We start from the raw sequence: 57,671 nt of genomic DNA, 5'->3' as shown, positions 1-57,671 counted from the left end.
CGGAAAAATCCACATATCCGGTTGCACCACCGTAAAGGCCTCTTCTCACACTCTCTAGTTCTTCGATAATCTCCATCGCCCTGATCTTTGGTGCTCCGCTCAAAGTTCCTGCCGGGAGGAAGGATGCCAGCAGATCAAACGGGTGAAAACTGCCTTTCTTGCGTCCCTCGACCATCGAGACGATATGCATGACATGTGAATAATTTTTTACGCTCATAAAGTCTGTAACTTTTACCGTACCAAACTCTGAGATGCGTCCCATATCATTGCGGGCCAGATCAACTAACATGACATGTTCGGCACGTTCTTTTTCATCGGCAAGCAATTCCCTGTGCAGTCTGTCATCTTCTTCCTTTGTCTTTCCCCTTGGTCTTGTTCCGGCGATCGGGCAGGTAAATACCCTATTTCCCTGTTGTTTGACCAGCATCTCCGGGGAACTTCCAATCACTTCAAAATCTCCAAAATTAAAATAATAAAGATATGGAGATGGGTTTAGCTCACGGAGTTCGCAGTACAGATCAAATCCATCCTGTCCCGTCTCGATCGTCCAGCGCTGTGATAACACGGTCTGGAAAATATGTCCATCACGGATATACTGTTTGATCTTATTTACCTTTTCACTGTATTCCTCTAAAGTATCTGACTTTTTCGTGATCACTCCATCCGGAATCAGTCTTACTTCTGATTCTTTCTGTTCCTGCATGGCAGTTTTGATCAATTCTGCTGCTTTTTTCGCTGCCGTTTCTTTTCCTGTCTCATCATCGGATTCTAAGATCACCGCGGTCAGTGTTTCTGCCACATGATCAACCACAATGAATTCTTTCATCAGCATAAGCTGAACCGTCTCAATCCCGATCTCATCTGGGTTTTCTTCCGGCAGTACCTCACTGTATCTCACGAAGTCATAACCGACACTTCCCACAAGACCTCCCGAAAAATTCAGTTCCTCATTATCCTTCCGGATTTCAAATTCGTTATAATATTCTTTTAATAATGTAAGCGGATTTCCCTCCCTGACATCCTCGGTACCATCTTTTTTTGTAATCACCAGTGACTGTCCCTTCGAGGAAATGATCTCTTCCGGTTCTACGCCGAAAAATGTATAGCGGTCATAATTCTTGTCATAACTCTCTAACAAAAATCCTTTTTTCTTTCCCACCAGATTCCGGTACATCCCGTTTGCTGTCTCATTTACAATACTGACTGTCTTTTTGTAAACTCTGTAAATTCTTTTCATCCCAATCTCCATTCTCGAATCACCTGTTGCAAAACCATGTTATCAAAACAATAAAGTTCACACTCTGGGCGAATTTTATTGTTAAAAAACGCCCCTGACCGGAATTTTTTTCCAGTCAGGGGCGTTTTCACGCGGTGCCACCCTGTTTCGCCAGACCTCATGATTCCATGTAGGACAAAGAGTCGCTTGCGACTCTTTCGCGCCCGAGCGGTGCTGTTTACAGCAAACTTCATCTCCGCAAGGTGCGCGTCCCACCCGGAGGGCTTTTTCATTCATAGGACGTAATTTCCTATGAATGAAAAAACGGATATTTCCAGAAACTGGAAATATCCGCCACCAATCATGTCTGACCTCATCCGACACACAAACAGCCATCTTTCTTTACTGTCCGATATCTTACCTCTGTAACGTGAGGACACGGCATCCGCTACTGACCATACCATCTGGTACGCTGTTCGCTTTGCTCTCGCAAACCCATTCCTTTCATATTCATCTGTCCGTTTCCACCAGCCACGGACTCTCTGTGAGATATCCTATGAAGTACTCTCTTTGCTCAACGATTTAACGTTTCTTTGTTTCTTTGTTTTTTTTATTGTTTTGATTTTAGCATGGTAAAGCGGTAGTGTCAAGAACTTTTTATAAAATATCTCCGCTCCGTCTCCATCCCCGGAAACTGCTGTCCGATCTTTTTTTCATAGACAGCCATCAGTACATCCAAATCCGTACGCGTCAAAAGATGCGCTCCGTCGCAGTTTAATGCTTCCTTTACGCACTCTGGTCTGTGGCACACTTCATCCACACTTTCTCCGACTGCGTGAAGTCCCATGACGATCACAACTTTATTGCTCTGTGCATACACCGCCGGCTCCCATGCTTCCGGCGCTTTTGCCGCCTTATGTGCAGCGCCGTCTGCCTCGATCAGGACAACATCTGCCTCTTTGCATACTGCTGTAAGCTGTTTAACGCTTAAAGTTTTAAACTTCTCCAGTTCCATCTTCTGCTGTTCTTCAACAGCATCGTTCCCGGCACATTTTCCAACCGCATAAATCTCTGTTTTTTTATTATCACTTAAAATTGTGCCACACACACAGAGCCCGTTTTTTTTCAAAATCCCAGCTACTTCCTCTCGCAGCTTCTCACAACTTTTCTCCCTGCCATCAATGAACACCCGGTCTTTTGGCACATACATATGCGTTGTAGTTGTGATCATGACTTTTTTCCCCTCGTTTACAAACGCTGCAGCATCCTGATAAATGCTGCTGGTCTTTCCGCCGGCTCCGACGTAGGATATGATATAAGACATTTTTTCCCCTTACATTTTTTTATTCAAGCTGATTTACACTACTTTTTGCCAAAATCTTTCTCCGCAGCAACGTATACGCGATCATCATCGCAATTCCCGTCACAACCCACGAAATCGGGTAAATGATCATCAGCACCCAGAATTCGTGCACTCTCTTACATACCGCAGCGATCAGGCTGTAAAGCGGGTGCTCACTGTCCCCGATACTCCTTAAGATCGACGAACCAAAATCATAGAGCATGATAAACGACATGCCAAGCAGATAGATCCGCAGATAAAGCACTGCCAGTTCGATCACATCTTCCATGGTTCCCATCCGAAGTAACACCGGTTTTGCAATAAACTGACCGAAGATCATAACAAAAAGCCCGCTCGTGACCGCTACAACGATCGCCGTATGAATTGCAGAACTCACATTCTGATCCGCTGTCCTTTTAAAACTCTGCTACTCTTCCAGATTCTCTTCAAAAGCCTCTTCCATAAAATACATCCGTGCCCCGAAATCCTGAAAATACCTCACATTTTCATTATATCCATTGCCGGAAAATGCCGGTTTCAGCTTCACACCTCCATACATCAGGGTATCTCCGTATGCTGTGATATTCTCTGTCTCTCCATCCATTTTCACAAACTTTGCAACCAGATTGTGTGCTATGGAATCCTGTCTGATATGAACCGGTGAAACGGTATTGACCAGATCTCCAAAATCTTTGACATTATATTTCAGGGGACGGTTGTAAAAATGATACTCTTTTTCTTCGCAGAGTCCCTGTGGTTTATAATATCCATACTGCGTGTTTGGCACGACAAGTTTCTGCATGACAAAACCGGCTGCCTTTGACTGATCTGATGAAACGCATGTCCATTCCGTCACATTGCCGTCATCATTCCATAGCACGCTGTTTTTTCCAAATGTATCTGCACTGCCATTTCCCGTAAAACTTCTGCCACGGTAAAAAGTTCCCTGCTGCAGTACGCTGCGCCATTTTTTATAGAGAGTTATCTGCGCTTTAACAGCTTCTAAGTCTTCTTTTTTCAGATCGCAGAAATTACACTCATATCCAAGCACACCGAATGCAGCCACTGCAAATCTTGTCTCAAGCGGCGTTGTGCGCAGTGTCTGATGGTTCGGGCAGCCTGAGACATGTGCGCTGACTACCGACATTGGGTAACCGTAACTGTAACCAGTCTGAATCTCGGCACGGCAGAGTGCATCCGTATCATCACTTGCCCAGATCTGTGGAAAATAACATAAGATACCGAGATCAAAGCGGTTACCGCCTGCTGCACAGCCCTCAAATAAAATATCAGGAAATCTTGCCGTCAGTTCTTTCATACAGCGGTAAAGCCCCATCACATAGCGGTGAGCTGTCTCTCCTTGCCTCTCCGGACTGATACTCTGGGAAAAATAGTCTGAAAATGTGCGGTTCATATCCCATTTTACATAGGAAATATCTGCGGAGAAAAAAACACGGCTCATCTCTTCAATGATATGATCCTGCACTTCTTTTTTGGTCAGATCAAGGATTCTCTGATTTCTTCCTTCCGAATGTGCCTTTCCCGGAATTTCAATCACCCAGTCCGGATGACTGCGGTAAAGATCACTGTCTGTATTGACCATCTCCGGTTCCACCCAGATACCAAAATCCATGCCCAGTGCCTTTATCTTATCCGCGATCCCTTTCAAACCACCCGGCAGCTTTTTAGAATTTGCCTGCCAGTCACCAAGCGACTTTGTATCATCATCACGTTTTGCAAACCAGCCGTCATCCATGACAAACAGCTCAATGCCTGCTTCTTTTCCTGCTTTTGCAAGTGAGAGCAGCTTTCTTTCATTGATGTCAAAATAGGCAGCCTCCCAGCTATTTAAGAGTACCGGACGCTCTTTTTTCTTCCAGACACCTCTTACAATGTGCTCCCGCACGAACCGGTGCATATTCTGGCTCATGACATTATAGCCTTTCCATGCATAGGTCATCACTGCCTCCGGTGCTTCGAAGCTTTCCCCTGCTTCAAGCGTAAAGCAGAAAGACTGCGGATTGATTCCGGATACAATTCTTACTTTTCCAAAACTTCCTACCTCAGCAGCCTCATAGTGGTTGCCACTGTAGATCAGGTTAAATCCAAAACATTCTCCCTCGTTCTCTGTGGTATGTTCCGTTCCAAGCATCACAAATGGATTCGCACGGCTTGACGATGTTCCCGTATAAGAAGAATTTACATATTTTCCCGGCACCAGTTTTACATCTGTATGCCCCATCTCACGTGCCCATGCTCCATGAAATGATGTAAATATATAGTCGGCAGGCTCTAAATCTAGCTGTAAACTCATGAGACGGTTTAACTTTACTGTATCTTCACTCTCATTGATCAGTTTAGCACATCTTGTGATCACATCGCAGTCCTCATAAACATAATAATGAAGTTCTAATACAGCGCCGCTGTTTTTATCACGCAGTGTTACACAAAGCCACTCCACTTCGCCCGTTTCATCATACGATCCCGGGAGCGTCTCAAATTCATCCTTTCCGGTTCCCTGCTCAAATTTTTCAAACAGGAAATCAGATGTCATGCTTCCATCTGAAAGCGTAAGTTCCACAAACGGTTCCCTGATATCACCTTTCCCGAAAGAAGACATCTCCAGACAGACATCCTCTAAGGAAAACTCAGGATGCCTGCTGTCATAAATATTGGTATTGCCCGGAGCAAATGCATGCTGCTCTGTCAGTCCATCTATTGCAGAATGTATTTTTCTTCCATAATATAAATGCTCTAAATGTCCGGTTTCCATCACGCGGAACAAATAGGAAGTGTGCCTTGTATGCAGGGAAAATAACTGATTGTCAACTTTGATCATGCTTTTTTCCTCTCCTTGATCTCTTTTGCGATTTCTTCTACTTTCTGCTCACTTAAAATATATTTCTTATGAAAATAAAATACTGCAACAAGTAAACCTGCGATCGGGAATACTGTCATCGTCAGACGCAGCCCTGCCACAGAGCTTCCTGCCACTGCAACTGCCGCCCCTTCCGTATTCTGACTTAAATTGCAGACAGTCAGGCAGATGGATGCAACAAGAGCAGCCACACCGGAAGCAAGTTTTACAACAAATGTCTGCATGGAAAAGATTACGCTCTCATCTCTTCTTTGATTCTTCCACTCACCATAGTCGACCGTATTGGCAAGAAATACTGTTGTAAGTACAGATAACATTCCATTTGCGGAAAAGATAAAAAATGCCGGCAGGAAAAGCAAGTACAGGTTTGACATATTGACAAACATTAAAATCAGAAGAACCGCATATCCTAAAATCGCCATCACAAAACTTGCATAAAATACCTGGGTCGTTCCCAAAAATTTACGCAGTAACGGGAAAAACAGCATCATTGCAAGAATCTGCATTGCCCCGCCAAATGTATTAAATAATGTATAAGCGTTGTACCAGCCGTCACCGCCAAAATCATACTTGAAGAAATAAATAACAAGATTTGATGTAATGTAAATCGAACAGTTGATCAGAACGATCGTCACAACAACGGTCATTGCCTGGTCATTCTGCAGCAGGGAACGGAACATCTGACCAACCGATGGTGCTTCCACATCCACAGTAGACTTTTCCTTGATATTTAAGCATGTGATCAGGATAAACAGGAAAAATAAAACTGCAAGCACAAGTGCAAACCATTTGAAACCGACTCGCTCATTTCCCTGTCCTAAGACATAGACACACTTCATCGTAATGATCGTCACGATCGCAGAACCAACTCCGGCACAGGAACGCGCAAGTGTGGAAAGTCCTTCTCTCTCTTTTCCGCCCTCCGTGAAAGCCGGGATCATAGACCAGTACGGAATGTCCATCATGGTATATGTGACGCCCCATAAAATATAGGTCACTGCTGCATATGCCACTAATCCGTTTCCATCAAATTTTGGCGGAGCAGAAAACATCAGATATAAGATCACTGCATTTGTCAGTGTTCCAACAAACAGCCACGGACGGAATTTCCCCCATTTTGTACGCGTTTTAGCAACCACCACACCCATAATCGGATCGTTAAAGGCATCAAACACACGTGCCGCCATAAGAATGATTCCCATCGCGATCGCACTGACCCCTAAAACATCCTGATAATAATATAAATCATAACTTGCCGAAAACATATAAACCATATCTTTTCCGACTGCCCCAAGTCCGTATGAGACTTTTTCTTTTCCTGTTAATTTCATAAATCCTCCTTGTTTTTCGGAGAAAAATGCGAGTTCTCTGACGAGCAGAGGATTTTCCTCCCTTGTTTTTCGGAGAAAAATGCGAGCCCTCTGGCGAGCAGAGGATTTCCCCCCTAATTTCTATTTCATGTCAAATGCAAGTTCTACAACTTTATATGCCCCATCGTAGATTCCTGCTTCTTTATTTTTTACAATGTTGTCACACATATCACAGAACATTGTTTTTTCCTCTAAAAACAGCTTCATCATCTGAAGTGTGTGTGGAATATCCCTGCACTCTAATGTGCCATCCCCGATCTCTGCTGAATGGATAGCACCCCACTGTTCATGACCGCCAACACGTTTGATAAAAAGTTTTGGTACCGGATAAAATGAAAGTTCACTCGGCTTTGTGACGAGCACATCGCAGCTTCGCATCAGAAGATTCGTGCAGTATACCGCTTCAAAAATATTTTCATGCCAGAAGCCGTGGATTCCAATAACATCACCCGTAAGTGCATCCTCTGCAAACTTTTTCGTATCTTCCCAGTCATTGAAATGTTCCTTCGCATAATGTTTCATCTCCGGGATCTCTTTTAAAAGTTCTTCCCATACATTGCGGTAATCACCGACATTTACATAAAGTGCTGCTTTCTTTTCCTTGATCTGTGGCAGTAAATAACGGATGATTTCTGCAAAAATCTCTTTCTGTGCACCTGCACCGCCGATGGTTAAAAGGAAACGCATCGGCTTTCCTTCTTCTTTTCTCTTTTTTCTTGCAGCACAGTCTGTTTCAATATTGCTTACAAGCTCATGGTCGATGTAATGTCCCGTGTAAAAAAGTGCATCTTCCGGCATCGGACTTAACACATCATTTTCCTGCATGCCGTTTAAAATACGGTATCCCTGATATGCATAATGTGTCTGCACTGTGTGGATACTGCCTTCTGCCAGATGAAGTGCCATCTGCCAGTTGTCAGGAATTGCATTGACCACATATTTCATTCCGGCGTGAAGTGCTGCCTGTGCCGGCCATACATGCGTTGCGACAACCGGGATATCCTTTGGGATATTTGCATACACCGGAGCCATCAGTTCCGCATTTTTCTGGTCAGCTGCATTATAAGTCAGTTTACGAAATCCCTCATAGTTCATCGGTTCCCATACCAGACGGTTAAAAAGTCTGCTCTTCTGGGACAAACGGGAACCCATGGAATAAAGATCATTCTGCGCACTGATCACCTTTGTGCAGGTTGTCTGACCATAAGAATTTAAATCCATCCAGTATGGCTCATACCCAAGCGCATGCGCTGCGGAAACGATCGCCATGGAAATGCGGTAATGACCAAATCCCATACGGATGTTTCCGACAATGATTCCTTTTTCCGTATTAAAATCCGCTGTGCCTTCTTCGCCTACACGGATATCTGAAACACCGAGCTCCGGTCCGATATACGGATTTGCCTGAATCGAGGTCGGATAAATTTTTGTGCTGTCATCTCCGAATTTACGAATAAATTTCTGTTTTGACCGGACTGCTTTTTTATAAGCTCCCGGTGCAATGTTGTTTCCAAAAATCTGTTTTGATCGTTCTGTCATGGTACGATCTATCCTTTCTTTTCATAGTGTGTCGTTATTTTTTATATCCGGCAGTCATCTGCCTTTTTTGATTTCAAATTTAATAGTCTGTTCATCCATCTGAGCCGCTTTGACCCTCAAAATACCAACGCCCTCTTCTCCTGTCGTCTTGATATAAGCACCGCCCATGCCTCCCTGCAAGGAAATGATCTTCGGACCGATAATTGCGATTGGTCCCTCCGCGGATAACACAACCGGCTCTTGATAAAAGTTAACGATATTATTATTCTGATCCAGTGCACGGATACGGATTTCTGCGGCATCATAAGTATGTTCTTCAAACAGGCTCTGATGATCCGCTTTTGCATATAAATGCATGGATGTGACCGGTTCTTTTCTCACCGTTTTTACCACTTTTCCATCCTTTAGCGCCTCAAACCGGTAGCTCGTCGAAGTACCTCCCCAGTCGCCGATATAACGGTTATATAAAGCCACCGCATCGGTCGGTTTCATATGATAAATGAGTATCAGTTTCAGTGCCGCAAGGTATACTCTTTTCGGCAGATCAGAAAGCCCATACCGTGCTGCCGCATTCAGGATATACTTTACTTCCCTTTCCTGTGCAGGTTTAAACTGCTCCCCTTCTGCGATGGCATCCCCGATAAAATCATCCAACGCGATCGGACCATGCAAAAGATTTTCATATGGTGAACCGGATGTGTCATACTCTTTTATAAAACGGTCATTTTTATACATCCTCACGCTGTCTGCATTTGTAAAAATCCAGATTGTTCCCCGGTTGCATCCAGGATGTTCCCCGATATCCATGGAAGAACTAAGTTCCAGCACAGGCTCCTTATCCTGCTGACATGCATAGACAGCCGCTGCCAGCTTCGGATTGCGGAACATATCCATCACACCGTGATAACAGATACGGTCGCCACTGCCAAAATCTTTATGTGTATTATAATCAAACATACACCATCCAAAACTTCCTGCGATATCCGCCTCCCCGGCAACCGCATCCAGCACACTTGCATGGCGCATCGCATGCCACACACGGTGTTCTTCCCAGTCATAGCTTTTCGTCGGATACATATGTCCGTTATATTCGCTGATAAGATACGGTTTGTCATTGTCAGACGTAACAGCACTTTTCTTCTCGCATCCGTGGTTTGTTCCGTTGTGGCTGAAATCATTGTATGTGTAAACATCCTCCAACAGACTGCTCTTTTTGTGTGCCCGTACACCCCCGGTCTGTCTCGTCGGATCCAGTTCATGTGCCATGCGGTTTGTCTCCCGGTAAAGCGCATCATCATCACCTGATTCATTGATCCGCACACCCCACAGTATCACAGACGGATGATTACGGTACTGCAGCACCATATCTTTTACATTTTCTACCGCCTGTTTTTTCCAATTTTCATCCCCAATATGCTGCCAGCCCGGTATTTCAGTAAATACAAGAAGTCCGATCTCATCACACCTCTCCATAAAATACTGACTCTGCGGATAATGGGAGGTTCTTACTGCATTGACTCCCAGTTCATTTTTTAATATATCTGCATCCAGTTTCTGCATGGATTCCGGCATTGCATAACCGACATACGGATAGCTCTGATGGCGGTTCAGACCACGCAGCTTTACTTTCCTGCCGTTTAAATAAAAACCATCCTTTAAAAATACCGCTGTTCTGAATCCAAACAGCGTAACGTTCTCATCCAGAATATTTCCATTTTGCAAAAGTTCTGTTTTCACTTCATAGAGTACCGGTGTTTCCAGATCCCAGAGTTTTATGTCCGATATCGGAAAGGAAAGCTGCGTCTTTACTGCTGCCGGGCTCTCGCCAAGCAGTCTGTAGTTTTCCGTGCCGCGCTCTCTGATGCTCTGCCGGATAAACAGATCTTTCAGACGGTCGGTTTTTCCGCTGCTAAAAACATTTATTTCAGAGATCAGCTTAGTATCTGCTATCTGCTCTCCGTTTTTTTGTATTTTACTTTTTTCGATATCGCTGTGTAGAAAAATATCTGCTAAATAATTTTCATTTTTAAGATCCACATAAACTTCACGGTAAATTCCACCATAAGTCATATAATCGATCACATATCCGAATGGTGGGATATTCAGGTTTTCTCTGCTATCTACGCGGACTGCAAGCACATTTTCTTCCCCGATCCGTAACTTATCACTGAGTTCGATAGAAAATGCCGTGTAGCCGCAGTGGTGTTCTCCGATCTTTTCTCCATTTAAAAACACCTCACTCTCATGTGCAATTCCTTCAAACGTTACGATCACAGTCTGATCTTTCCATTCCTCCGGTGCGAAGAAGTGTTTTCTGTAACAACACTGCATCTGATAACTGCTCTCATCAAAATAATGAAATGGTGTCTCCCTGCAGGTATGCGGCAGTCTCACACTCTCCCAGCCATCATCCGGATATGCATTCTCTCTCATCTGCTTTTCATAGGATTCATGAAATTTCCATCCATCATTCCAGTAAATGCGTTTTTCCATCGTCCCTTTCACTTCCTTTGATCACATTTTTCCATCTGCAACAATGCCCTGCACTAAAATGGTAACTACTTCATCAAGACCATCCTGATAGGAAATTCCATTCGAAATCAGAATATCTCTCTGGAAAAACTGCTCTAATGCTGCTTCTAACATCATTTTTACAATCGGAATCTGCACCGGTCTGATCACACCCTCTTTCATTCCCTGTTCTAACAGAGAAATAGTGGTCTCCCATCCTGTCTCTAACCGTTCTTCCACATGTTTGTAAATATTCGGGTACTTTTCCCGCAGCAGATAAAGCTGTCTGAAATCAACTTCCCGGTAACTCTCAGGCAGAACGCCTAAGATCGCACGTATTTTCTCAAGAGTGGAAAGGCTCTCATTCTCTATCACACTTCTCTCGCTCTCCTTGATCGAATCGAACAAATAATCTACCATCGCAAGAAAAAGTGATTCCTTATCACGAAATACGGTATAGATTGTTTTCTTACTCATGCCAAGGATTCCTGCCAGATCATCCATGGTAAATTTTAAACCCTTTTGATTAAACGCCTTTAGCGTTCCCTCTAAAATACTCTCCCTTAATTCCATCACAGTCTCCGTTTCTTTTTTGTACAAGGAAACTATTTTTATTGTTTCCGTTTCCTATATTGTATCATCCCGGTTCCGTGTTCGCAAGAAACTAAATTACTAAAAATGGTTTCCGTTTTTTATCTATTTCTTCCAAAAAACAGGAATTTCCGTTACAGTTCGCAGGTAAACTGTGAACCGTAACGGATTTCCGATAAAATGCAGGCACGTTAAGATTTTGTTTTTGCAAATATAGCAGGATGTGAGTATAATAGGCAGTGGATTGTAATGAAGGAGAACTCATACTATGGAAAACGACCATATCAAACATATATTAGAACAATTAGAATCAGGAAAACTTACTGCTTCTGATGCTTATGACCAGCTAAAGCTGGCACCTTTTGAGGATCTTGGTTATGCCAAGGTAGATCATCACCGCGAAGTCAGACAGGGAGCACCGGAAGTGATCTACGGTGCCTCCAAAACAAAGGAACAGATGGAAGGCATCATAGACAGCCTGCTCTCCCACTGCAAAGAAAATATTCTGATCACAAGGCTTTCGGCTGAATCTGCCGAATATCTCTCCAAGCGGTTTGATCTCTTTTACGATAAACTCTCAAAGATCGGTATCGTAAACCGCACGGAGCATTTTTCTGCTGATGGCACGATCGTTGTTGCCACCGGAGGTACAAGTGATATCCCGGTCGCAGAGGAAGCCGCACTGACCGCCGAAGTACTCGGCAATCATGTCATCCGCCTTTATGATGTCGGTGTTGCCGGTCTGCACCGTCTGCTCTCAAATATGGAACTTTTATCAAACGCAAATGCAGTCATTGCAGTTGCCGGGATGGAAGGCGCACTTGCGAGTGTCATCGGTGGTCTGACAGACTGTCCTGTCATCGGTGTTCCGACAAGCGTTGGCTACGGTGCAAGTTTTGGCGGACTCTCTGCACTTTTGTCAATGCTTAATTCCTGCGCCAGCGGTGTTTCAGTCGTAAATATTGACAATGGCTTCGGTGCAGGTTATCTTGCCAGTATGATCAACCATCAGGCATCTTAAATGCTGGTTTGTTTATGAAATAAATCGCCCGCTCAAATGGTGTTCATAACCTGGAGGCTGGCAAACCGCATCAATCTACGAATTTTATAAAAAGGACAGGTATTATCTATGAAATCACTTTATATCGAATGTAATATGGGTGCTGCCGGTGATATGTTAATGGGCGCACTTTACGAACTCTGCGATCAGAAAGAAAAATTTTTATCTGACATGAACCACGCTTTTACAACTTATGGCGTGACGCTTTCTGCGGAACCTGCGGTAAAATGTGGTATCCGTGGTACTCATATGAAAGTAACTGTAGATGGAAATGAAGAACATTCACATGATGTACTCCCTGAGCATATACTTGGACAAGCGGATATCCATAAAGAGGGGGCTCAACAGCATTTTCATGAACACGCTCATAATGAAGATACGCAACAGCATTTACATAAACACACTCATAATGAAGATATGCAACAGCATTCACATGAACATCCTCATCATCACGCACACACCAGTTACACTCAGATTTTAGATCAGATCCACACTCTCCCATTCCCATCACCGGTAAAAGACTCTGTTGCAGCGATCTACCGTCTGATTGGGGAAGCGGAATCAAAGGTACACCACTCCACGTTAGATCAGATCCATTTTCATGAAGTCGGATCAATAGATGCACTTGTGGATGTGACCGGGTGTGCATACCTTCTGTCAATGCTTGCCCCGGAAACTATTTTCTGTTCCCCGGTTCATGTCGGAAGTGGATTCGTACACTGTGCCCACGGCACACTCCCGGTTCCGGCACCTGCTACCGCTGAACTTTTAAAAGGGATTCCTTTTTACAGTGGAGATATTTCAGGAGAACTCTGCACACCAACAGGCGCTGCCATTTTAAAGCATTTTGTGACATCGTTTGAATCCATGCCGCCTATGAATGTAACCGAGATTGGCTACGGCATGGGGACAAAAGATTTTCCTGCCGCCAACTGTGTACGTGTATTTTTCGGTGAATCCTCCGCGCCTTCCCAATCGGCGCCATCTTATGATGATTCTGTACTGTCCATCTCCTGCAATCTCGATGATATGACAGGTGAGGCTGTCGGATTTACAACAGAGCTTCTCTTACAGGCAGGTGCCTTAGATGTATACACGATACCGATACAGATGAAAAAAAATCGTCCCGGTATTCTTCTGACCTGTATCTGTGAGCCAAAGAACCGGGAACGTATGACCTCTTTATTCTTTTTGCACACCACAACGCGCGGCGTGCGCTATCAGGTGTTTGACCGTGCCAAACTTACTTCTGAAATTGAAAACCGTCATACCCTTTACGGTGACGTGCAGGTAAAAAAAAGCTGTGGATATGGTGTTACAAAAGAAAAAGCTGAATTTGAAGACTTAAAAAAAATTGCTGCAGACAACAACTATGAGATATCGCTTGATCAGATCCGACGAATGATAAAATAAATTCGACTCTTCATTTTTCAGGAAGATAAGCTACCCAACAAATGCTGGTTTGTGGGTGATATGAGTTTCCCTGTGTAGGGTGGTTCTGGGGGGGTACGATTGGCAAATTGCATCAAGCCGGGACTCGTTTTGTTCCGTTGTACGAAAATAAGAAAGTCTAAGTATGCCTGATTTATATTGTGGCGGAGTGACGTGTGCGTCTTAAATGTGCCATCCGGGCACATTAAGACTTGTGCTGCCGTCCATGGCAGCACAACACTATGTTACGAACAGGCATCCTAAGAGTTTCTAATTTTCTCCCAAAGTCACAAAAGCAATCCCGGCTTGATGCGATTTGCCAGCCGCAAGGTTGTGAACCACCCTTCGCGTGGGAACTCATTTTACAACCTTGGGGGCGTAAATTTTTAGTGTTTTGTGTCTGAATCTGATTAAAAAAAGATTTCCAAATAACTATATTTAATAGATTATTATTGGTTTGATAATACTGGAAAACCTCAATATATCCCATTATGCCTATGTTTATTGCCATACACATTTGAAAAAATATTCTGTGTTATTTGGTCTGACAATTTACGAAATAATTCATGTAATACAATGTAGTAGATGGAAATTCTGGGAAGTCATTAGGCTGAATATCAATGATACAACACCTTAGGATTTTAAGCATATTTCCATTCGTGCGAATATCAAAAATCCGCACCTACGCCCCCAGTTTTGAGATGAACCGCCCACCCAAATGGTGTTCATAACCTGGAGGCTGGCATCTTGCGCAAAGCCGAAGCTAATTTTGTGACTTTGGGAGAAAATTAGAAAATCTTGGTGTGCCTGTCTATACATAGTGATGTTCTGCCACGGATGGCAGAACAAGGCAGCATCGAGTCATGGATGACTCGTTGTTGCCGGTCACGTCACTCCGAGAAAATCTAATTCAGGCATACCTAGACTTTTCTTATTTTCGTACAACGGAACAAAAATTACTCCGGCTTTGCGCAAGATGCCACTCACAAGCCTACGATACACCGATGCCGGAACATATTTCCCAATCTTAGGTAATAATTTTGTTAAAAGAATCACTCCGATTATAACCATCATTGCAACTCCTGCCCAGACTGCATGAGGTGCATTATTTCTAGTAATAAAATATGTAATTAAAGCCGCTGCCAGAGACACTCCACCGGAGATTTTATCGCTTTTTATCATATCTATCGCTGCTTTAGTCAAAATAATTCCGACTCCAGCCATCATACCATATGCAACATCCTCACCTATAAAATCTACAATCTTTGTCAGCAAACCAAAGGCTCCTATAAGTGCCATGACTGCTCCGCCTATAAAAATCATAGTGCATCTTTCTGACCGGTTCTTTCCGGCAGTACCTGCATATGTGATTGTTTCTGCCTGAAACGATATTGGAGCAACACTCTGAGTCACCGTATTTCCTATTGCACCGACAAAGAATGCTAATGCCGTAGGAACTGATGCAAAACCATAAGCTAATGCTAACAGACCTTGTGGCAGTCCATTCAAAACGACACCTATGATTGCTAATAAATCTGTTATGATATCATTCATTACTATCTATGAATTTCACTTTTGGGTTTTTAATCTTTTACAATATACTATTGAGCAGTGACCTTTAATTTTGCTTTTTCAATCGCTTTATTCTCATACATATGCTTATCTGCCTTATCAAATAAGGTTTTCATAGTACATTCTGAATAATCTTCTGAGAAAGCATATCCATATGCATAACTGACTTCTACCTTATGAACATTCTCATTGAAACGCTTTACTTCACTATGCACATCTTCCATAATAGCCAAAATCTCTTTCTTTGTTGTTTGCGTGATAACAGCTATAAATTCATCTCCACCATATCTTCCTACAAAATACTTCGATGGTATGGAATTTCTTAACAGTTTTGCAAAATTAGTTATAAGCTGATCTCCTACCGCATGTCCATAAGTATCATTTGCCAGCTTCAGATTATTCAAGTCAAACATTACAAATCCCATAGGTTCCGTTATATACTCACAGCTACGAAGCATTTCCTCACATTTGCTCTTATTAGGAAGTCCCGTCTGCAGGTCAACATAAGCTTTTTTCTCCAGAACTTTATTTTTGTTTTTAATTCTAATATCCGCTATTGTTTGCTGGATAATTATCAGGACAAGCATAATAATATCTAAAATTGATAGTATCTCAACCACTCTGATAGTTCCAGCAACTCTTTCAGAATATATTTCAGCTGATGTGACTGTTTCATCTGCCATATTAAAATATGTTTCACTTATAGCAATAACATCTGTTGCTTCATATCCATTTTCCCTTACTGATAAAATTTCTTCTTTTAACTTATTCCAATATGATATCTGTTCATCCAGCTTGTTCTGATATGTTCTATCTGGGAGACTCACAAGACTGTATCCTCCATTCCCATATTTAAGTCCATTCAGAATATCATCAAGATCCGCAATCATTTCATCATCTGACGTTCCGGTAATTTCCAGCTTTACTTCCCGCTGTGTTGCTCCTCTGACTAATCCCGCATAATTGATAACTCTTGCAGTTCCCTGTATTTTTCGTATTTCCAACATCATAATAATAACCAAAACTGCCAGAAACAGTACAAGTACTGTCTTTAATATATTAGCTATCTTTTCTTTCATATCTCTATCACCTTCAAATAATTCCCATTATTATTTTCTATTTTTCAGATTTTCTTTCAAATATGTACTCATGATCTGATGATATGTCATCTCTGAACACATAGCCAAGTCTGTTAAAGTTACTGATGCTCTCTGGTTTTTCTATATGGTTTTCTGCCATATATCTTACCATTTCGCCTCGTGCCATCTTTGCATATGTGCCTTTTGTGATAAGCTTGTCTTCTGACTTCTCACAGAATGTAATCGTTATATACCTGTCTTTATGCGACAGATATTTTTCAATACATTTAGAGTATTCCTTTGAAGCCAGATTAACAATGATTCTGCTGTCATCTATCAATTCCCTATATAGATTATCTCCCCAGAAATCATACAGATTCTTTGAGCCCCCTATGGCAGCCTTTGCCTGCATCTCAAGGCGGTATGGAGTAATGCCATCCAGAGGCTTTAATACTCCATAGAATGCTGACAATATTCTCAAATGTTCCTGAACATAGTTAAAATGTTCCTCTTCAAAAACTATCGGTGCCATATACTGATATGCAATTCCTTCGTATGCTAAAATTGCTGGTGTAAGATTATTTTCCATTTTTATGGAATTAATTCTTTCTATATTCTGTTCAGCAATCTTGTCATTGCACTTCCACATTTCCTTGAGTTCTTTTTCAGACCTGCCCTGTAGCCATCTAAGAATCTCATCTGTTTTTTCTTTGAATACCGGTTCACTTAAGCTTTCTATACTGTCCGTATCCACTTTAATCTTTTTTGCGGGTGATAATATAATCTTCATCAGCTTAATTCCTGTAACATTTTTTCTGGATCGTCAGCAGCTTTTACCTTATCATTGGCTTTTATGATAACACCTTCTTCATCAATAAGGTATGTTGTTCTGACCACACCCATTGATATCTTTCTGAAAATCCACACGCCTGCTTTGTGCAGCCCGGTGTATTATCTTTTGGGTAAAAATATAGTATCACTTTTTTCCCAAGATACTCACTCAATTTATGTAATTCTCCATTTTGGTCTGGTAATTCAAAATCTGGTGCTTTTGTCCCTATCTCTAACATTATATTATCCTCCAATCTTACAGGTCATTCATTTTATTATTCTGACATTCTGGGCAAATTCCTTTAAAAAATATGTCATGGCTTATATATTTCATACCATGTGCATCTTTTATTTTCTTTTCAATTTCTGATATAACATCCATGTCAACATCAAATATTTCTCCGCATTTTACACATTCAACATGATAATGATTCTCAAGTGTAAAATCAAAGCGATCAGAGCCATCCGGAACTTCTACTTTTCTGACTTTTCCTTCCTCTACAAGTATGCCAAGATTTCTATATACGGTTCCTCTTCCAATTGATGGATATTTATCCCTTATAAATGTGTATATCTGATCAGCTGTTACATGACGATGCATCTCATTTACTGCACTTAGTACCATATCTCTTTGAATCGTATTTCTAATTGTTCTCAGTCCTCCTTAATAAGATTTAATCTTAATTTAGATTTTATGTTGTGGTTCTTACTTTGTCAACAGTAACCGAACTCTAATTGCTAGATTCTAATGTCAAACTTTCAGAGTTCCCTTACATTGACAAGCTTTTCCGTTGCAGTCTTAATCAGCTTCGGGTACCTGATCATAAAGTTATCCTGCAAGCCATACCTCTGCTTATCATACGATGCCTTTAACAGCTTCAATCTCTGCACATCATTGTCAATCTCCATCTTTTCCTTGATTAACGGATTGCCTGTGGCAACCGCCTTAATTTCAGCATAGGAAAGTGTTGCTTCGTCGATATCCTCACAGCTTCGGCTTACCGCCTTGCTTGTCATTACCTGACTGATAAAACGCTGCTTATTTTCCACAAGCGACCAGTTGTATGCATCAAATGTTCCTTTGGTGACATATCTGTAGATTGCCACCTCTTCATTTTCGTTGCCCTGTCTGATACCTCGTCCTTCCCTCTGTTCAATGGATCTCGGCTTCCAAGGACAGTCTACATGATGCATTGGATAGGTTACAATTAACTGGACAGATTTTTTAAGGTCATATAATCTATAATAAATACACAAAGGAACACTCATTATGACCGAACCAAAACAACGAAGAAAACCTCGTAAATATACCGATGAATTCAAACAGCAACTGGTGGAACTATATCGTTCCGGCAAACGCAGATGCGATATCTGCCGTGAATATGACATTGCTACTTCCCTGTTTGACAAATGGGTAAAGCAGGCATCTAATTCTGGCTCTTTCCATGAAAAAGATAACCGGACTCCAGAGCAGGAAGAACTGATCCGGCTTCGGAAAGAAAACCAGCAGTTAAGAATGGAAAATGATATTTTAAAACAAGCGGCGCTGATCTTAGGACGAAAGTAAATGTGATCAAAGCAAATGCTCACAAATACTCTGTATCAGCAATGTGCCGCGTCCTACAGGTAAACAGAAGCACTTATTATTATTATGAAGCAGCAACAAAAAAAGATGAATCAGAACTTACTGCAGACATTCAGGAAATTTTTAGAAAAAGCCGGAACCATTATGGTACACGAAAGATCAAGAAAGAACTGGCTGATTGCGGGAAACAGGTATCAAGACGCAGGATTGGACGGATCATGAAGCAGGAAGGTCTGATATCAAGCTATACTACAGCTCAGTTTAAGCCGTAAAAAGACAGATGTAATGAATCAAAAGTGGCAAATGTGTTGAACCGACAATTTCAAAACCAGCCATACCGTAATGTGGTGGTAAGTGATTTAACTTATGTAAGGGTAGGAAACCACTGGAATTATATCTGTGTACTGATAGACCTTTTTAACAGGGAGATCGTTGGATACAGTGCAGGAGAACATAAAACAGCAGAGCTTGTAAAACAGGCATTTAGGAAGGTAGAAGGCAATCTGTCGGAAATCCATATCTTCCACACAGACCGGGGAAATGAATTTAAAAATGAGACGATTGAGGAACTGTTAGAAACGTTTCATATAGAACGTTCCCTGAGCCATAAGGGATGTCCTTATGATAATGCAGTGGCAGAAGCTACGTTCAAGGTCATTAAAACAGAATTCGTGTGGAATGAAACATTCCATACATTAGAAGAACTGAAGATAAAACTATGGGATTATGTAAACTGGTATAATCATCACCGTATACATTCCTCCCTAGGGTATCAAACGCCTGTACAATATCGGGAAAATAACCTAAAAAAATTTGTCTGAAAAAGTGTTGACAATCCATGTGAGTAGGGTCTCCCGAGGTAAGACACTAATCTTTCGTTCCACAACCTCTTGATTTACAATTTCGGTTTACGTTCACCATTTGGGCTTCGATTTGATTTGCAATCTTACCCACCTAATCGCCTTATCAAGTTTCTGTTCGTAGGCTCAAGAACTTTGCTACACCACTTCCTCCATCCATACCGTTACCGATACCGACTTGTGGTTCGCTACACTTGGCGGTAAATACCCATGACTGGACTTGCACCAGCAAGATTAGCGCCATGCTCGGCACACAAAATAAGTTGATGTATACTTTCATTCATATACATCAACTCGTTTTTTAATTCTGTATTATCTTACTCTTCCAGACTGTCTTTCATTCTGCCAAGCATTCCTGATTTTTTCAACGGTAGTGTAATAATAATGGCAATGATCGTTCCGCCACAGGTACTGATCAGAAACGGAATAACAAATGTGAATAACGCCGCTGCTTTATTACCCATGACAAGATATGCCACCGGATAGGAAAGCATTCCGCCAATGATACCGGTTCCCACAACTTCACCGATATAGGCAAACGGAAGTTTTTTTCCGTATTTGTAAAGAAGTCCGCCAAGCAGCGCGCCGCACATGCTTCCCGGGAATGCCAGTGGACTTCCAAGTCCTGACAGGTTACGGATCAACGCAGCAATAAATGCCTGTGCCAGTGCCCACCACGGTCCTACCGTAACTGCACATAAAATATTTACCAGGTGCTGTACCGGTGCACATTTGGAACCGAATACCGGGAAGGAAAATAAGCTTCCCACCACCGCTACTGCCGCTAAGATTGCTGTAACTGTCAATTTCTTTAAATTAAATTTATTCATTCTTTTGTCCTCTTTTCCCGGAATCTGCCACATCCTGCCTTCTAAAAAATGGTCTGACTGCAACAGTTCCTATTTTGATTTTACTGCCCCTGCAGCTTTTTCCACAATCAGGCAGAGAATGACTGTGACCACCATATCCGGCAGCGTATTTCCAACCGGCGTATCCACCTGCATCAGTATGCGGTAAATCACAAATCCGGCAAGCCATACGATCAGATTACGCCACTGAAATGCAGATTTTCCGGCATCTGCTTTCTTTAAAATGAAGTAATCTGCGATCTGCACTGCGATCATCGGAGCAAAAACAGAACCGATCAGATATAAAAAGTTTGTAATGTTATCCATCGGATAAACGATCGCTGCGACAGTTCCAATCACAGTAACAACAATTGCTGCCCATTTTTCCTGAATCTTTGAGGAAATGGAAACACTTGAAACTCCTGCGGAATAAGCATCCAGAAAGGTTGTTGTAACCGTGGAAAATACAATAATAAGAAGTCCTACAACGCCGAAACCGGTTTTTAACATAATCTGTGCAATGTCATATTCGCCGGTAAAAATAGCTGCTCCCATGCCGATCATGTACATAAAAGTGCTGACCAGACTATAGACGATCACACTTGCGAGTGTTGCAGCAAACGGTTTTTCGGCTTCTCTTGTATAATCGCTGATCAGCGGCAGCCAGGATAACGGCATTGCTACTGCAAGTTCTACAGCTGCTCCAAACGTCAGACTTCCGTCAACCACGATCGGTGCCGCACTTACGTTTCCAAAAAAGATCACTTTAAAAAGTACCAGTGACAAAATAAATAACGCAGTCATGGCAACTGTATTTACTTTGCCCAGATTCGTCAGACCGATAAAAATCCATACAACGATCAGTGCACCAATGATCAACGCCCAGACCCAGTTTCCGGCATGCAAAACACCATCTGCTGCAAGTGCACCATCATAGATCATGATCGCAGTCCATCCCACAAGCTGTAACACATTTAATATGGCAAAAAGCAGACTTCCCTTTTCACCAAAGCTCATTTTTACAGTTTCCATGGCACTTTTTCGCTCTTTCGCTCCGATCATTCCTGCGGCAAACATCATAATTCCGCCGATCAGATGTCCAAGCAGAATCGCTGCCATTGCTTTTCCAAAACCAAGCGGTGCAAAGTAAGTACCTGTCAGTATTTCAGCTAAAGATACACCCGCACCAAACCAGATTAATCCGTTTGAAAAAACGGAAGTTCTCTTTTCATTCATCCTTCGTATTCTCCTTCGATTGCAAATGCATGGTTCATAGGTCCGCTTCCTTTCCCAAGATCAAGCATGGCTGCAAGAGCACCGGAAATATAATTTTTCGCATACCTGACGGAGGTTTCTAAGTCTCTTCCCTTTGCCAGATTCGATGCAATCGCAGAGGAAAGTGTGCATCCTGTTCCATGGGTATTGGGGTTATCAATTCTCTTTCCATGAAACCATACCGGCTCTTTCCCTTTCTGGAAAAGAAGGTCATTCGCATCATTTAACTGATGTCCGCCCTTTAATAACACGGCACAACCAAAGGTATTACAAATGATTTCTGCTGCTTTTTCCATATCTGCTTCTGTCTTTATCTCCATGTCAGAAAGCACTTCTGCTTCCGGAATATTTGGAGTGATAACAGTTGCAAGAGGCAATAATTTACTTTTCAATGTACTGATGGCTTCCTCGTTTATCAGTCTCGCTCCACTGGTTGCCACCATGACAGGATCCACCACGATATTTTTTGCGTGATACTCTGTCAGCTTTTCCGCAATCGTCTCAATCAGTTCACTAGAAGAGACCATTCCGGTTTTAATCGCATCCGGATGAATATCCGTAAAAATACTATCCAGCTGCTCTGCCAAAAACTTTGGAGTTACCTCCATAATATCTGTTACGCCGGTCGTATTCTGGGCAGTCAAAGCTGTGATCGCACTCATCGCATAAACGCGGTTTGCGGTCATTGTCTTGATATCTGCCTGGATGCCGGCGCCTCCACTGGAATCACTTCCAGCGATTGTTAATGCTGTGTACATAAAATCCTCCTTGTTTTGCGAAGCAAAATGCGACTGCCCTTGCAGGAGCAGAGGATTTGCCTCCTTTGTTTTGCGAAGCAAAATGTCTGCTATGCCTGCATAGCATGCGCCCTTGCAGGAGCAGAGGATTTGCCTCCTTTGTTTTGCATTAATTTTATATAGCGACCTAAGGTGGTGCCCCCAATCTGCCGCTGTGACACAAGTGATGTATGAATAAACGGTCCTCCAAATGATGGTTTGTTTATGAAATAAATCATCTCCCTAAATGGTGTATCGTAGGCTTGTGAGTGGCATCTTGCGCAAAGCCGGAGTTAATTTTGGTTCCATTGTACGAAAATAAGAAAAGTCTAAGTGTGTCTGAGTTAGATTTTCTCGGAGTGACGTGACCGGCGTTCAACGAGCCATCCGTGGCTCGTGAAGCCTTGTTCTGCCATCCGTGGCAGAACATCACTGTGTATCTACAGACGCACTAAGATTTTCTAATTTTCTCCCAAAGTCACAAAATTAGCTTCGGCTTTGCGCAAGATGCCAGTCTTCAGGTTGTGAACACCATTTGGGTGGGCGGTTCATCTCAAAATGGGGGCGCGGGTGTGAATTTTTGATATTCGCACGAATGGAAATATGCTTAAAATCCTAATGTGCTGTATCACTGATATTCAGCCTGATGACTCCCCAGAATTTCCAGCTGCTGCATTGTATTACATGAATTATTTCGTAAATTGTCAGACCAAATAACACAGAATATTTTTTCAAATGTGTATGGCAATAAATATGGGCATAGTGGTATATATCGAGGTTTTTGCCAGTGTTGTCAAACAAATAATAAACCATTGAATATAGTTATTTGGAAATCTTTTTTTAATCAGATTCAGACACAAAACACTAAAAATTTACGCACCCCCAAGGTTGTAAAATGAGTTTCCCGGCTAAGGGTGGCTCACAACTTAGTGGCTGGCAAATCGCATCAAGCCGGGATTCGTTTTGTGACTTTGGGAGAAAATTAGGCAATCTTAGTCTGCCTGTTCGTAACACAGTGTTGTGCTGCCACGGACGGCAGCACAAGTCTTAATGCCCCCGGACGGGGCGTTTAAGACGCACACGTCACTCCGAAAAACATTAAATCAGGCTGACTTAGACTTGCCTTATTTTCGTACAACGGAACAAAACAGTCCCGGCTTGATGCGATTTGCCAATCGTAACCCCCCAGAACCACCCTACACAGGGAAACTCATATCACCCACAAACCAGCATTTGCAGATATCTTATCCATAAAAAGTGCAGGAACCCAACCAAAGATTCCTGCACAAAAAAACACACTTGTGATCCATTATCTCCCTACGTTGGCATTATCCAAATCAGGTTCCGGGTTAAAGCGTCCGCTTACTCTCAGCCCGCCTGTGCGAGCACCCCATTTTTTTGTTTTCCACATCACTTTTGTGATGGTCTTTTTTATAACAGCTTTATTATACACGTTTGTTCCCAAAATGCAAGTTTTTCCTGCATAAATTGCTGTTGTCATTGCCATATTTATGGCAACTGCATGTGTCGTGAACCAATATCCTCGGCAACTGTTTCCAGCCTGTCTTGCCAAGTCTTCTGGTACCCACATCTTTATTAGGTTACGCACCTTTGTTCCCGGCTTTTTTCATTGATTTACAATTTCGGTTTACGTTTACCATTTGGGCTTCGATTTGATTTGCAATCTTACCCACCTAATCGCCTTATCAAGTTTCTGTTCGTAGGCTCAAGAACTTTGCTACACCACTTCCTCCATCCATACCGTTACCGATACCGACTTGTGGTTCGCTACACTTGACGGTAAATACCCATGACTGGACTTGCACCAGCAAGATTAGCGCCATGCTCGGCACACAAAATAAAAGTTGTCCATAGTTTTTTCCTATGGACAACTTCAAAAATTTAAAATCGTATTTTATGTTTCTAAATCTCTTCCTTTGCCAGTCAACAAATGTATCCAGACAATCAGATCTGACTACTTGTATGATAAAGTTCCGCAAAATACGGATCTGATTTCATCAGTTCCTCAAAAGTCCCCTGACTGGTAATTTTACTATTCCGAAATACAATGATCTTATCAAAAGCTGCAATAAAATTCAGCCTGTGGGCAATAACGATCATCGTCTGATCTTTTAACCGATCAAGAACTTCCTGCATAACTGCCTCTTCTGTTAAATTGTCAAGCGCCGATGTGGCTTCGTCCAAAATAACAAGTTCCGGATCTTCAAACCACAATCTTGCAAGTGCAAGCCGCTGTTTTTCTCCGCCCGACAGACGCGTGCCTTTTTCACCGATCTGCGTATCCAGTCCCTTGGCAGAATCGCGAACCAGACAGGAAAGATTCACCTTTTCCAGTGCCATCATAATCTCATCGTCTGGGACATTTCTGTCAAATAAAATATTTTCTCTGATCGTCCCATCAAAAATCGGAGAATCCTGGGATAAATAAACAATTTTGTCATAGAACTTATCAAGGCATAGATCTCTCAGTTCCACTCCTCCAACCTTGATCTGACCTCTGTCATACTTTAGAAATCCCAAAAGAATTTTTATCAGTGTCGACTTTCCTGAACCGCTCTCACCGACCAGGGCAACTTTTTGTCCTCTTGTGATTGTAAATGCCACCTCATCCAAGGCCGTCTTTTCTTCATATTCAAAGTGAAGATTCCTGACACAGATCTCACCTGCATTTCCAGCCGGAATCTTGCCTTTCTGGAGCTGCTCGTCATTTTTTAACTCCAAAAACCGGACAAATCTTGCATAAGCTGACTTATCCAGCTTATATTGCACATAGATCACATTGAATATTGCGATTGGGACATACGCATTTTCCACCAGCGAAATCAGTGCCACCACTTCGCCCGCCGTGAGATTTTTGCTTTTCCATGCATAAAATATAATCCCTATATTTAAAAATGCAACCATCCATGCAAATATCGTAAAAAAAGCCTCATGGATCAGATTCATTTTTACTTTTGAAGATACGATCTCCCTTTTTGCATCATCTGCTTTCCTGATCTCATTCGGAAACTGCCTTTCCACACGGAATATGACCAGTTCCATAAATCCGCGTATCAGATAATGATTTAACATTTCCTCATGATTAAGGACTTTCTCTTTCATTTGCATCAAAACTTTCAGCAATACATTCGACACTACAAAAACGACCAGATATCCGCTCATCAAAATATACATGATATTTCTGTTGATTTTTGCAATAAAATACATACTGAATAGTATGGACGGCAATAACTGGCGAATCAAAACCAGCCAGAAATTAAATATCACATCCCGTCCCGCTGTTGAACCATTTTCAATTTTCTGAACAAGTTTTCCTGTTCCCAGCTTCACATATTCCAGATACTCTATGATACTGATTTTTTGAAGCGCTAACAGCTTAAAGTCCAGATAAATCCCATGTTCCAGTTTTTTTGCCGGATATTCGTCCACATACTCCAAAATGTAACCGGTAAGCAAAATGATCCCATATGCGACAATCCCAATGATCGTCAGGGTTCCACCGGAAAGTCCGTCAATGATTTTCTGAAAATAATCTGCCTTATAGTTCAAAAGAAAGGAATTAAATACCCCAATCACGAGATAGCCAGATGTAACCAATAAATTTTTCTTTAGTATTTCTTTTATGTAACGCATAACTGTACTCCTTTTATCGCATATTTTTTACCTACGAAACAGTACAGTTGTGACTGTCAGCATATTAATATCATAGAATGCACGCTCCGTTAACATTCTATGATCATGAATTCACCTCAGTACAATCTGCTAACAGATCATTTCAACTGTACTGAGTAGTTACCTCGAACAAATTTCATCATGAATTCACCTCGATTCTGTATCATGTATTTTCATCTTACCATAATGATGCGAAAAACTGCAATCCATTCCAATCACAAGACTTTTTCTTTACTAAAATTACATACATTCCATCCACGTTTCACCTGTAAATTTCAGATTTTATTTTATCACATTTATTTCTTTCCATATAATATCCCCATCCCACTGATCATCCACGGCGTCGTCACAAATCCCGGAATAAAATCAAGTTTCTTTTCCAGATCACCGATATAGTGTATCTCAGAGATTCCTTCGGCTTTTAATACCTCAACAAATGCATCCATATCTCCGTACAACGCTTTCTGTGAAAACATATCCTGAAATGAAAATACCCCTCTTTTTTTTACCACCCGGAGTGCCTCTCTCACCACATTCCGCTTATCTTTCGTCGACCGTACTTCATGAAACACAAAATTGCTCACTGCCGCATCAAATGTTTCATCCGCAAAATCCAGCTTTGCTGCGTCTCCTTTTTGAAATGACACGCGGACTGCAACACTCTCTAGTCTTACATTTCTCTCACACTGCTCCTTTGCGTAACTCCACTCTGCTCCCCAGTAATCCATCGCCGTGATCTGCGCTTTCGGGAAAGCCTTCGCGCACCGGACCGTAAGTGCAGCAGCACCACATCCGATATCGAGCATTTTCCCTTCTCCATCCCAGTCAAGATGCTCTACCAGATGTTTATGCACACCTGCCATCATATTTCCCTTTCCAAATGCAAACGCTTCATGGCAGACCAGCATATAGACCGCCATCGCAAATGTCAGCGCACAAACCACTCCCGCGATCACCGTGATAACCGGCATCTGTACCATAACTCCAAGCAGCACCGTGACCACAAGAAATACCCCCGCCAGTCCAAACAGCAGATACAGAGCCTTCTCCGGCACCCAGTTTCCATAATTTGTTTTTTCTTTCATGATGAAATCCTCCTTTTTCCTCCTTGTTTTGCGAGCGCATAACAATTTTTCTGATCTGTTATGTTTTGCAATAGAAAAAGCCTACCGCATCATCTGCGATAGACTTCTCTTTGTTCTTTTAAATATTGAATTAATGCCATCGATCCTGCGTCGGCATGTATGCCTATCTCCCTCGCAAGCTTTAGTCTTTCTTCCACGGTATAATCTCCTTCTATCAGTTCCATGTATCCGCGAAGCCGCATTGCAACCAAAATCCGGATCATTTCCGAATCCGGCTCACTTCCCATAAACTTTGAAAAATAGCTGGTAAATGCCGCCTGCATCTGGCTGTATACTTTTTGCCGGAAGCCCTCATAACGGCTGCCCTCTGATCTTTCCATCAGAATGATTGCCTCCGCCCGGTGCTCCGATAAATATTCCATGATCTGCCGTTCATTATCATCCGCTGTACCGGGATCCTCTTCTTCCCTTTGCGCCAGTTCGGCGCACATATGCTCATAATCAGCGATCACCGGATCTAAAATGGCTGTCATTAACGCTTCTTTACTCTCAAATGAGAAATAAAATGCTCCAGTCGTGACACCGGCTGCTTTGCAGATATCCCGGAGACTGGCTTTTACATAACCCTTTTTTAGGAACTCTGCCCTGCCGGATCTGATCAGTTTTTGTTCTGTCTGTTTTCTGCGCTCATCTTCCATAACACAAGTTATGTTAGCACAAACTAACTGTTTTGTCAATTTTTGATCTGAACACTCACGCCATCACCATATATATATCCCATATTTATTTCTTTCTTCCATATAAATGCAAATCTCCATTACATCACACGACATCCATTCTGATCTCATCAATGATACTCTTATCCTTTTGCTTAGTTGTTTCAGCCCATGTGATAATCATCACTACCACAGTCAAGACGACCACTCCTGCTATTAACATTCCCCATGGAATATGATATAACACCGGAAACGCTTTTCGTATAGACAGATTCATTGCAAATGGTATTGCAATTCCGAGTACAGTTCCTGGTATCAGTGCTTTTATAATGCATATCAGGCTTTCACAGTAAAGCATTTTTTGAATGGAAGCATTTGTCATTCCAACACTTTTTAAAATTGCAAACTCTCGTCCTCTGATCCTGATATTTGCCGCAAGCGTGTTGATCACACTTGCAAATCCCATAAAAATCAACAGAATAACAAATCCATATAGAATAATTTCCGCAAGGATAATTGCGATATTTAACATTTTTGCCATCGTATCCATGCGGCTTATTCTCACCGTATATCCCTGATCCACATAGGAATCCTCTGTAAGTACCGGATAATATTCATCCATGATTTTTCTGGCATATTCTGCAAATGCCTGTTCATCATCCGGTGTACAAAACCAGTCGAAATATCTGGCAGTAACATCCGGCACAACAATCCTTACCGGATCAGGAGACATATCACGAAATCCCGGTTCTTTCAGATCTTCCTGATATAAAAAACCTCCAATTTCAATCCTTTTCTTCTCTTCGGCTGCATTTATCAAAGTGATTTCCGTAACCGTTTCTCCAAAGGGTTTTATGCTCTTTGTTCTCCCATTATCATTATACTGGTAACTGTTTATCAAAAGATTACTGCCGTAAGGAGCTCCTGCTCTGTCACACAGCTTCTGATATAATTTTTCATCCACCGATATGAGAGAAACCCCTGCTTCTGCATTCTCATCAAAAATGTCTGGAGCCTCTGACATATCCTTAGACAGGAAATTCTTATCCAGGATTGCCTGATATGTACATGCATCATTTCCTACTCCATATACTTCTATATTACCATATTCAGCTAATCTTTTTGTTATTTCGTTATAAGTTATAGAGGATATTGGTGATACGATCTTTTCTTCGGTACGTCCGGTTCGTTTATTCACCTCTATATTGCGAATTGAACAATAATCCACATCCATCTCTTTTGAATCCGGCGTCATCCATTCCTGAAACTCTTTCGCTTGTTCTGCCAGTCCACCTGTCATCAAAAACAGTAAAATTGCAAGTGATAATGCCCGTACTGTTGCTTTGTATCCTGATTGATTCCTTTTAATATTTTTCCATGCAATCTCTCCTTCACATCCAAAAATTTTTCCAGCCAATCCACCTTTTACAGCAAGCTCTTTTAGATTTATGTCTGTCGTTATACCTTTTACACACTGTATTGCAGTAAGCCTTCCAACAGTTTTTGCAGGCTTGTACGCAGATCTAAGAACAATCAAAAATGAAAAAAAGGAAGCAAACAGATATGTCCATACCGAAATATGAAATGACAAAGAAAAGGAAAACGGTCTCATAATAATACTTTTTGAAAGTTGATCGATATTCGAAACAAAATATCCTGTGATTTTTATACCAATATATCCAAGCAAAGTTCCTGCCATAAGTCCAAGCGGAATACCAACCACACAAAGCCACAAACTTTCACAGATAACACATGCTCTGATCTGTTTTCCGGTTCCACCTACACATTTTAAAATACCAAATTCCTGAATCCTTTTATTGGCACTTGCCACAAAAATATTTGATATCACCGTTACCGACATAAGAGCGATCAATATCCCTAAAATTAAAACCGGAACGAAAATCAAAAGAAAATACACACTGCTATAGTCTCCATATCCCGGTTCTAAAAAAACCGTAAGCATCCTGTTGCCACTGGTTACAAAACACATAACTGCCGTAACAAGTGCTGTTGCCAGTGAAATAGCAGAAATCCCTGCCATTGTTCTTTTTTTATTTAATTTTAGCTGACTGAGTGCGAGCTGTGATGTAATTTTCATGATTTCATCACCTCATCTTTTACAATTTTCCCGTCTCCGATCGTAATGATCCGGCTCGCCTGCAAGGCAATTTTTTCATCATGCGTAACTAAAAGAATCGTCTGCTTATACTTTTGATTGGCAAGCTTTAAAATATCCATAATCTCTCTGCCCGTCTTACTGTCAAGGTTTCCAGTCGGTTCATCCGCCAGTATAAAAGCCGGCTCATTGATCAGTGCCCTTCCGATTGATACTCTCTGCTGCTGTCCACCGGACATCTGTCCCGGAAGATGTTTTGCCCGTTCCAAAAGCCCAAGCAGCTGCATCATTTCTGTTAATCGTTTTTTATTTTCTTTTCTTCCATCCAGTTTCCATGGCAGCATAATATTTTCCTCTGCAGTAAGCGTAGGAATCAGATTGTAAAACTGATAAATAATTCCCAGATTTCTTCTTCGAAAAATAGCAAGTTCATCCTCGTTCATTGCAGCAATATCATTTTCCTCGATCACGACAGAACCACTGGTTGGATGATCAAGTCCTCCGATCATGTTCATAAGGGTAGATTTTCCTGAACCGGAAGCTCCGACAATCGCAACAAATTCTCCTCTTTCAACAGAAAAAGAAACATGATCAAGTGCGGTCACTTCCGCTTCTCCCTGACTATATTTCTTTGTCAGCTCTCTTACTTCTAAAACAGCCATCGCATTATCCTCCCTTTTCACTACTGATCTTAACAATGTAAAATGACTGTTCCGTGACAAAACCAAAATCAATTATGACAATTCTGTCACTTAAAAAATTTTATGATAAACGTCGTACCGCATCCATAGTTCCCAAAATCAATATCTATATCTCCGCCCTGTCCTTTGACAATTGATAACGCAAGCGGCATCCCAATCCCAAAGCCATTTTCATTTGTGGAATATTCAAATCTTTTAAAAAGGGCTGCGTACTGCTCTCTACTCATTCCTGCACCGCTATCCTTTACCGAGATCCAGCTATACAACGGATTTCCACCGCTGTCTATTTCGATTTCACTATCTTTCGGAGAATACTCGATCGCATTTTTTACAAGATTCGTAAGTGCCTCCACCGTCCATTGCTTATCACAACTGATAACGCTGTCATTTTTCAGTATAAGTTTCTGATTATTAATATCTAAAAGTATCGCAACCGAAGGATTTACAGCTTCAAGCAATTCTGATGTCTTTATATCTTTTTTTATAAACTCAATGGCATGTGCATCAATCTTTGCCATCTTAAGCAGTGCGCCTACAAGCCACTCCATCTTGTTTAAAGAAACTCTGATGTTATGAATAAATTCCGCCTGTTTTTCCGGTTCTGCATCTTCTAATAAATCTGCCATGATCATCATGGAAGTGATAGGTGTTTTAAGCTGATGAGAAATATCTGCCATATAGTCAGAAAGAATGTCTCTTTCCGATTCGATCACCTTGATCTGTTCATTTTTCCTGTTAACCAGAGCATAGATGTCATTTTTTAAAATCTGAAATGCACCCTCTCTGTTATCACGGATATCAAATTTCTCACCGGAAATATAGCCTTTCACAAACTCAGACAATTTTTCTACTTCTTTTTTCTTAATCCACACGATATCCCATTCCTCTCACAGTCTCGATCTGTAATGCCGCCCCGAGTTTTTCACGCAGTCTTTTCACGTAAACAGTGAGTGTATTATCCTCCACAAAATTACCATCTATATCCCAGATTTTATCTAAAATCTGCTGTCGGGATAATAAGACTCTCTGATTATTAGCAAAAATAAGAAGCAGTCTGTATTCTAACGCAGTAAGATCAACAATCCTGTCATCCACATAAACTTTTGCCTCATCCGTATTGATCTTGACCTGTCCTATGCAAATGATATGATTCTTTCCCGTCTGCTTATTCTGAACCGATAACACACGCCTTACTCTCGCAAGCAGTTCCCTGATCCGGAAAGGCTTTACGACATAATCTGCTGCACCTTCATCAAAAGCCCTGACAATCGTATTTTCATCATCAACTACAGTCAGAAAAATGACGGATGTATCTGTATTTTTTAATTTATTGCCTATATCAGCCCCCAGTCCGTCCGGCAGCTGCATATCTAAAATTGCAAGATCAAAATATCTTTTTTCGATGAAACCACACGCATCCGCAACGGTCACAGCATGACAGACTTCATAGCCTTCCATTTCCAGTGCATATATAATTCCCGATGCGATCATAGTATCATCTTCTACCAGTAAAATATAATTCATCTGCAACCCCTTTCTCATTCTGACCAGTCACTGCTTTTCAAAAAATCCACTGTAAAATAATAACACAAAATAAAGAAAAAGCCTACCGCATCCGCTGCGACAGGCTTCTCTTTATTTTTCAATTTTTTATTATCACAGGCATTCCTGCATCAGCAGCATAGCAATTATGTCCTTATGCCTCAGCCTGCTCTGCGATCTTCTTATATCCATCCATGTCATCATAGATGCTGTTTGTCCATGGATTCTTTTTCTTCTGGACAGATTTGTAGATCATAAATACAAATACTGCAACGTTAGCGATCAATGCTAAAGCACTTACGATGTTGTAGATTACCGGATTGTAAGTAGAGTTTACAACAACTACCTCATCCTGGAACATCGGCCAGCACTGCGCGAAGAAGCACCAGATGGAAAGTGTTCTGGCACGGTTCTCAAGCCATGCACCCTTGTTGATAAGAAATGCTGCTGTTGTCGGAGCTAACAGTAATGCAAGTCCGCAGTACCATGCGTGGCTCGGCAGACAGTTATATGTATAAGCAAAGTTCCATAAATCGTATGCAACGATCCAGAACCACATCATATCCGGCCAGATCATATCGCGTGAACTGTCTTTGTCACTCTTTTTACGTACACATACGCCAAACCAGCCTGCGATCGTAACCGCATTTAAAATACCTGCGATACCATTCATAATATTCCATGGTCCGCCAAGTACGAACATGCCCGGCTCATCGGCGAGTTCTGTGATATTGCCCCAGTACTGCATTGCAACCTGGAAATCACGGGAACAAGCCTCGAAAATATTGATAGCAAGGATTGCCGGAATTAAAAGCATGAAGATCTTGTTGTTTTTCAGTTCCCAGGTCGTACCGTCTTTTCTTGTTCCCTTGACATAACGGAAACACCAGAAGAAAATACAGCCTGCGGTGGATGAATAATACTTTGCAAGGTGGAACCAGTCGGTATAGGCAATACCTTTTAATACCGTAAACCATGTAACTGTTCCAATGACCGGAAGTATGAACCAGAAAAAGAAACCGCTCCACTTCCATCTTCTTGATACTTCATTAAGCAGAACCAAAGCTGCAAATACTGCTACCCAGATCAGAATTACCGTAAGATTCGAAAATCCATTTCCCGCTGCGGTAAATCCTGAAGGGCCTTCATGAAATGTAAACATATACATTCCTCCCTTATATAGATTAGTTTTATCTGGTCATACCAGACATTGTTATAATTTTAACATTAATTTTATAAAGTTTCAATATAATTTATGTTTTTCTGCAAAAATGGCACTTTTTCGTCCTTTTGAACCAAAAAGTGCCATTTATTTCTTGTGGTATAACCAGTTTTATTTTTCATCCTCGATCGTAAGCGTTCCAGATCTCACGTTCAGATAGATACTGCCTTTATCGGGAGTTTGACACATTGAAATGCAAAAAAGTACCGCAAAGCCTTGAAATAGGCTTATTTTTTTGTCAAATTTTTATTTTTATTATATAGTAATATTTAGTGATATCGTCTTGAAACACTGAAATATAAAAGTGAAAAAGAGGATGCTACTGTCATGATCCCATTTCATTCCAACAGACTCATGGACTATAATAAGCAGAAACTTTTTTCTGGCGGATATCTTTTTCTTCAGTCTATTTACTATGGGCTTAAGCTCGATTCTGTCTGCCGAAAAATCAAAAGCCGACATAAATTCGAGTATGATCTTAATGCGATTTTATCTGATTTAATTTATACAAGGGTTCTAGAACCTTCCAGCAAAAGTTCTTCTTTCCGAGCAGCAAAACAGTTCCTTGAGCCTCCCACTTATGAACTTCATGATGTGTACCGAGCTCTTTCTGTTCTTGCTTCTGAAATGGATTTTATTCAATCAGAAGTTTATAAAAATAGCTTTTTTCTCGGTGACAGAATGGATCGGATCCTTTATTATGATTGCACAAACTACTACTTTGAAATCGAACAGGAAAATGGAGATAAAAAATACGGAAAAAGCAAAGAGCACCGTCCGAATTCCATTATTCAAATGGGTCTCTTTACGGATGGTGACGGAATACCTTTGGCTTTCTCACTCTTTCCTGGAAACCAAAATGAGCAGAAATCCTTAAAACCTTTAGAAACAAAGATTCTCCAACAATTCGGCTGTGATAAGTTTATCTATTGCAGTGACGCCGGACTTGCTTCTGAGGATAACCGTGTTCTTAATCACATGGGACAAAGGGCATTTATTGTCACTCAGTCCATCAAAAAGCTGCCTGCTGAAGACCGGGCATGGGCTTTAAAGAAAACTGGCTTTAAACGTCTCTCAGATGATAAACCTGTTGACCTCACAAAACTGACAGATGATGACAAGAACCAGCTTTATTATAAAGACGAACCATTTACAACAAAAAAACTGGATCAAAGATTGATCATAACCTACTCCCCTAAATATGCCGCTTATCAGAAATCCATCCGTGCGGAGCAGATCTGTCGGGCAGAAAAAATGGTTGCAAATGGCTCTCTAAAAAAACAGCGCAAAAATCCAAATGATCCTGCAAGATTTGTAAATAAGGTAGCTGTAACCAACGAAGGAGAAAAAGCTAATATCCACTATTATCTCGATACGGATAAGATTGCTGAAGAAGAAATGTATGACGGGCTTTATGCGGTATGTACAGACCTGCTTGATGATAACGTTGCAGATATCTTAAAAGTCAGTGAAGGAAGATGGCAGATTGAAGACTGTTTCAGAACTATGAAAACAGACTTTGAAGCCAGACCCGTTTACTTAAACCGTGAAGACCGAATTAAGGCTCATTTTCTTACCTGTTTTCTTGCTCTGTTACATTTCCGGTTATTAAACCGCTCCTTGAAAGGGACTTATACCACAGAACAATTACTTCACACTTTAAAAGACATAAAATTTACGGATATAGAAGAACAGGGTTTCATGCCGGTATATGAGCGTCAGGAAATCACTGACGATCTCCATGAAACCTGCGGATTCAGAACGGACTATCAATTCATAACAAAACGGAAAATAAAAGGAATTCAGAAAAAAAGTAAGCGGAGATAAAACATGATATTGTCAATATTGGTTTACACTTTTTTCTCAAGGATGTTCGACCTATGCTGCCTCCTGTAATGAATCGTAGTATTGTTGACGCTTAATCATCGGAGGTAAGCCACCATTAGCAGAGCAGATTCTTCGGTTATTCCAATAGCTGATGAAATATCTCCAGATGAGTGTTTTTAACTGTTCTACTGTCATTGAAGTGGTATCATAACGTCCATAAAGTAATTCTTCTTTGAATCTTGCCCACATGCTTTCGCATCTGGCATTGTCGTGGCATCTGCCGCCAGCACTGTTCATGCTTTGGAGAATGCCATATTTGCTGATTGCTTTACGATATAACTCACTTGTGTACTGTGTTCCTCTGATACAGCATCAGGATATACTTCCAAAGTTGATGCTGTATCATAAAAGTAAGGGGCGGCAGCACTTTAGGCTGTCGCTCCTTGACTGCCTAACTGCAAAACCGGGCGGGGCTGTCAACGGCGGCTCTGCAAGAGCCGTTCATCTTGCCGTTGACTGGCTCGACTGGGTTTGCTATTCTTTAAGTGTTGTCTGTAAGTCGTTTGTAAAAATATCATCTCCGGCGCACAATCATTTTCTACCAAAGTAGCGGCATAAAAAATTTCATTGTCCTGCCTTTCAAAAATAAGAAGTTTCCATTTTTTTGACTGCAAATTCCGAGGCTGTCTCTTGTACAATTTCTAGTACATTGACATCTTCTGCTATATTTCCTTGACGGGGTTCCAGCTCATTGTTAGTTACCACTTCTGCCTTGCCAGCGTCCGATGCACCATAAGAGAAATTTACTATGGTAGCATTGCTGTATTTTTCAAAAGCTGCATAGTATTCTTCTTCTGTAATTACATCTGTTTCCTCTCCTTTTTTCATGGTATAAGCAGCATTTCCACTTTCGTCAAATTGCTCATAAATCCCCTCTGCCAGTCTGAGCGAACCGGATTTTTCAATTTCAAAACGCTGCATATCGTGACCGGAAGCAGCATAAATACCTGTTTCATCATAGGCGATAGGATATGCTGTTCCCATACTTTCTATTGTTCCTATGTTTTTAACTTCTTTATCTATCAAATAATATACATCACAATTAAGTGCTGCCTGATTTCCCAAACCGTCATTATATACTTGTGAGGTAACAAGTAAAACAGGTAAAGAAGCATTTGTATCAATAATTGCAAAAAGCTCATTATCTTCCAATCCTCCGACGGTTTCTCCATAAATAGCAGCGTTTTCACTACCTTTTTCTCCACATGCACATAAAGAAAAGATTAACACACATAAAGCCATATATGAAATAAACTTCTTTGCTTTATACATATTTTCAGTCTCCTTTTTTTCTTCTTTCAATGGTATAACTTATGAACAATATCACTCCGATTGCTGCCGCAATAATAGACGGTATCATTAACCGCATATAATCAATAGGGGCATTTTCGTATTGTCCTGTAACGATATATCGGTATAGCATATACTGGGTACTAAGTGTTGTGCTTTGTAGCGCAATTACATAGGCGAAATTTAATATGCTAACCATAATAAAAATCAGACCACTAATTAGCAACAGCGTCATTTTTCTGTTTTGAAGATTTATTTTCATCAAATCTTCTAAAGTTATTTGCTCATCAGTTTTGTTTGCCACACCTGCTTCTCCTTCCTTTAGCAAATCATCTAATGACACATGAAAAATTCTGCTTATTTTAACGATACTTTCTAAATCAGGGGAAGTGCTATCTGACTCCCATTTGGAAATAGTCTGTCTGGATACGTTAAGTTTTTCTGCTAATTGTTCTTGTGTCATTCCCGAAAGTTTCCTTAATTGGTTGATTTTATTTCCAATTTCCATTTTGTGTCCTCCTTTAAGAGCAATTTTAAATAAAATAAACAATTTTTTCTATCAACATTGCTTTACATTTGCGCTCAAAATAATAACATTTATGAAATTGCTTGTTTTTCTGCACTTTAAGTGTTCATATAAAGGCATTTAAAATTATGATATTGTCAATATTGGTTGACACATTTATCTCAAAGATATCATTTCCTATGCAGCCAGGCCCAGAGATTGGTAGTATCTCTGACGCTTAATCATAGGAGGAAGCCCACCGTTGGCAGAGCAGATCCTCCTGTTGTTCCAGTAACTGATGAAATATCTCCAAATAAGAACTCTCAGCTCATCCGTGGTCAGGCTTTCCGTATTGTAGCGGTCATAGAGAAGCTCGCTTTTCATTCTGGCCCACATGCTTTCACATCGAGCATTATCGTGGCACCTGCCACCATCACTGTTCATGCTTTGTATAATGCCATATTTAGAAAGCGCCTGACGGTAGGTTTCACTGGTATATTGTCTTCCTCTGTCGGAGTGCACAATGGCACCTCGCAGATCAGGATGCGCCAGATAGGCATTATCCAGTGTATGCTCACACAGAGTTGCCTTCATGTTTGTTTCCATTGCCAGTCCCAGAACGCTGGAATCAAAGCAGTCGAAGATGGCTGAAACATACAGTTTTCCATCTTTTGCCTTGATTTCTGTGATATCAGTTACGCATTTTTCAAGTGGCTTATCAGCCTTGAACTCTCTCTTCAGAAGATCATCTGACTTACGTGCTTCCCGATCAGCCTTGCTAATGCCATTTGGCTTGCGCTTTGGCCGATGGACAAGTCCTATTTCATCCATAACCCTGTAAACGGTTCGTTCACTGGGGATCTTGATTCCCGTCGGATTCTTAAGGAGCAGTGCTTGGTACATGCGAATACGTCCATAGGTATCATTGCATTCATCCTCAGCATGGATCACTCTCATGGCATCAGCAAGATCCTGATATTTCCAAGGGCGATCTTTAATAGCAAGATATTTGTAGAAACCCTGGCGGCTGACGCCAAGCATCCGGCAATAGAATGAGAGTTTTCCCTTAATCACGCCGTCTTTCGTTTTTATGGCAATGAACATCATTCTTTGGTTCTTGCTGACTTCCGACGGCTGGCTGCGAAAAAAGCGCTTGCTTCCTCGAGAAATTCATTTTCCTCTTTCAGACGCCGGATTTCTTTGTCCTGATCTTTAACGCGTTTGCGGAGCATGGCAAGCTCCTCAGCAAGACTCATCGCGCTTTCCGGAGTATGTGCACCGTCGCCAATATCCAATGTGCCTGCTCTAACTGCTTTCAGCCATGTGTGGATGGTTCCTTCTGGGATACCTAATTCTTTGGCTGCCTTAGCACCGCCGATTTCTTTGGCAAGTTTGACAGCCTGGATCTTATATTCCTGGTCGTATTTACGTTGGGTTCGTGACATTGAGAGTTCCTCCTTATTCTCTTTTATTATACATGAATTCCTTGAGAATAAGGTGTCAACTTTATTTATACAACATCAACATTACTATATTTCGTGTATGCAGATAAAAGTGCCACACCCCTTGTATTTACAGGGATTGTGGCACTTTATTAACTAATCAACTGTCAAAAATGAGATTATACACGCCTGTTCTCAAAATGCAAGGTTTTTATCCTGAGCCATATAGAGTTCCGCAAAATATGGATCTTACTTCATCAGTTTCTCAAAAGTCCTCTGGCAGAATCACGAACCGGGCAGGAAAGATTCACCTTTTCCAGTGCCATCATGATCTCATTCGGAAACTGCCTTTCCATGCGGAATATGACCAGTTCCATAAATCCGCGTATCAGATAATGATTTAACATTTCCTCATGATTAAGGACTTTCTCTTTCATTTGCATCAAAACTTTCAGCAATACATTCGACACTACAAAAACAACCAGATATCCGCATAATTCAATAGAAAAGAATTAAATACCCCAGGCACGAGACAGCCAGATGTAACTAATAAGTTATGATCGATCACAGTGGTAATATTACATCAAAAACCGTTCCTCCAGACGGATTTGATCTGACTGCAATACTGCCATCATGCACTCTCACGATTTCACGGACAAGCGCAAGTCCAAGTCCTACACCGCCAAGTTCCCGGCTTCTGGATTTATCCACACGAAAGAATGGTTCAAACACGCGTTCCCTGAGTTCCTCAGGGATTCCGTTTCCCGTATCCTCCACGGACAGATAAACATGTTTTTCCTTCCGGTATGCAGTTACTGTAACCTGTCCGCCCGAATGATTATATTTTATGGCATTCTCAACAAGATTGTATACCAGCCTGTAAATAAGAATGTCACTTCCAACCATCGTTATATTTTTACATTTTCCAGTAAGTTTTATGTTTTTTTCCTGTGCAAGAGGATCCAGATCTGCTAACACTTCATCAACAAGCGCGTCAACCATAATTTCATCATCCCGTCCCACAGTCTGGAGTTCACTCATATCAAGGAGCGTTTTTACCATTTTACTGAGTCTTCCATTCTGCTCGGTAACCATCTTTATTGTCTGCAATGTATCAGCATCATTATCCGGATGCCGTGTAGAATTATAAAGATCAAGCTGTACCTGCATCAAAGATAATGGCGTCCGCAGTTCATGTGCTGCATTTGCGGTAAATTGCCTCTGTATCTCAAATGCGTCCGAGAGACGTTCAAGCATCTTATTATACGAAACGCTAAGCTGGTTCAATTCTTTAACTTTATTTTCTTCTATTCGTGAAGCTGCCAGATTTTGCGCCTGTACTTCTTCAATTTTATCAGAAAATTCACGGATTGGTCTGAGTGCATGCCCACTTATAAAATATGTAACTACCCCGCCAATAAGAGCCAATATGGCTGATATCAGCAGACTGTTTTTTTTGTAATCTTCCTTATTATTATATGCCTGGATAGAAAAATCATTGGCAAACTCATCCCACTTATCATCTGGAATGCTGATATATATTTCATCCGTATCCTCCCCGTTATCCTCTCCCTGGGCATCCACAGTCTCCTGCAGGGAATCGATATAATACACGCCATTTTTATAGACAAACATCGTCAGACATCCACATATAACTGCAATATATACTGTAATGATACAGGTAAGCCTCCACTGCAGTGATATTCTTTTCATCGTTCAGACTCCTCCCGTATTTTATATCCCTCTCCCACCTTGTTTAAAATCGGATCATATCCAAGTTCAGCCTTAAGCTTTTTCCTAAGCGAAGACATGTGTACTCTGATGGCACCACTAAAGCTATCCACGGATGCATCCCAGACATGTTCCATCAATTCCTCCTGACTTACCGGTCTTCCAGGATTCAGAAGTAAATATTCCAAAATGCCATTTTCTTTTCTTGTCAGGGAAATCATTTTCCCTTTTGCATATGCCTCACGTCTTACCGTATCGAACTTTATCCCACCACTTTCCAGACACACATCTTTCTGCACAAATTTTCTTCTTGTCAGACTTCTGATACGCGCCTCAAGTTCCTGCAGATGAAATGGTTTTTCCATATAGTCATTTGCCCCTGCATCCAGTCCTTCAACCTTATCCGCAATCTGCCCTCTTGCAGATAATATAAGAACCTTTGTCTCCTCATTTCTCTGTCTAAGTTCCTTTAAGATCTCCATTCCATCCATACCGGGCAGATTCAGATCCAGAACGATCAGATCATAATTCTCCGTCAGGACACTTTCAAAAGCCTCTTCCCCATCATAACAGGTATCCACCTCGTACCCTGCATCATACAGCCGTTTTGCAACCATGTCACACATTTGTTTCTCATCTTCAACTATCAATAATCTCAAAATTCATTCACCTGCTTCTTAACACAAATTTTACAACAGCTATTGTATAATACTAACATCAGCTGGTCAATAAATACAACAAATGAAAGGAGTAAAATATCTTGAAGTGCAAAAAAATCTATCAGTCGATCCTGCTCATCTCAGGTATCACCATGATAAGTTACGGTGCGGTCAGAGGAGAAGCAGCTGTCGTGCTCGGTAAAGCAATAAAATTATGTCTGGAGTGTGTCGGAATTGGATAAAAAAAAGAATTTTCTATCAAAAAAAATAGCTGTACTACGCGGATGGATACAGGCAGCTGCCACACTGCTCACGAATATCCATATTCCTAATTTATGGAAAGGAAAAATATATCAGGGCAGCGTAAAAAACGTATGTGTACCAGGATTAAATTGTTACTCCTGTCCGGCGGCAACAGGAGCATGCCCAATTGGCGCTTTTCAGGCGGTTGTTGGTTCATCAGGATTTAAATTTTCATACTACATAACCGGATTTTTTATTTTACTCGGTGTAACACTCGGAAGATTTATATGTGGTTTTCTGTGTCCGTTTGGATGGTTTCAGGATTTACTTCATAAAATACCTGGGAAAAAATTTTCTACAGCCCGGCTCAAACCGCTGCGCTATTTAAAATACATCATCCTGATCATTTTTGTTATACTTCTTCCGATGCTGGTAACGAACTCTATCGGAATGGGAGATCCTTTCTTCTGTAAATATATTTGTCCTCAGGGTGTCCTGGAAGGAGCTATCCCTCTCGCACTTGGAAATGCCGCTATACGTTCTGCACTGGGAAAACTTTTTTCTTTTAAATGCCTTATTTTAATCACAGTTATTGTGTTAAGTATTTTGTTTTACAGACCATTCTGTAAATGGATCTGTCCTCTTGGAGCAATCTACTCATTATTTAATAAGGTCAGCTTTCTTTCTATTAAAATTGAGAACAGCAGATGCATCGGATGCGGGCAATGCCAAAAGGCATGTAAAATGGATGTGGATGTGTGTAAAACTCCAGATCATCCGGAATGCATACGATGCGGAGCCTGTATAAAAGCCTGTCCTAAAGATGCGATCCACTACCAGTTTATGGGGAAATCATGTAAAAAAAAGAACAACAGTAACCAGCAGTCATAAACCAGTAACTATCAATCTTATTACAATTTAAAAAGGAGCAATTATCCATGAAAACAAAAATTACATTTATTTCAGTTGTCACACTCAGCATCGCACTGCTGCTTACATCCTGCAGCGGAAAAGGAACTGTAAGCACCACAGAACCACAGAATACCACGGCTGAAGACAGCACGGCATCAGCGGACAATTCCAACACAAAGCTGGATGATTTATATCAGCAGGAGAACCGGATCTTTGCAGAGCATAAAGATATATGGGACAAATTATTTGGTCTGATGAATAAAAACACTGCAGATTCAAACGGAAATTATGCTGATTATCTGGCTGATACCGCTGAATCAAACAAAGATTCTTTTACTGATGACGAATTCAAAACACTTACTGATGATATTGAAACCATACGAAAAATCGAAGAACAGATCGCAGAAATTGAAAAAGGAACTACAGAATCCGATAAAAATGGGCAGAATACTAATTCTGAAGATGCATCACCATTCAAAAATTTCTCAGGTCAGGATTTCGATGGTAATTCTGTTGACGAAAGTCTTTTTTCCGAAAATGCAGTAACTGTCATCAATTTCTGGTTTACCGGCTGCAAGCCTTGTGTTGCTGAGTTATCCAAACTGAATGAATTAAATGATGCAGTCAGGGCAATGGGAGGAGAAGTAGTCGGCATCAACACAGAAACCTTCGATGGAAATGAATCGGCTATCAAAGAAGCTGCCTCTGTTCTTGAAAGCCAAGGTGCTAAATACCGCAATCTTTCTATTGATTCATCTTCAGATGCAGGCAAATATGCCTCCAATATCATGGCATTTCCTACCACAATACTCGTCGACAGAAATGGTAACATCGTGGGTGATCCGATGCTCGGTGGAATCGATAATCAGGATAACTATGATGCTCTGATGAAACAGATCCAATCTGTAATCAATGCAGACAGCTCAAATAAATAACCCTTTTATGATACTCTTTTGTACATAACCGGCACATCATACCCAACGGTTCTATTTTCATTCACTCCCGGACTTTCAGATACCTCCCGGCAGGTATCTGAAAGTCTCTCCCATTACCGGTATAGCTTTCTTTTTATCTGAATTCTCCTTATGCTTTCTTAAGTCGTTCTCTTTAACGTTCCAATATAATCTCCATTATGATAAACAAATGGTCCGGGTTCTCCCTCTTCTCCAAAATATTCCGGTCTTAAGGACAAGATATCGAGCAGTTCATCAATCGTCTGCACCTTAGTTGCCTGATATGGCTGTTCAAATGCAATCTTTTCTACAAACAAATAATAATCACTATACTTTATCAGGATACCAGTATGACCTACAAAAACAGCATCCGTATATGGATCATATATTACGATACTAAGAAGTGATATTCTGTCATTATCTATTTGAAATCCATATTCTTTCCAGCTGTCGCAAAATGCAGATTCCGGATGTCTGTCATCCGTAACACTCTTTTCACCATAAAGTGTGGTAAACATGTCTTTGTTCTCTTTTATGATTTCATATCTGTCCAAATTATCTATCGCTTCTGTGTCAAACATCAGATAGGTTCCCTCATAATGATCTTCCGTTAATTCTGAGTGGATCACCCCATCTAACAGGAGAAAAGCTGTCATTCTACAGTCCGCATCTGAATACTCATGATTCTGTTCCCAGCCATCCATACATTTACCGATATCCGCTTTCATTTTCCCAGGATCTGACCATGTATCTTCCAGCTTCGCATTTTTTCCTGCGGAATCTGCAAAATCAACCGCCCATTCCCGAAATATATCTACATGAGCAGCTCCCGCAGAGTCAAGTTCTTTACAGATCTCAGTAATCGTATTGTTCCCTCCCATATATGTTGCACCAGGTATCTTTTGTTTCTGCACTGTTTCTGTGCAGGCCGCCAGCATCATAAATGCAGACACAATCATAGCAGACAGTTTCATTGCTGTTTTTGTTCTGGTTTGTCTTTTCAACAGATATTACCTCTTCTCCCCTAAATGATCATGACGTAAAAGTCGTTCCTGTCAATTCTTTTCATCCTCGATCGTGAGTGTTCCAGGTCTTACATTCAAATAGATACTGCCCTTGTCCACTTTATACATATCAAGCAGCATTACCCAGAGACGGTGTATTGCATCAAGTAATACATTCGATACCTCTATGCTGTATGGCAGCAGCGCATGAATATCAAAAAAACGCATCCCAAGTGGTGGTAAAAATACCATATTGCTGGATTTTACTTTCTGCTCTCCTGTGCTGCTGTTTGCAGTCTTTAACATTTCATAAGTGATCAGACAGAAATCTTTTCCTTTGTATTTGCAATAATAAGAAACATAACACTCATCAATCGTCCAATCCAATCCATCTTCATGCTCAACGGGTTTTTCTTCTACCGGATTTGCCTCCGTAGTCTGAACCTCTACACTCCAGCGGATTCTTCCCTCTTTTGTCTCTCCCATCATATCCTGGATCTCATGGAAAATTTCTTCCTGTTTTTTCATATTAATCTCCATTTCTAAGCAGCTAATGATATTATTTTTTTCATAAAAGCTATATATTTTGCCCGGAAACAAATAGCCGTACTAGTCCCTCACATAAATATCCGAAAGGTTCTCAAGAATCGCTCCTGCAACATCCGGCTTGTTCATCGTATAAATATGTACATGGTTGACACCGTTTGCGATCAGATCGATGATCTGGTCTGTCGCATAGGCGATACCTGCCTGTTTCATAGCAGCCGGGTCACTGCCAAAGCGGTCGACGATTGCAAGGAAACGGCGTGGCACCAAACTTCCCGACAATGCAATGCTCCGTTTTACCTGATTTGCGTTAGTGATCGGCATGATTCCTGCCACAACCGGAACATCGATTCCATGTTTTAGTGCTTTGTACATAAAGTTATAAAGAATATTATTGTCAAAAAACATCTGTGTTGTGAGGAACTCACATCCGGCATCCACTTTTTCTTTCAGATGGATCAGATCTTCCTCTAATGTCTGTGACTCAGGATGTCCTTCCGGATAGCAGGCTCCGCCGATACAGAAATCTCCCTGTGATTTGATATCATAGATCAGCTCACTTGCATGTTTATACTGATTTGGCAGCGGGAAATCCGCGTTCTGCGGGATATCTCCGCGCAGTGCAAGTACATTTTCAATCTGCTTTTCTTTTAACTCCTGAATCACAGAGGCAACTTTCTCCTTAGTCGAAGATGCACAGGTGAGATGTGCCAGTGCCGGAATATGATTCACATTTCGCACTTCATTTGCAAGTTCTACCGTATAATCAGAAGTTCCGCCGGTTGCACCATAAGTGACACTCATATATGCCGGTTTTAACGCTGCCATATCGCCGACGATCTTTTTGTAGTTGTCTAACTGTGCACCCTGTTTCGGCGGGAACAGTTCACAGGAAATCGTTACATTCTCTGTATTTAATAATTCTGTAAGTCTCATAAATCCCTCTTTCTGCTAAAAGCGTCTTATTTTATCGGAACCGTCATCCACGGTATTCTCGATCTTCCGTATTACGACATAATAAGAATAATTCTCATTGACAGCCACTTCCACGCGGTCACCAACCTTATGTCCAAGCAATGCCTTTCCAAGCGGTGACTCATTGCTGATTAAATTTTTTAAAGAATTACCGCGGACTGTTGTCACGATCTTATAAACCTCTTCCTCGTCGTCCTCCTCAAAATAAACCGTTACCGTATTATTCATACCAACTTCATCCTCTGCAGAATCCGTTGAAATCACTTTTGCTGTTTTGATCATTCTCTCTAAATAGCGGATACGGCTCTCATTCTGGTTCTTATCTTTCTTTGCCGCATGGTACTCGAAATTCTCACTTAAGTCTCCCTGCGCTCTTGCCTCCTTCACTGCCTCTAAGGCCTCTTTGCGAACCACGAGTTTCCGGTACTCGATCTCTTCTTCCATTTTTTTTATATCCTGTTCGGTCAATTCGTCGTACATGAATCTTCCTCCTTACTTGTCATTTCAGCGATTATTATAAATTCTTTCCAGTTTTCCGTCAAATAAATTTCTGTGTAAACATCTCTTTACTGATCCATTGAATTTCGCATTTTGTACATTTTTTCGCACATACTGACAATATATATCCACTTGCGGGATCATAGCTTTGCAGATACCATTCTCCCGTCTGCCCCGCTTTTAAAAATTTAACCTGATCCTGCAGTACACAAAACGATGCAAGATCCAATGCTATCCCTTTTCCAACCGCTTTGATATAACTTTCTTTTCTTGTCCATAACTCTGTAAAATAACAGTCTGCTTTTTTCATTTTTCCCTTTTGTAATGCCAGATATTCCTCCGGACAGAAAAAACGTTCTGCCACTTTCATCTGTCCTTTCCGGATCTGTTCCACATCAATTCCCACTTCACTGTCCGAAAAAACACCTGCCACATATCTTCCCGAATGTGACAGGTTGAAATATATGCCGATATTTTCTTTTAATACCGGCTTTCCATTCTCTCCGAATGTAAGAACCATTTGCTGCATTTTCCCAGGTAACAGACTGATTCCATATTCCCGCAACGCATACTCTAACAGTATCCCTGCTGCCAGTGATCTGCACCGGTCTTCTTTTTTCTTTAATTGAACGATTTTATTTTTCCGGTCTTCTGTAATAAAGGGCAGCATCTGCGAAAATATCTTTTCATCCTCCAATGGAAGCGTATCTGTCATATAAATCTTCACGTATCTTATTCTCCCTTTGTCTGGATAATGCTTCTAAGATGTTCCCTTTCATCCAGCAATTCCTCATACACCGGCATCAGTCCATCATTTTTCCCAGCACGAAGCGGCTCTACGATTTTTACAACCGTCTCAAACATCGGGGTAATACCCATATTTGCAAATACACCCTTTAATGTATGTGCGCAGTCAAATGCCTTTTTTCTCTCATCTGCTGCAAGTGCCTCTTTCAAACCATCAAAAGACTCGTCCTCTACCACCATCGGAAGACAGCTTTGATATAATTTTTCATCCCCTAAAAAACGCTCTAAAGCTCCTTCTAAGTCGCATCCCCACGCATTTAATCCTTCCAATACCTCATTCATTTTCTATCATTCCTCCGATTGTTCTTTTGTCTGTTCCCTCTCCCCGGATTTACGCTTTCCGGATAACAGCAGTCTGTATTTTTCTAATTCCCATTCCAGTTGTTTTGGTTCTGTCACATTCAAAAATACACCATATATGATATGTTTATTTCCTACGATCCCAACATCATATAGTTTTAAAAAAATATAAAATTCTTCCCCTGCCTCATTTTTCTTTGAGAACTCACATTGTGTTTCATGTCCGGTATCTGCTGTATGAGAAAATGCATCCAGAACACGTTTATGATACCGTTTGGGAATTTCCTGGAAAATATCTTTTTTCTGGCTGATATCCTGATATCCAAACATTTCATAATATGCATTATTTACGCGAATGGTCTCAATCTGATCTTTGCTGTACTCATAGACAGCCACCCCCTGTTTTGCATTTAAAAAGAGGGTTTCAAGCTGGGATGCCGGCATCCACAGGCTATCTATATCAACTAACCGTTCTGTATCTTTCTCCCTCTGTGAATGCGGTCTGTCAAACTGCAGCTTTTCATACTCTTCCACCGGCATAGGTTTTGCAAAATAATATCCCTGTACATACTCACATCCTATGCTTCTTAAAAACTCCACCTGCTCGATCCGTTCGACACCTTCTGCCACAACCGGCATATTCAGCCATTTTGCCATACGTATCACGGCAGCCATGATATTTTCTCCGCGTCCTTCCTTATCATCCCCGGAAAAGAATTTCATATCCATCTTTAAAACATCTACCACTATATCCTTTAAGACATTTAAAGAAGAATATCCGCTTCCAAAATCGTCCATCAGAATATAAAATCCCTCTTCCCGCAATCGCTGCATCATTTCCTGCACCGCTTTTGGATTGGTATTGTACGCACTCTCTGTCAGCTCTACCTGAAAAAGTCTGCGCGGAATCTGATATTTGTCTACCAGATCGCAGATCACTTCCACTACTTCTTTATTATATAGACTAATCCTTGAAAGATTTACCGATATCGGAAGCGGCTGTTTTCCCTCGTCTAACCACCTTCTGAGCTGGATACAGGTCTGTTCCCACACATAATAATCCAGTTTTGTGATAAAACCGTTCCGTTCAAATACCGGTATAAACTCTCCCGGCGAGATCATCCCCCGTTCCGGATGTTTCCAGCGCACCAGCGCCTCTGCACCTGCAATCTGATTATCGCTAAGTCCGTATTTCGGCTGGTAATAAACGACAAACTCATGATTTTCAAGTGCGCTTTTCATACTGTTTACGATACGCTGTTCCTTTTCGATCTCCTGACTCATTTGCCGTGTATAAAATGCATAATTGCGGATATAATTACCCTTACAGTGTTTTGCAGCAAGGTTTGCCCTGTCATACATATGGTTTGGTGTTATTTTCTTCCCCGCGATCAGATAAACACCAAATATCGGTACAATATCAAAATCAAGCGGATATCTGCTCAAGATATCCCTCATCTTATCAAAACTCTCCACCAGTTCTTTTGTATTTTCATAGGACATGCAAAAACAGAAGATGTCCGCATCCATCCTGCCGAAAGTGATGTCATTGCGGTTTTTTACTGCGCGTATCAGAAGATCTGCAATATATTTTAACAGCTCGTCCCCGGCACTCATTCCAAAAAATGAATTGATCAGCTGGAACTTTTCAATATCCATCCGCACAAATGCAAAATGTCTGTCCGGATATCGCTCTAACATGGCAGATGTTGCCTGAAACATATTCGTTTTATTGTAGATGCCGGTAAGAATATCATATTCCGCACGGTACTTTAACGCTTTGCTGATGTTTTTACTGCTGCTGCCGATCACGTTCTTCAAACGAAACCTGACAACATCCACATTATACGGTTTCCGTATAAAATCCCATGCCCCCATACTAAGACATCTGACTTCTGTTTCAATATCAATCTCCATCGTCAGCACGACCACAGGAATTGCCTGATACATCTGTGCTTTATAATATCGCTCTAAGAAATAATAACCATCATACTCCGGCATAACGATATCCAAAAGCACCGCAGTTATCTCCTCGCTTCGTTCATAAAGGATCTCAAATGCCTTTTTGACATTCTCTGCTTCAACAACCTCGTATGTGTCACTCAGAATCTTTTTCAACATGACACGTTCGATCTGCTTGTCATCTACAATTAATACCTTACCCTTTTCAGCCATACTCTCACCTATCTGCCCCATAAAAATCCACAAAAAAACCCTGACTTTATCATAGCAAAGTCAGAGTTTCTTTTCAATAGACATAATTTATCCTTATTCAAAAATAACATTGATTTTTTTACTGAGACGGATATCTGCCGATGACGCTCCAACCTGAATTTCATAAGTCCCACTCACCGGCAAAAACATCTTTTTTTGCACATCATGATGTGCAAAATCCTGTTTATCCAAAGTAAAACAGATCTGTTTTTCCTCACCAGCAGCCAGTTCCACTTTTTCAAATGCTTTTAATTCCTGAAATATTCTGTTTTTTTCCTGCTCCCGTGCAACATAAATCTGAACCGTTTCTTTACCCTCCCGGACACCTTTATTTTTCACAGTACATGAAACCTTAACAGTCTGTTTTTCACTCTCCTGCTGTGCGATTTTAAGATCATCATAAACGAAATCTGTATAGGAAAGTCCGTGTCCAAACGGAAACAATACATCTGTTTTTTCTGTATTATAATAACGGTAGCCAACCATTACCCCTTCCCGGTATTCCACACGGTCTTTCTTTCCAAAAGTTCCGATCGTATGTGCCGGACATTGTGACACATCTCGGATAAACGTTTCCGCAAGTTTTCCGGACGGATTTACCTTTCCAAACAAAGTCTCTGCTATCGCAGTTCCGCCTTCCATACCTGCATAATAACTCCAGAGAATTGCTTTTGCATTTTCTGCCCATGGCATCTCAACCGGTGACCCTGCATACATGCAGACTGCCATATCCGGTGCAGCCTTTAACAGAGCCTCTATCACCGCATCCTGCCCGTAAGGCAGCTTCATGTCTGTGCGGTCGAGTCCCTCCACATCAAAATCGTGATTCAATCCGCCCACAAAAATAACGATATCACTCGCCTTTGCAAGTGCAACTGCTTCCTCTAAGGCTTCTTTCTGTTTTTTGTGATATGCATCCGCTGTGGCTTTCTGCTGTTTTCCCTGCGTACTTCCACTTACAGTACATTCATTTTCCGTATCCCCGGCATTCTCTGTACTTGCCGCCTGCCAGTTGATCTCAGACGCTTCCTCTTTGTCCGGGATCACATATCCCGGTGCGTAGGAAACATTGACATTTCCGCCGAGCAGCTTTTTGATTCCCATGAGCGGCGAAATCTCATACAATGCCTTGATCTCTGCACTTCCGCCTCCATTCGAATGGATTGCTGCGGCATTTGCACCGATCACGGCAACCCTGCAGCCGGATTCTGTGCAAAGAGGCAGTACATGATCTTTATTTTTCAGCAGGATCATTGACTCACGTGCCACATCAAGCACTGCCCTGCGGTGTTCTTCCGTATTATATGCACCGGTTTTACGGTTCTTTTTCTCTGGTCCGATCATCTTAAGACGCAGCATCATCCGAAGAATATTACGCACCTTTTCATCAACCATTGATTCCTCAATGTCTCCATCTCTCACAGCTTTTAAGAGCGGATCTGCCATGTACTGCTCATGGAACTGATATTTGACATCCATCTCAATATCCAGACCGGATTCTGCTGCCATTTTCGTATCGTGTACCGCTCCCCAGTCGGAGATCACGACTCCATCAAATTTCCAGTCTTTCCGCAGCTTCTCATTAAGCAGGGACTTACTCATACAGCAGTGCTCGCCGTTTAACAGATTATAAGCTCCCATCAGTGCAAGCGTGTGTCCTTTTTGTACTGCTGCTTTAAATCCCGGAAAATAAATTTCTTCCAGTGCAGACTCATCAACGATCGTATCAACCCAGAGTCTTTCTGTTTCCTGCGAATTTGCTGCAAAATGTTTTACACATGCTGCCACATCATTTTCCTGGATTCCCTCGATCATCGGAACCACCAGTTCTTCGATGAGTCTTGGATCTTCACTCATATATTCAAAATTTCTTCCACAGAGCGGGCTTCGTTTGATATTAATACCTGGAGCTAAGATCACATCCTTACCCCTGCCTCTTGCCTCTTCGCCTAAAACCCTGCCTGCTTTTTTCGCCAGATTGCGGTTCCACGTGGATGCGATGGCGCTGTTACATGGAAGATAGGTCACATAATCTTCCGTCGTTCCAATATTGTGCCATTCATTGTCTGCAAATTCTGCCCGCACCCCCATTGGACCATCTGACATGTAAAGCGGCGGTATGGAAAGCTGCTTTACCCCTTCGGTGCGGAATAACCCCGCACCGTGGATCATGCCGATCTTTTCTTCTAAAGTCAGTTCATTTAAAATCTGTTCAATATATGTTTCCTGCATTAAAATACAACCTCTGCCTTGCCGTTACCGTCAAATGCTACGATGACATTTTCCCCATCCTGTGTATAGGATGCACCGGTTACCTGCTTTGGAGTGCCAACGTTCATCAATGCCACTTTGGATGCCTTATTACTCTCTACCGCGATCTGATAAGAAGATCCGTTCTTTACAACATTTGCAGATGCTTCTTTTTCATTTTCCGTTCCATATACGACAGTTTCTGCCTTGATGCCATCTTTTAATGCATATGCACGGAATGTCACACCATCTGCATAGTCATAAACTGCATTATCATTTCTTGCTCCCATAGCCACAATACTGCCCTCTTTGACATAAAGAGGAATACTTAAGTAACCATGTTTCTCTTTGTACCACTTACCTCCCTCTTTGACTTCTCCGGTCAGTAAGGATGTCCATGTTCCCTCCGGCAGGTAATATTCTGCGATACTGTCCTCGCGGAAGATCGGTGCAACGAGCAGGGAATCACCTAACATGTACTGTGTTGCTAAATATGCACAGTTTTTATCTTCGGTAAATTCAAGTACCATGCTGCGCATCATAGGAATACCTGTTTTGGACGTCTCGATCGCATTGCGGTACAGATATGGCATCAAAGATGCCTTAAGCTGTGCAAAGTAGCGTACCACATCCACTGCTTCTTCATCATATGCCCACGGCACACGGTAAGAAGTAGATCCATGCAGTCTTGAATGGGAAGAAAGAAGTCCGAAAGCACACCATCTCTTATAGACGTCCGGTGTGGATGTGCTCTCAAATCCTCCGATATCATGGCTCCAGTATCCAAAGCCGGAACTTGTCAGTGACAGACCACCGCGAAGGCTCTCCTCCATGGATTCATAGTCAGACCAGCAGTCACCACCCCAGTGAACCGGGAACTTCTGTCCGCCTGCAGTTGCAGAACGTGCAAAAAGAATTGCCTCTTTTTCACCTTTTTTCTTCTTTAACACGTTAAATACTACTTTATTGTAGAGGTATGTATAGTAGTTGTGCATCTTAACCGGATCAGAGCCGTCATAATATACAGCATCCGTCGGTATTCTCTCACCAAAATCTGTCTTAAAGCAGTCCACACCCATATCAAGCAGTGCCTCTAATTTTTTTCCATACCACTCGCAGGCTGCCGGATTGGTAAAGTCAACAATGGCAAGTCCCGGCTGCCACATATCCCACTGCCATACATCGCCGTTTGGACGTTTTAAGAAGTAACCACCCTCAACGCCTTCTTGGAACATGGAGGACTCTTGTCCCACATAGCTGTTGATCCATACACAGATCTTTAAACCTTTTGCTTTCAGTCGTTTTAGCATTCCCTCCGGATCCGGGAAAACTCTTGAATCCCAGGTAAAATCACACCAGTTAAAATCTTTCATCCAGAAACAGTCAAAATGAAATACTGATAACGGAATCTTGCGGTCAAACATTCCATCGACAAAACTGTTGACTGTCTTTTCATCATAGTTGGTCGTAAAAGATGTGGACAGCCAGAGTCCGAAAGTCCACGGTGCCGGAAGCGATGGTTTTCCGGTGATATCTGTATAACGCATCAGCACTTCTTTCATCGTAGGTCCGTTGATCAGGAAGTAATCAAGATTTTCGCCTGGTACGGAAAACTCTACTTTTGTCACCATCTCTGTTGCAACCTCAAAAGAAACGCACTCCGGATGATTTACGAATACACCATATCCTTTGTTTGAAATATAAAACGGAATATTCTTATAAGACTGCTCTGTGGAAGTACCGCCATCTTCATTCCAGATATCCACACTCTGTCCATTTTTTACAAATGCGGAAAAACGTTCACCAAGACCATAGATCAGCTCACCCACGGAAAGAGATAACTGCTCTCTCATATAAGCATCTTCCGGTCCTTTGTCATAAGCAAAACCTTTCCAGTCGGTTTTCATATATGCAAGGTCTCTCCAGCCGCTTGCCGTGATTTTCTCCTCACCGCGGTAGAAAGTCAGTGCCCCATTCTCTTTCTGCACCTCCAGACGCAGTGATCCGCTTGAAATAATCAATTTGTCTGCTTTCTCTTCCGCCTTTAAATGTCCGCTCTCTGCCGGTGCGATCTCAAAGGATGGTGCTTTCTTCTGCACACCCATATGATGATAAGTCTGAACTCTTAAAACCTCCTCATACGGAGCTGAGATCACGATGGTAAGATTAATTCCTCCAAGTGTATCTCCACGCTGCGTGATCTTGCTTGTCGGTGCACAGATCGTTACCTGATCCTTCTCAATCTTTGAAAAATATACCTCTGCCGGAGAAAAGCACTCGCAGCGCTCTTTCTGCAGCCAGCATCCATTACTGAATTTCATATGATAATCCTCCCTGTTTTCCGGAGAAAAATGCATGCTATGTTTTTTATAGCATTTGCCTCTTGCAGGCGCAGAGGATTTTCCTCCCTGTAATTATCTCATTTTGTCTCATCTTACTATACCCACCCTGCAAAAAATACCCTCTAAATTGTACATAAAACACTCGATAAATTTGACAAACAAAACATTCACATTTATACTTACTTTTAGTTATTTTATCACTGGAACAGGAAGGTTATAGTATGTATCGGGTTTTAATCGCAGATGACGAATCCATTATTCGTGAAGGTATCAAATGTCTGTTTGACTGGGAGGCTCTCGGCTATACGATCGCCGGTGAAGCTGCTAACGGTGAGGCTGCTTATCAACAGCTCCTTGCCTTACAGCCGGATGTTGTTCTTTTAGATATCCGCATGCCGGGAATGCTCGGACTTGATGTCATCCGTGAAGCAAGGGCACAGGGTTTTACCGGAAAAGTCATTATCTTAAGCGGCTATTCTGATTTCAAATATGCGCAGGAAGCCATCCGTTATGGCGTGCAGTATTATCTGACAAAACCTATTGACGAGGATGAACTAGAAGAGATTCTTTGCTCGATCAAAGAAACTTTAGACAAAGACACTGCAACTGCAAATACAAGGGAGCATTACCGTGAAAAAGCAAGGGAAACCATCATCCGGGATCTTTTAACGAATGAAATCGATCTCTCCCACGTAAATGCTGCAGATCTGCATCTGACAGCAGACACTTACCAGGTTGTGATCTATGAGAAATACAGTCATAACACTGCAGATGCCTCCTACCGCTTTTCAGATCTTTTACGTGTGACCAATCAGGATAATAATTCCTATGATAATATCACCTTGCAGTATCAGGAAGTTATTTTGCTGAAAGGAACTTTTGCGATCCAGAAATTTAATGATTTTTTAGAGCGTTACCAGAGGGAAAGCCGCCCTCAGGAGAACTCGCCGCTCGACAGTCTTTTTATTACATACGGTGCATGCGTGTCAGAGCTTTCAGAAGTCCATACTTCTTATATACAGGCAAAACAGCTCTTAGAGCGCCGCTTCTTCTGCGAACAGGAACAACATACCATCGGCTATGATGAGCTGCCGGAACCAGACAGTTTAAAACTGATCTTAAACGATGTTTTTTTAAACCGTTATGCCACCAGTTTGTTTGAATATCTTCAGGCATTCAACCGCAACATGTTAGCGGAAAACTTAACACAGCTTACCAATGAGCTTTACCATGCTGCCGATACGATCGATTCCATACGGCTTTTTCTGACAGACCTTTATCTGCAGATCAAGGAACAGACAAACCGCCTTTATAATGGCGCAAATATCCCATTTCCAAGCAATGCAGACATCATCCGGCTGATTGAAGAAAAATATTATCTCTATGAGATCATCCTTTTCTTCACGGAACAGTTTGAAATGATCATGTCCTCGATCGGCAACTCTTCCCGTGAAAGCGTGCTGGATGATATCTTACATTACATCAACCACAATTATGCAAGCAATATCACATTGGAAAATATTGCACCGCTGTTTGGTTACAACAGCTCGTATCTCGGAAAGATCTTCCGCAAAAAGATGGGCGAAAACTTTAACTCCTATGTCGACCATGTCCGCATCAAACACTCGATGGAGCTCCTCTGTTCCTCAGAGTTAAAAGTTTATGCGATCGCAGAAAAAGTCGGTTACCGGAATGTCGATTATTTCCATATCAAATTCAAAAAATATGTTGGAAAAAGTCCGGCAGAATACCGGAAAGAACATAAAAATGAATAAATTTTCATAAAAACTGCCGCCCTACGGGTGAATAGATTTCCCCCTTTCTCTGTAAGTTCAGAAAAAGGGGGGCATATCACCGTGAGGCGGCAGTTTTTATTTTTAAGATCCGAGTGTCAAACGCTGGCTTTAAGTTTTTCGATTGGCAAATGGCACCGCATTGCCTGTCATTTTAAGAAATCATACTGTGACATATAAAGTTTATAATACTCACCCTTCTGTTCCATCAGTTCGTCATGATTTCCACGCTCTAAAATATCGCCTTTATCCACATATAAGATGCAGTTTGCATTTTTGATCGTAGAAAGTCTGTGTGCAATGATAAAAGAAGTCCGTCCCTTCAAAAGTTCGTTCAATCCTTTCTGCAAAAGCAGTTCCGTCTCGGTATCAATGCTCGAAGTCGCCTCATCTAAGATCAGGATCTTCGGATCTGCAAGCAGTGCCCTTGCAAAGGAAATAAGCTGTCGCTGACCGGCAGAAAGCCTGCTTCCTCTTTCATTCACTTCTGTTTCATAACCGTTTTCCATCTCCATGATAAAATCATGTGCACAGACTGTTTTTGCTGCCCGGATCACTTCCTCATCCGTTGCACTGCGGTTGCCATAGCGGATATTATCCATGATCGTTCCTGCAAAAATAAAGCTGTCCTGCATCATGATCCCCATCTGGGTCCTTAAGGAGTGCAATGTCACCTTCGAGATATCAATGCCATCGATCGTGATCACTCCGGAATCTACATTATAAAAACGGCTGATGAGGTTCACGATCGTGGATTTTCCTGCCCCGGTCGGACCGACGATCGCATAAGTTTCACCCGGTTCTGCCGTAAAATTAATATCTTCCAGAATCTTCTGCCCCGGTTCATACCCAAAAGACACATGGGAAAATTTCACTTCTCCCACCACTTCCGGCATCGGAATTGCATCCGGTGCATCCTTGACACCAACCGGCTCATCGATCGTCTCAAAAATCCTCTCCAGATAAGAGATTGCTGTCAAAAGTGAATTATAAAATCCTGCCAGCGTGTTGATCGGTGCCCAGAAACGCCCGATATATGCGGTAAATGCGATCAGCACACCGACTGTCAGTGTCATATCCGGTGCTAAGATCCATCGGACACCCAGCACATAGATCAGTGCCGTCGTAAATGTAGAGATAATATCAACACTCGGTCCCATTGTAAAATTAAACATTACCGCACGCATCCAGGATTTCCGGTAATTTTTACTTAAGTTGTTGAAGATACCTGTATTTTCATTTTCCCTCACAAAAGACTGTGTCACACGGATTCCGTTGATGCTTTCCGCAATATAAGCATTCAGGTTTGACTGTTTATTGCTCTGGATCTGCCATGCCCTGCGCTGTTTTTTCTTGATCAGGATGATCACAAATACAAGCACCGGCAGTCCGCACAGGCAGACTAATGTCAGCCGTACATCTAATGCAAACATGAAGATCAGAATGAAGATCAGATTGCACAGATCTGTAAATGTATTGAC

General features: G+C 41.6%; 47 protein-coding genes, 4 pseudogenes and 1 riboswitch (2 of these 52 cut by a window edge). Of the genes and pseudogenes, 8 read left to right on the top strand and 43 right to left on the bottom strand.

From position 1 onward, the window contains the following. The 8 genes from trpE to H8S51_RS07980 form a co-directional block, all read right to left on the bottom strand. Positions 1-1,249, bottom strand: partial view of an anthranilate synthase component I gene (trpE, locus tag H8S51_RS08015; protein ID WP_117919058.1) — the 5' portion only. It extends 173 nt beyond the left edge of the window; 1,249 of the gene's 1,422 nt are visible here — the first part of the coding sequence; the start codon lies at positions 1,247-1,249; its stop codon lies off the left edge, out of view. A gap of 613 nt (positions 1,250-1,862) precedes the next feature. Continuing rightward, complete coding sequence (gene yqeC, locus H8S51_RS08010; protein ID WP_117919056.1) at positions 1,863-2,540, bottom strand: selenium cofactor biosynthesis protein YqeC; 678 nt, start codon at positions 2,538-2,540, stop codon at positions 1,863-1,865. Between the two features lie 19 nt (positions 2,541-2,559). Beyond that, the gene (locus H8S51_RS08005; protein ID WP_186899523.1) at positions 2,560-2,955 is read right to left on the bottom strand and encodes an MATE family efflux transporter; all 396 of its coding nucleotides are present in this window, start codon (positions 2,953-2,955) and stop codon (positions 2,560-2,562) included. Positions 2,956-2,985: 30 nt separating this feature from the next. Continuing rightward, positions 2,986-5,397: an alpha-galactosidase gene (locus H8S51_RS08000; protein WP_186899522.1), complete on the bottom strand. Its 2,412-nt coding sequence runs from the start codon at positions 5,395-5,397 to the stop codon at positions 2,986-2,988. Further along, positions 5,394-6,767, bottom strand: coding sequence for a glycoside-pentoside-hexuronide (GPH):cation symporter (locus H8S51_RS07995; protein WP_186899521.1), 1,374 nt, complete (start codon positions 6,765-6,767; stop codon positions 5,394-5,396). The genes H8S51_RS08000 and H8S51_RS07995 overlap by 4 nt, the downstream gene beginning before the upstream one ends. Before the next feature lie 120 nt (positions 6,768-6,887). After that, positions 6,888-8,345, bottom strand: a complete 1,458-nt coding sequence (locus H8S51_RS07990) for a DUF6937 domain-containing protein (protein WP_186899520.1) — start codon at positions 8,343-8,345, stop codon at positions 6,888-6,890. A 54-nt stretch (positions 8,346-8,399) separates the two neighbouring features. After that, the gene (locus tag H8S51_RS07985; protein WP_186899519.1) at positions 8,400-10,838 is read right to left on the bottom strand and encodes a glycoside hydrolase family 2 protein; all 2,439 of its coding nucleotides are present in this window, start codon (positions 10,836-10,838) and stop codon (positions 8,400-8,402) included. Positions 10,839-10,859: 21 nt separating this feature from the next. Then, complete coding sequence (locus tag H8S51_RS07980) at positions 10,860-11,429, bottom strand: TetR/AcrR family transcriptional regulator (protein ID WP_117919048.1); 570 nt, start codon at positions 11,427-11,429, stop codon at positions 10,860-10,862. A gap of 286 nt (positions 11,430-11,715) precedes the next feature. Here H8S51_RS07980 and larB point away from each other — a divergent pair, with 286 nt between their 5' ends. Together larB and larC are read left to right on the top strand one after the other, a co-directional pair. Beyond that, the gene (gene larB, locus H8S51_RS07975; RefSeq protein ID WP_186899518.1) at positions 11,716-12,468 is read left to right on the top strand and encodes a nickel pincer cofactor biosynthesis protein LarB; all 753 of its coding nucleotides are present in this window, start codon (positions 11,716-11,718) and stop codon (positions 12,466-12,468) included. A 108-nt stretch (positions 12,469-12,576) separates the two neighbouring features. After that, positions 12,577-13,920: a nickel pincer cofactor biosynthesis protein LarC gene (gene larC, locus H8S51_RS07970; protein ID WP_117919044.1), complete on the top strand. Its 1,344-nt coding sequence runs from the start codon at positions 12,577-12,579 to the stop codon at positions 13,918-13,920. 903 nt (positions 13,921-14,823) lie between these two features. Here larC and H8S51_RS07965 read toward each other — a convergent pair. The 6 genes and pseudogenes from H8S51_RS07965 to H8S51_RS07940 all read right to left on the bottom strand — a co-directional run bounded on the left by H8S51_RS07965 (position 14,824) and on the right by H8S51_RS07940 (position 18,677). Beyond that, the gene (locus H8S51_RS07965) at positions 14,824-15,492 is read right to left on the bottom strand and encodes a SulP family inorganic anion transporter (RefSeq protein WP_118209045.1); all 669 of its coding nucleotides are present in this window, start codon (positions 15,490-15,492) and stop codon (positions 14,824-14,826) included. Between the two features lie 47 nt (positions 15,493-15,539). Next, on the bottom strand, positions 15,540-16,589 hold the full coding sequence (locus H8S51_RS07960; RefSeq protein ID WP_186899517.1) for a diguanylate cyclase: 1,050 nt from the start codon (positions 16,587-16,589) through the stop codon (positions 15,540-15,542). Between the two features lie 37 nt (positions 16,590-16,626). After that, entirely contained in the window at positions 16,627-17,379 is a 753-nt protein-coding gene (gene yaaA / locus H8S51_RS07955) for a peroxide stress protein YaaA (RefSeq protein WP_117922567.1), read from the bottom strand. After that, a pseudogene (locus tag H8S51_RS07950) lies at positions 17,379-17,659 on the bottom strand (peroxiredoxin). The gene yaaA and the pseudogene H8S51_RS07950 overlap by 1 nt, the downstream one beginning before the upstream one ends. 17 nt (positions 17,660-17,676) lie before the next feature. Further along, entirely contained in the window at positions 17,677-18,078 is a 402-nt protein-coding gene (locus tag H8S51_RS07945) for a Fur family transcriptional regulator (RefSeq protein ID WP_117922566.1), read from the bottom strand. Between the two features lie 101 nt (positions 18,079-18,179). Next, complete coding sequence (locus H8S51_RS07940) at positions 18,180-18,677, bottom strand: hypothetical protein (protein ID WP_330646795.1); 498 nt, start codon at positions 18,675-18,677, stop codon at positions 18,180-18,182. Positions 18,678-18,690: 13 nt separating this feature from the next. On the opposite strand from H8S51_RS07940, the pseudogene H8S51_RS07935 reads away from it, so the two are divergent. Then, positions 18,691-19,826: pseudogene (locus tag H8S51_RS07935) on the top strand (IS3 family transposase). Positions 19,827-20,182: 356 nt separating this feature from the next. Here the strand turns inward: H8S51_RS07935 and thiW are convergent. From thiW to H8S51_RS07880, 11 genes are all read right to left on the bottom strand, one after another. Beyond that, entirely contained in the window at positions 20,183-20,728 is a 546-nt protein-coding gene (gene thiW / locus H8S51_RS07930) for an energy coupling factor transporter S component ThiW (protein ID WP_117922678.1), read from the bottom strand. 36 nt (positions 20,729-20,764) lie between these two features. Next, positions 20,765-21,949, bottom strand: a complete 1,185-nt coding sequence (gene cytX / locus H8S51_RS07925; protein WP_117922679.1) for a putative hydroxymethylpyrimidine transporter CytX — start codon at positions 21,947-21,949, stop codon at positions 20,765-20,767. After that, positions 21,946-22,746, bottom strand: a complete 801-nt coding sequence (gene thiD, locus H8S51_RS07920; protein WP_117922680.1) for a bifunctional hydroxymethylpyrimidine kinase/phosphomethylpyrimidine kinase — start codon at positions 22,744-22,746, stop codon at positions 21,946-21,948. Before thiD ends, cytX begins: the two co-directional genes overlap by 4 nt. Positions 22,747-24,060: 1,314 nt before the next feature. Continuing rightward, a riboswitch (TPP riboswitch) is annotated at positions 24,061-24,167 on the bottom strand. A 562-nt stretch (positions 24,168-24,729) separates the two neighbouring features. Continuing rightward, positions 24,730-26,418: an ABC transporter ATP-binding protein gene (locus H8S51_RS07915; protein ID WP_186900624.1), complete on the bottom strand. Its 1,689-nt coding sequence runs from the start codon at positions 26,416-26,418 to the stop codon at positions 24,730-24,732. A 335-nt stretch (positions 26,419-26,753) separates the two neighbouring features. Further along, entirely contained in the window at positions 26,754-27,542 is a 789-nt protein-coding gene (locus H8S51_RS07910; RefSeq protein WP_186900623.1) for a class I SAM-dependent methyltransferase, read from the bottom strand. Between the two features lie 89 nt (positions 27,543-27,631). Next, the gene (locus H8S51_RS07905) at positions 27,632-28,279 is read right to left on the bottom strand and encodes a TetR/AcrR family transcriptional regulator (RefSeq protein ID WP_147345365.1); all 648 of its coding nucleotides are present in this window, start codon (positions 28,277-28,279) and stop codon (positions 27,632-27,634) included. A gap of 85 nt (positions 28,280-28,364) precedes the next feature. Next, the gene (locus H8S51_RS07900; protein ID WP_117918462.1) at positions 28,365-30,356 is read right to left on the bottom strand and encodes an ABC transporter permease; all 1,992 of its coding nucleotides are present in this window, start codon (positions 30,354-30,356) and stop codon (positions 28,365-28,367) included. Then, positions 30,353-31,036 carry an ABC transporter ATP-binding protein gene (locus H8S51_RS07895; RefSeq protein ID WP_186900622.1) on the bottom strand — a complete coding sequence of 228 codons (684 nt, stop codon included), beginning with the start codon at positions 31,034-31,036 and terminating at the stop codon, positions 30,353-30,355. The genes H8S51_RS07900 and H8S51_RS07895 overlap by 4 nt, the downstream gene beginning before the upstream one ends. Positions 31,037-31,122: 86 nt before the next feature. Then, positions 31,123-31,947 (bottom strand): sensor histidine kinase, encoded by an 825-nt coding sequence (locus tag H8S51_RS07890; protein WP_117918467.1) that lies wholly within the window; start codon positions 31,945-31,947, stop codon positions 31,123-31,125. Next, complete coding sequence (locus tag H8S51_RS07885; protein WP_117918772.1) at positions 31,937-32,599, bottom strand: response regulator transcription factor; 663 nt, start codon at positions 32,597-32,599, stop codon at positions 31,937-31,939. The genes H8S51_RS07890 and H8S51_RS07885 overlap by 11 nt, the downstream gene beginning before the upstream one ends. A gap of 172 nt (positions 32,600-32,771) precedes the next feature. Beyond that, positions 32,772-33,779 carry a DUF5692 family protein gene (locus tag H8S51_RS07880; RefSeq protein ID WP_330414575.1) on the bottom strand — a complete coding sequence of 336 codons (1,008 nt, stop codon included), beginning with the start codon at positions 33,777-33,779 and terminating at the stop codon, positions 32,772-32,774. A 339-nt stretch (positions 33,780-34,118) separates the two neighbouring features. Between H8S51_RS07880 and H8S51_RS07875 the strand changes: the two are divergent. Beyond that, positions 34,119-35,666, top strand: a pseudogene (locus H8S51_RS07875) (IS1634 family transposase); the annotation flags it as partial. Between the two features lie 51 nt (positions 35,667-35,717). Here H8S51_RS07875 and H8S51_RS07870 read toward each other — a convergent pair. The 8 genes and pseudogenes from H8S51_RS07870 to H8S51_RS07835 all read right to left on the bottom strand — a co-directional run. Continuing rightward, positions 35,718-36,029 (bottom strand): annotated as a pseudogene (locus H8S51_RS07870) (integrase core domain-containing protein); the annotation flags it as partial. 276 nt (positions 36,030-36,305) lie between these two features. After that, entirely contained in the window at positions 36,306-36,998 is a 693-nt protein-coding gene (locus H8S51_RS07865; RefSeq protein WP_044998691.1) for an LptM family lipoprotein, read from the bottom strand. A gap of 4 nt (positions 36,999-37,002) precedes the next feature. Beyond that, entirely contained in the window at positions 37,003-37,524 is a 522-nt protein-coding gene (locus H8S51_RS07860; RefSeq protein WP_241070963.1) for a helix-turn-helix domain-containing protein, read from the bottom strand. A 195-nt stretch (positions 37,525-37,719) separates the two neighbouring features. Further along, the gene (locus H8S51_RS07855; RefSeq protein WP_117922402.1) at positions 37,720-38,628 is read right to left on the bottom strand and encodes an IS3 family transposase; all 909 of its coding nucleotides are present in this window, start codon (positions 38,626-38,628) and stop codon (positions 37,720-37,722) included. Continuing rightward, positions 38,625-38,966: a transposase gene (locus H8S51_RS07850; RefSeq protein WP_006855988.1), complete on the bottom strand. Its 342-nt coding sequence runs from the start codon at positions 38,964-38,966 to the stop codon at positions 38,625-38,627. The genes H8S51_RS07855 and H8S51_RS07850 overlap by 4 nt, the downstream gene beginning before the upstream one ends. Positions 38,967-39,220: 254 nt before the next feature. Beyond that, positions 39,221-39,400: a hypothetical protein gene (locus H8S51_RS07845; RefSeq protein WP_186899455.1), complete on the bottom strand. Its 180-nt coding sequence runs from the start codon at positions 39,398-39,400 to the stop codon at positions 39,221-39,223. A gap of 127 nt (positions 39,401-39,527) precedes the next feature. Further along, positions 39,528-40,676 carry a sensor histidine kinase gene (locus H8S51_RS07840; RefSeq protein ID WP_118209058.1) on the bottom strand — a complete coding sequence of 383 codons (1,149 nt, stop codon included), beginning with the start codon at positions 40,674-40,676 and terminating at the stop codon, positions 39,528-39,530. After that, positions 40,673-41,320, bottom strand: coding sequence for a response regulator transcription factor (locus tag H8S51_RS07835; protein ID WP_015520501.1), 648 nt, complete (start codon positions 41,318-41,320; stop codon positions 40,673-40,675). The genes H8S51_RS07840 and H8S51_RS07835 overlap by 4 nt, the downstream gene beginning before the upstream one ends. A 134-nt stretch (positions 41,321-41,454) precedes the next feature. On the opposite strand from H8S51_RS07835, the gene H8S51_RS07830 reads away from it, so the two are divergent. Genes H8S51_RS07830 through H8S51_RS07820 form a run of 3 tightly spaced genes read left to right on the top strand, consistent with a single transcriptional unit; the run spans position 41,455 to position 43,443 of the window. Then, positions 41,455-41,595: a CD1871A family CXXC motif-containing protein gene (locus H8S51_RS07830; RefSeq protein WP_006859626.1), complete on the top strand. Its 141-nt coding sequence runs from the start codon at positions 41,455-41,457 to the stop codon at positions 41,593-41,595. Continuing rightward, positions 41,588-42,487 (top strand): 4Fe-4S binding protein, encoded by a 900-nt coding sequence (locus H8S51_RS07825; RefSeq protein ID WP_022113240.1) that lies wholly within the window; start codon positions 41,588-41,590, stop codon positions 42,485-42,487. The genes H8S51_RS07830 and H8S51_RS07825 overlap by 8 nt, the downstream gene beginning before the upstream one ends. 47 nt (positions 42,488-42,534) lie before the next feature. Beyond that, entirely contained in the window at positions 42,535-43,443 is a 909-nt protein-coding gene (locus tag H8S51_RS07820; RefSeq protein WP_186899456.1) for a TlpA family protein disulfide reductase, read from the top strand. 158 nt (positions 43,444-43,601) lie between these two features. Here H8S51_RS07820 and H8S51_RS07815 read toward each other — a convergent pair whose 3' ends face one another. From H8S51_RS07815 to yicI, 9 genes are all read right to left on the bottom strand, one after another. Further along, the gene (locus tag H8S51_RS07815) at positions 43,602-44,435 is read right to left on the bottom strand and encodes a DUF4300 family protein (protein WP_186899513.1); all 834 of its coding nucleotides are present in this window, start codon (positions 44,433-44,435) and stop codon (positions 43,602-43,604) included. A gap of 81 nt (positions 44,436-44,516) precedes the next feature. Further along, positions 44,517-44,993, bottom strand: coding sequence for a hypothetical protein (locus H8S51_RS07810; RefSeq protein ID WP_022113237.1), 477 nt, complete (start codon positions 44,991-44,993; stop codon positions 44,517-44,519). Positions 44,994-45,074: 81 nt separating this feature from the next. Beyond that, a complete protein-coding gene (gene metF, locus H8S51_RS07805; protein WP_006859631.1) occupies positions 45,075-45,947 on the bottom strand; it encodes a methylenetetrahydrofolate reductase [NAD(P)H] in 873 nt (290 codons plus the stop codon). Between the two features lie 15 nt (positions 45,948-45,962). Next, positions 45,963-46,466 carry a transcription elongation factor GreA gene (greA, locus tag H8S51_RS07800; RefSeq protein WP_015560761.1) on the bottom strand — a complete coding sequence of 168 codons (504 nt, stop codon included), beginning with the start codon at positions 46,464-46,466 and terminating at the stop codon, positions 45,963-45,965. A gap of 58 nt (positions 46,467-46,524) precedes the next feature. Next, entirely contained in the window at positions 46,525-47,211 is a 687-nt protein-coding gene (locus H8S51_RS07795) for a 4'-phosphopantetheinyl transferase family protein (RefSeq protein ID WP_241070961.1), read from the bottom strand. 5 nt (positions 47,212-47,216) lie between these two features. Next, positions 47,217-47,573 (bottom strand): Hpt domain-containing protein, encoded by a 357-nt coding sequence (locus H8S51_RS07790; protein ID WP_117918476.1) that lies wholly within the window; start codon positions 47,571-47,573, stop codon positions 47,217-47,219. A 6-nt stretch (positions 47,574-47,579) separates the two neighbouring features. Further along, a complete protein-coding gene (locus H8S51_RS07785) occupies positions 47,580-49,787 on the bottom strand; it encodes an EAL domain-containing response regulator (protein WP_241070960.1) in 2,208 nt (735 codons plus the stop codon). Between the two features lie 72 nt (positions 49,788-49,859). Then, a complete protein-coding gene (locus H8S51_RS07780) occupies positions 49,860-52,037 on the bottom strand; it encodes a beta-glucosidase (RefSeq protein ID WP_118209061.1) in 2,178 nt (725 codons plus the stop codon). Further along, positions 52,037-54,376, bottom strand: coding sequence for an alpha-xylosidase (gene yicI, locus H8S51_RS07775; protein ID WP_118209062.1), 2,340 nt, complete (start codon positions 54,374-54,376; stop codon positions 52,037-52,039). Before yicI ends, H8S51_RS07780 begins: the two co-directional genes overlap by 1 nt. 242 nt (positions 54,377-54,618) lie before the next feature. Here yicI and H8S51_RS07770 point away from each other — a divergent pair, with 242 nt between their 5' ends. Then, positions 54,619-56,172, top strand: a complete 1,554-nt coding sequence (locus H8S51_RS07770; RefSeq protein ID WP_186899457.1) for a response regulator transcription factor — start codon at positions 54,619-54,621, stop codon at positions 56,170-56,172. Positions 56,173-56,339: 167 nt separating this feature from the next. On the opposite strand, the gene H8S51_RS07765 is transcribed toward H8S51_RS07770, so the two are convergent. After that, positions 56,340-57,671, bottom strand: partial view of an ABC transporter ATP-binding protein gene (locus tag H8S51_RS07765; protein ID WP_117918485.1) — the 3' portion only. It continues 453 nt past the right edge of the window; the window shows 1,332 of its 1,785 coding nt (coding positions 454-1,785); its start codon lies off the right edge, out of view; its stop codon occupies positions 56,340-56,342.

The organism is Roseburia rectibacter (assembly GCF_014287515.2).
GTDB lineage: Bacteria > Bacillota > Clostridia > Lachnospirales > Lachnospiraceae > Roseburia > Roseburia rectibacter.
This window is presented reverse-complemented; position numbering and strand designations above follow the sequence as displayed.

What these genes read in the sequence shown, in the direction of transcription:
- yqeC (WP_117919056.1), bottom strand. Translation starts at nt 2,540, where the DNA reads ATGTCTTATATCATATCCTACGTCGGAGCCGGCGGAAAGACCAGCAGC.
- H8S51_RS08000 (WP_186899522.1), bottom strand. Translation starts at nt 5,397, where the DNA reads ATGATCAAAGTTGACAATCAGTTATTTTCCCTGCATACAAGGCACACT.
- H8S51_RS07995 (WP_186899521.1), bottom strand. Translation starts at nt 6,767, where the DNA reads ATGAAATTAACAGGAAAAGAAAAAGTCTCATACGGACTTGGGGCAGTC.
- H8S51_RS07990 (WP_186899520.1), bottom strand. Translation starts at nt 8,345, where the DNA reads ATGACAGAACGATCAAAACAGATTTTTGGAAACAACATTGCACCGGGA.
- H8S51_RS07985 (WP_186899519.1), bottom strand. Translation starts at nt 10,838, where the DNA reads ATGGAAAAACGCATTTACTGGAATGATGGATGGAAATTTCATGAATCC.
- H8S51_RS07980 (WP_117919048.1), bottom strand. Translation starts at nt 11,429, where the DNA reads ATGGAATTAAGGGAGAGTATTTTAGAGGGAACGCTAAAGGCGTTTAAT.
- larB (WP_186899518.1), top strand. Translation starts at nt 11,716, where the DNA reads ATGGAAAACGACCATATCAAACATATATTAGAACAATTAGAATCAGGA.
- larC (WP_117919044.1), top strand. Translation starts at nt 12,577, where the DNA reads ATGAAATCACTTTATATCGAATGTAATATGGGTGCTGCCGGTGATATG.
- H8S51_RS07965 (WP_118209045.1), bottom strand. Translation starts at nt 15,492, where the DNA reads ATGAATGATATCATAACAGATTTATTAGCAATCATAGGTGTCGTTTTG.
- H8S51_RS07960 (WP_186899517.1), bottom strand. Translation starts at nt 16,589, where the DNA reads ATGAAAGAAAAGATAGCTAATATATTAAAGACAGTACTTGTACTGTTT.
- yaaA (WP_117922567.1), bottom strand. Translation starts at nt 17,379, where the DNA reads ATGAAGATTATATTATCACCCGCAAAAAAGATTAAAGTGGATACGGAC.
- thiW (WP_117922678.1), bottom strand. Translation starts at nt 20,728, where the DNA reads ATGTGGCAGATTCCGGGAAAAGAGGACAAAAGAATGAATAAATTTAAT.
- cytX (WP_117922679.1), bottom strand. Translation starts at nt 21,949, where the DNA reads ATGAATGAAAAGAGAACTTCCGTTTTTTCAAACGGATTAATCTGGTTT.
- thiD (WP_117922680.1), bottom strand. Translation starts at nt 22,746, where the DNA reads ATGTACACAGCATTAACAATCGCTGGAAGTGATTCCAGTGGAGGCGCC.
- H8S51_RS07915 (WP_186900624.1), bottom strand. Translation starts at nt 26,418, where the DNA reads ATGCGTTACATAAAAGAAATACTAAAGAAAAATTTATTGGTTACATCT.
- H8S51_RS07910 (WP_186900623.1), bottom strand. Translation starts at nt 27,542, where the DNA reads ATGAAAGAAAAAACAAATTATGGAAACTGGGTGCCGGAGAAGGCTCTG.
- H8S51_RS07900 (WP_117918462.1), bottom strand. Translation starts at nt 30,356, where the DNA reads ATGAAAATTACATCACAGCTCGCACTCAGTCAGCTAAAATTAAATAAA.
- H8S51_RS07895 (WP_186900622.1), bottom strand. Translation starts at nt 31,036, where the DNA reads ATGGCTGTTTTAGAAGTAAGAGAGCTGACAAAGAAATATAGTCAGGGA.
- H8S51_RS07885 (WP_117918772.1), bottom strand. Translation starts at nt 32,599, where the DNA reads ATGAATTATATTTTACTGGTAGAAGATGATACTATGATCGCATCGGGA.
- H8S51_RS07880 (WP_330414575.1), bottom strand. Translation starts at nt 33,779, where the DNA reads ATGTTTACATTTCATGAAGGCCCTTCAGGATTTACCGCAGCGGGAAAT.
- H8S51_RS07865 (WP_044998691.1), bottom strand. Translation starts at nt 36,998, where the DNA reads ATGTATAAAGCAAAGAAGTTTATTTCATATATGGCTTTATGTGTGTTA.
- H8S51_RS07860 (WP_241070963.1), bottom strand. Translation starts at nt 37,524, where the DNA reads ATGGAAATTGGAAATAAAATCAACCAATTAAGGAAACTTTCGGGAATG.
- H8S51_RS07855 (WP_117922402.1), bottom strand. Translation starts at nt 38,628, where the DNA reads ATGATGTTCATTGCCATAAAAACGAAAGACGGCGTGATTAAGGGAAAA.
- H8S51_RS07850 (WP_006855988.1), bottom strand. Translation starts at nt 38,966, where the DNA reads ATGTCACGAACCCAACGTAAATACGACCAGGAATATAAGATCCAGGCT.
- H8S51_RS07845 (WP_186899455.1), bottom strand. Translation starts at nt 39,400, where the DNA reads ATGAAAGAGAAAGTCCTTAATCATGAGGAAATGTTAAATCATTATCTG.
- H8S51_RS07840 (WP_118209058.1), bottom strand. Translation starts at nt 40,676, where the DNA reads ATGAAAAGAATATCACTGCAGTGGAGGCTTACCTGTATCATTACAGTA.
- H8S51_RS07835 (WP_015520501.1), bottom strand. Translation starts at nt 41,320, where the DNA reads ATGTGTGACATGGTTGCAAAACGGCTGTATGATGCAGGGTACGAGGTG.
- H8S51_RS07820 (WP_186899456.1), top strand. Translation starts at nt 42,535, where the DNA reads ATGAAAACAAAAATTACATTTATTTCAGTTGTCACACTCAGCATCGCA.
- H8S51_RS07815 (WP_186899513.1), bottom strand. Translation starts at nt 44,435, where the DNA reads ATGAAACTGTCTGCTATGATTGTGTCTGCATTTATGATGCTGGCGGCC.
- H8S51_RS07810 (WP_022113237.1), bottom strand. Translation starts at nt 44,993, where the DNA reads ATGAAAAAACAGGAAGAAATTTTCCATGAGATCCAGGATATGATGGGA.
- metF (WP_006859631.1), bottom strand. Translation starts at nt 45,947, where the DNA reads ATGAGACTTACAGAATTATTAAATACAGAGAATGTAACGATTTCCTGT.
- greA (WP_015560761.1), bottom strand. Translation starts at nt 46,466, where the DNA reads ATGTACGACGAATTGACCGAACAGGATATAAAAAAAATGGAAGAAGAG.
- H8S51_RS07790 (WP_117918476.1), bottom strand. Translation starts at nt 47,573, where the DNA reads ATGAATGAGGTATTGGAAGGATTAAATGCGTGGGGATGCGACTTAGAA.
- H8S51_RS07785 (WP_241070960.1), bottom strand. Translation starts at nt 49,787, where the DNA reads ATGGGGCAGATAGGTGAGAGTATGGCTGAAAAGGGTAAGGTATTAATT.
- H8S51_RS07780 (WP_118209061.1), bottom strand. Translation starts at nt 52,037, where the DNA reads ATGCAGGAAACATATATTGAACAGATTTTAAATGAACTGACTTTAGAA.
- yicI (WP_118209062.1), bottom strand. Translation starts at nt 54,376, where the DNA reads ATGAAATTCAGTAATGGATGCTGGCTGCAGAAAGAGCGCTGCGAGTGC.
- H8S51_RS07770 (WP_186899457.1), top strand. Translation starts at nt 54,619, where the DNA reads ATGTATCGGGTTTTAATCGCAGATGACGAATCCATTATTCGTGAAGGT.